Origin of the sequence: Aurantimonas sp. E1-2-R+4 (genome assembly GCF_036549515.1) — a bacterium.
GTDB classification, from domain to species: Bacteria; Pseudomonadota; Alphaproteobacteria; order Rhizobiales; family Rhizobiaceae; genus Aurantimonas; species Aurantimonas coralicida_A.
This window is the reverse complement of record NZ_JAZHLK010000001.1, coordinates 113,871-171,541: the sequence shown is the minus strand read 5'-3', so window position 1 is coordinate 171,541 and position 57,671 is coordinate 113,871. Positions and strand designations below refer to the sequence as shown.

Below are 57,671 nucleotides of genomic sequence, written 5' to 3'. Positions count from 1 at the left end.
CGCTTCTGGAAAAACTGGAAGGTGTCGGCGACGCCGGCACCGCGGCCATCCTGGAAATCATCTATCGCGACGAGAAAAAGCATGTGGCGATCGGCGCCAAGTGGTTCCGGTTCCTCTGCGCCCGGGAACGGCGCGATCCCGCCGAGCGCTTTCAAGAACTCGTTCGCGCGAGTTTCCGCGGCCAGGTAAAAGCGCCCTTCAACGATCGCGCCCGATCCGAAGCGGGGTTGACCCCAACCTTCTATCGCTCGCTATCGCCGCTTTCCAGCTGAGAAGCGGAATTGTGAGCAACAGGCAAAGGATCGTTAACCTTAATCGTGTGCAATCGGTTCATCGATGACTGGGCCTCCGTCCCATCAACGAGGAACGGGAAATGGCGGCGAGCAAACACAGACGAACCTTTGGGGAGTACCGCGAGCCTCACACCATCATCATCGCCCGCGGCGAACAGGTTCGCCATTTCACGGTGGGGCGACGGTCGCTTCTGCTCGGAACGGCCTTTGCGGCTCTGATCTCTCTGACCATTGTCGCGGCGCCGACCTGGTTCCTCATGCAAGACGATATCGCGGCGCGGCTGACCGCGCGACAAGCCCAGATCCGTCAGGATTACGAACAGCGGATCGCATCGCTGCGTTCGCAACTCGACACAGTCACCAGCCGACAGATGATTTCGCAAAAGATCGTCGAGACAAAGGTCGACGTGCTTCTCGATCAGCAGGAAGAGCTCACCGCCCGCTACGACAAGTTGCGCCCCTTGTATGAACGCGCCCAAGAGGTTGGGGTCGCCCTGGCGTCGATTCCCCTGCCCACACCCAATCCTCGACTCGAGGTGGCGGATTTGCCGATGGGAGTGCTCGACACGCTCGTCGAGGACGAGGTCGGCGCTGCGGTTTCGCAGCCCGCTGCGGCCCTCGTCGATCCGATCCGTACCGGCTCGCTCGGCGAGCGGGCCGCTCTCACGACCGGATTGCGCCCCTCCGCGGCGGCGCCCGCCGAATTGGCCGGGAAGACCCAGGTCGCCGACGCGATGATCCGCGAGGTCGGACGCTCCATCGACATCGCCGAATTTCGTCAGATCGAACATCTACAGAGCATGGCGGAGACGGCCCGGACACGAACGCTCAAGATCGCCGCGGCACTGAAAGCGGCCGGGATCGACGTTCCTGAGCTCGATGAGCAGACTGCCACGGGTGGTCCGTTCGAGCCGGTACCTGTGGACTATGATTTCGACGAATCGTATGCCGAACTCGATACGGCCCTGGCATCTTTGCAGAAGGTCCATTTGGTGGCGACGACCCTTCCGATCTCGGCGCCGCTGCCCGGCAGTCGCCTCTCCAGCTCGTTCGGAATTCGCTCCGATCCCTTTCTCGGACGGCGCGGATTGCACTCGGGCGATGACTATGCCGCGGCGGCAGGCACGCCGGTCCCGGCCACTGCGCCCGGCACCGTCACCAAAGCCGGCCGCGCCGGTGGCTACGGCAACCTCGTCGAAATCGACCACGGCAACGGCATTACCACGCGATACGCACATATGTTGCGGGTCGACGTTAGCGTGGGCCAGACCGTCGCGAAAGGTACCAAGATCGGCGAGGTCGGCAGCACCGGGCGCAGTACCGGCCCCCACCTTCACTACGAAGTGCGGCGCGATGACCGAGCCGTCGACCCGGCACGATTTCGTCGCATCGGCCTGAGGATTGGCGCGCTCAGCTGACGGCCGGCCTTTACCCGCCCGTCCATCCTGTTCTCAGGCGATATCTTCGACTTCCACGTCGCTGCCATGCACGCGATGGGCCAGTGCCGCTTCCATGAACTCGTCGATGTAACCATCCAGCACGTCTTGGGGTGACGTGCTCTCCACCCCGGTGCGCAAGTCCTTCACCAGCTGATAAGGCTGCAGGACGTAAGACCGGATCTGGTGACCCCAGCCGATATCGGTCTTCGATGCGGCCTCGGCACTCGCCTCTTCCTCGCGCCGCTCGAGTTCGGCCTCGTAGAGCCGCGCGCGCAACATGTTCCACGCCGTTGCGCGGTTCTTGTGCTGTGAGCGCTCGGCCTGACACTGAACGACGATGCCGGTTGCCAAATGGGTGATGCGCACGGCCGAATCCGTCGTATTGACGTGCTGACCGCCGGCGCCGGACGCGCGATAGGTATCGATACGCACGTCGGACTCGGACACGTCGATCTGGATCGTGTCGTCGATCACCGGATACACCCAAACCGACGCAAAGGACGTGTGGCGTCGCGCCTGGCTATCATACGGCGAAATCCGCACGAGGCGATGCACGCCCGATTCGGTTTTCATCCAGCCATAGGCGTTGTGGCCCTTAATGAGCAGCGTCGCCGATTTGATGCCTGCCTCTTCGCCGGCATGTTCCTCGAGAACCTCCACCTTCATCTTGGAGCGGTCGGCCCAGCGCATATACATGCGCAAAAGCATGGCCGCCCAGTCCTGGCTCTCGGTGCCACCGGCACCGGAATGGACCTCGACATAGGTGTCGTTGGAATCGGCCTCGCCGGCCAGCAACGCCTCGATCTGCCGTTTGTCGACGTCGGCCCGAATTCCGCGGATCGCCTTTTCGGCTTCCGTCACGATCTCAGAATCGCCCTCCTCCTCGCCCATGGCGATGAGTTCGACGTTATCGCTGAGCGACTGGTCGAGGCGCTTGATGGAGCTGACCGCTTCGTCGAGATGCTGGCGCTCGCGCATCAGCTTCTGCGCCTCCGCCGCATCGTCCCAGATCGACGGATCTTCCGCCTTCTGGTTCAGATGATCGAGGCGCTTGAGGGATTGATCCCAGTCAAAGATGCCTCCTCAGCAGGCTTATGGCCTGCTTGATTTCGTCGACCATGGTCTCGATCTCGGCACGCATGCCGCAATCTCCTGATTTACTGGTGATTTGAATGCCGCCCCGACGGTCGCCGGGGCGCTTTGCGCAAGGAAAAGGGCGGTCGGCCCGCCCTTGAAGCGTCTATAACGCCGATGGCAGCGCTTGGCTAGAACAGCCCGCCAGCGCCCTGGACGATGGCCTGCTCGGCTTCCTGCGAGACTTCGCCGGAGCCGAAACCCGACGCGACCTCGTCCATGCCGATGACCTGGTAGGCATCCGACGGGCCGGTTCCGGGCTTGAACGCCTCCATGATCACGTCGGGTCCCGAGCCGCTGGCGCGCATGCCGGACTTCCGGTTGACGGCGATGATCTCCATGCCCTCCGGAGGTTGGAACTCGATCGGCTTGCGGTCTTTCAAAGCCTCACGCATGAAATCGATGAAGACCGGGGCAGCCATTCCGCCACCCGTCGCCCCGCGGCCCATCGGCGTCGGATTGTCGTAGCCGAGAAAGACACCGGTGACGATATCCGGCGTGAAGCCCACGAACCAGACGTCCTTCTCCTCATTGGTCGTCCCGGTCTTGCCGGCGATCGGAACGCCGAGTTCCTTCACCTTGGTCGCCGTACCGCGCTGCACGACGCCTTCCATCATCGAGGTGATCTGGTAGGCCGTCATCGGATCGAGGATCTGATCGCGCTCGTCGATCAGCTCCGGCTCGGGCTGGCCGTCATATCGGGTCGCATCGCATGACTGGCATTGGCGCTGATCGTGTTTGTAGATCGTGCGTCCATACCGGTCCTGGATGCGATCGATCAGCGAGGGCTGGAGCGAACGCCCGCCATTGGCGATCATCGAAAAAGCCGACACCATCCGCAGGACCGTCGTTTCGCCCGCGCCGAGCGCCATGGGAAGATAGGGCAAGAGCTTGTCGTAAATGCCGAACCGTTCCGCGTATTCGGCGACGAGTTGCATGCCCATGTCCTTGGCCAGGCGGACCGTCATGAGGTTGCGGCTCTTTTCGATTCCGAGGCGCAGTGTCGATGGGCCGGCGGAGCCGCCGCCGTAATTGGAAGGCTCCCAGAAACCGCCATTGCCGTCGGGCAGTGAAATCGGCGCGTCGAGGATGACGGACGCGGGGGTGTAGCCATTGTCGAGTGCCGCGGCGTAGACGAATGGTTTGAACGACGATCCGGGCTGCCGATAGGCCTGCGAGGCCCGGTTGAACTCCGACTCGGCGAAGGAGAAGCCGCCGACCATGGCCAATACGCGGCCGGTCTGCGGCTCCATCGCAACTAGCGCGCCCTGAATCTTCGGCGGTTGGCGGAGCCGATAGCCGCCGCCTTCCTCGATGCTCTCGACATAGACGACGTCACCACGCGAGACGACATCCGAGGCCGACTTCACCGTGCCCTGTCGCCCTTTGGTGTTCAGCCGCATCGCCCACTTCATGTCGGCGAGCGCGATCGTGCCGACTTCGCGTTTTGGGCCGAGCGCGCCGGAGACCTGGCGTGCCGGCTGAAGGCCGATGCTGATCCGGTCGCTGTCGGTGGCGAGAACCACCGCCAAGCGCCACTCGGGCACGTCCGCGAGCGGTTCGACCTTGCCGAGCGCCGGCCCCCAGTCGCTTCCAATGTCGATCCGCGTCACCGCGCCCCGAAACCCACGCGCCTCGTCATATTTGACCAGCCCACGCTGCAGCGCGGCGCGCGCTTCGGCCTGCAGCTGTGGATCAAGCGTCGTTCGGACTGACAATCCGCCTTCGTAGAGCGCATCGACCCCATAGCGCTGGATGATTTCGCGCCGGACATCCTCAGTGAAATACTCCGCTGCCGCCAGATAGGTGTCGGACGTGCGCGGATTGACGCCCAGCGGCTTTTGTTGAGCCTCGGCGGCCTCGGCATCGGTAATGATCTGATTCGTGGCCATCTGATCGATGACCCAATTGCGACGCTCGAGCGCTTTGTCTTCATCGCGGAACGGATTGTAGTTCTCCGGCGCCTTGGGCAGCGCCGCGAGATAAGCCGATTCCTCGATCGTCAGCTCGCTGACCGGCTTGTCGAAATAGGCCAGCGACGCCGCGGCGATGCCATAGGAGCCGAGCCCGAGGTAGATCTCGTTGAGATAAAGCTCGAAGATCTTGTCCTTCGAATAGGCTTGCTCGATGCGCAGCGAAAGGATCGCTTCCTTCACCTTGCGATCCAGCGTGCGCTCGTTCGTCAACAGAAAGTTCTTGGCGACCTGCTGGGTGATCGTCGATGCACCCTGCATGCGCCCACCCTTGGCCAGGACCAGGACGGCACGGGCGACACCTTCGAGGTCGATGCCGGGATGCTGATAGAAATTCTTGTCTTCGGCCGAGAGAAACGCGTTCTTGACCAGATCGGGAATCGCCTGGATCGGCAGAAACAAACGGCGTTGGCGCGCGTATTCGGCCATGAGCGATCCGTCGGAAGCGTGAACCCGCGTCGTCACCGGCGGCTCGTAGTTGGCCAGCACCTGATAGTCCGGCAAATCCTGCGCCATCTTCTCGACGTACCAGGCAAAACCGCCCGCCACGATCAGGAAGAAGATGGCTCCGATTCCGAAGAAATAGCCGAGCAATCTAATCATAAAAACTCCGTCCGCCCCAGGTGCGACACTCCGGTTCGGTCTCCTACCCGATCATGGCGCCGATTGGCCATCCGGCAGGTCTACAAATACGGTCGGGACGAACGATTGCCCTTTCCGCATACAATCCATCAACCTTGTTGTCGGCAATTGCGGCAAGGCCGTGAACTCAATCGGCTTTCGGTCGATCAATTGCCGTCTTCGTTGTTGATTTATCACACTCGTCGGCTGCAGTGCAGCCTCGTCGTCCTCCCTGCTCCGTTCCCCCGAAAAAATTCATCACAGCATCCGCCGTGGCGGCGGCCACCTCCTCGCGCCAGGCATCGTCCTGCAAGAGCCTTTCGTCCTGACGGTTGGAAAGAAAACCGAATTCGACCAGGACAGAGGGAACATCCGGCGCCTTTAGAACCTTGAACCCCGCTGACCGCTTGGGTCGATTGATCAGGCGGATGTCACGGGTCGCCAGATCGTGGACGAGCGACGTCGCGAAGTGCTCCGAGAAGCTGACGGTCTCCCGGCGCGTGAGGTCCAGCAGGATGTCGAAGACATCCGGTTTCTCCTTCTGCCATTCCTCGCCGGCAAAGCGGTCGGAGGCATTTTCCGCGGCGGCGACCTGCCGAGACAGCTCGTCCGATGCCGTTTCCGAAAGCGTATAGACTGTCGCGCCGCGCAAAGCGGATTGGCGAATCGAATCGGCGTGGATCGAGATGAAAAGATCGGCCCGCTCCCGGCGGCCGGCGGCGGCCCGCGCGTCCAATGGAATGAAGGTGTCATCTTCGCGGGTCAAAACCACTCTGACGCCACCCTTGGCGAGCAGCGAATCCCTCAGGGCGAACGCCAGTTCCAGATTGATATCCTTCTCATGCGTGCCGGAGCGCGACACCGCGCCGTTGTCGATTCCGCCGTGACCGGGATCGAGCACGATCGTCAGCTTCCGCTCGGGCTTCGCCGCGTTCTGTTTCAAATCAGTGGCCTCGGGCTGTGCGCCCGGTGCTTCGACCGAGGCCACGGGCCCGGGCGCTACGTCCGAGGGCTGAATTGACAGGACGATGACCTGCCCGCCCGGCCTTTCCTCGGTCCGGATCGCGGCGAATGCCTGTCGCTTGAGGCGAAAGATGAAACGATAGCGGTTGCTGGAGACGAGCCCGTGGCGGATGCTCTCGACGAAACCGTTCTCCGGCGGTGCCGCGATCGAGGCGGCCGAAAGCGTATCGATGAAGTCGATCGCGATCCGATCGGGATTGGCAAGCCGCAGTATGCGGGTCTGGGGTTTGCCTCGCAGAACGAAGGACGCGGAATATTCGCCCTTTCCCGCGCTCTGGCTCATGTCGGTAATCACCAAGTCCCGAGCGTGCGCCTCCCCCCGCCAGGCGAAGATCGCAAGCAGCGCCAAGACCGCGACCGGGAGCCATCCCCGACAGCCGGAAACCAGTGTTTGGACGAAGCGTGTCATGCCCCTGGATCCAGCCCGTGCTCCCATCTGGTAATCCTCGCCGCACCTAGCCGAGGCGGAGCCGACCTTCGACCCCGCGTTCGCCCGGGCGAACGCTATAAAGATGATCAGACTGGGGCGGAAGCCGCATCGGGTTCAACCCTGCCCCCCGCGCGCCATCGCCAGTCCCGCGAGACCGGCGCAGGCTTTTTGGTCCATGCCATTGGCTAGCGGCCAAAGCTTGCGTTGGCCTTGTCAGATCGGTGCAGCGCTACGCCCATTGCGATGTTCCCCTTGTTTCTTGCCCTCGGCCAGAATAAAAGCACAGACGAGGCTGACTATGACGGGAGGACCGTGTCGTCGTCGGGTCGAAAGCGGAACCGCCAGTGGACGCCAGCGTCTGATTGCAGCGGTTGCAGCACTTGGATCCTTGACGGCATCGACACCGGTCATCAGCTTCTCGGAAGATTTTCAATCGATACTGGAGCGCAGCTCCAGGCGATTTTCCAACGATGCGGATGCGCCCTGTTCGAAACAGCAGCCGGTCCGCGCGTTTCGTCGGCCGCTACAGCGGCCATCCAATTGTTGCAGGTCGTGATTTTGTCGTCAGCCTCCGCTTATAGCCCGACGTTCATCGCCAGTCCTTCCCGGGCCGGACGGTCGTCGCCGCGCGGAGAGGAACGGCAGCGAATCACGCCCCTTACGGGCTCGCGCCCCACGGTCGTCCCGCAGGCTTCACACGCCTCGTTACGGCCCGGCGCGAGCGCCCGGGAGTCCATTCATGGCAAACAAAATGCTGATCGACGCGTCCCACCCGGAGGAGACGCGGGTCGTCGTCGTCCGCGGTAGTCGGATCGAGGAATTCGATTTCGAATCGGAGCACAAGAAGCAGCTCAAGGGAAACATCTATCTGGCCAAGGTGACACGGGTCGAGCCGTCACTGCAGGCCGCCTTCGTCGAATATGGCGGCAACCGCCACGGCTTTCTTGCCTTCAGCGAAATCCATCCGGACTACTACCAGATCCCCAAGGCCGACCGGCAGGCGTTGATCGACGAAGAACTCGCCCGCGTCCAGGAGGAAGAGGACGAGGCCGACGAGCCGCGCCCCAGCCGTGGGCGTAGCCGCAGGGGGTCGCGGAACAAGGCGGCAGAGCGCAACGACGAGGAAAGCATCTCGGAGACCGTCGATTCGCAGGACGGCGAACCCGCGTCGGGCGAAGGCGGCGAATTATCCGAAGACCGGGATCAGCCTGACGTAGCAGCCGCCGGGATGCCGCAAGGCGAGTCGGCAGACGACGCCGCGGAGACCGACGCCGACGATTCCGATGGCGACGACGAGCCGACCTCTAGTCAATCACAACGCGGTCGACGCAGCAGCAGAGCTCGGCGCGGCCGTGGCCGCTCGACAAGCGACGACGACGCCAATGACGAGGCGAATGGCGACGAATCGGAGCAGATCGACGAAATCGGCTCCGAGGATGCGATGGAGGAGGTCCCGGTTCGCCAGAGCCGCCCGCGCCGCCAATACAAGATCCAGGAAGTGATCAAGCGGCGCCAGATTCTGCTGGTCCAGGTGGTCAAGGAGGAACGCGGCAACAAGGGCGCGGCGCTCACCACCTACCTGTCCCTCGCCGGTCGTTATTCGGTTCTGATGCCGAATACGGCGCGCGGCGGCGGCATTTCCCGCAAGATCACCAACGCGTCCGATCGCAAGCGTCTGAAAGATGTCGTGCGCGATCTCGACGTGCCGAAGGGCATGGGCATCATCCTGCGCACGGCTGGCGCGAACCGGACGAAGCCCGAGGTCAAGCGCGACTACGAGTATTTGATGCGGTTGTGGGAGACCGTCCGCAATCTGACGCTGTCGTCGATCGCCCCGGCCCTGGTCTATGAAGAAGGCAGCCTGATCAAGCGATCGATCCGCGACCTCTACAACAAGGATATCGACGAGATCCTCGTCGCCGGCGAGGCCGGTTACCGTGAAGCCAAGGACTTCATGCGGATGCTGATGCCGAGCCAGGCGAAGGTGGTGCAGCCCTATCGGGATCAGACGCCGATCTTCGCGCGCCAGGGCATCGAATCGCAGCTTGAAAAGATGGTGCATCCGCATGTCACGCTGAAGTCCGGCGGGTACATCATCATCAATCAGACCGAGGCATTGGTTGCCATCGACGTCAATTCGGGACGCTCGACGCGCGAGCACTCGATCGAGGATACGGCGTTCCAGACCAATATGGAGGCCGCCGAGGAAGTCGCGCGGCAGCTCCGTCTGCGCGATCTCGCGGGTCTGATCGTCATCGACTTCATCGACATGGAGGAAAAGCGCAACAACCGGACGGTCGAGAAGAAGATCAAGGATTGCCTGAAGAGCGATCGGGCGCGCATTCAGGTCGGCAGCATTTCGCATTTCGGCCTTCTGGAAATGAGTCGCCAGCGCATTCGCGCCAGCGTTCTCGAATCCACAATGCAGCCCTGCCCGGTCTGCGAAGGCGCCGGCCACATCCGATCGGCTTCCTCCTCCGCGCTGCATGTCCTGCGCACCATCGAGGAACACCTCCAGAAGCATTCGAGCCACGACCTGATCGTCAAGATCCAGACGGCGACCGCGCTCTACGTGCTCAATGAAAAGCGCCAGCGGATCGAAGAGCTGGAACGCCATTACGGTCTGCGCATCGTCCTCGCCGCCGATGAGAGCGCCGGTCATCAAAGCCTCGCTATCGAGCATGGCAGCGAGGCGGTGAAACCGGAAATCTCCTCCGACGTCGTCAATCCCGAATCGGTGGCGGCGGCCGAGATCGACGCTTTGGACGAAGCGGCTGACGAGGAAGCTGCCCGCAAGTCGCCTGAAACGATCGAGGAGGCAGATGAACAGACCGATTCGGATGGTTCTGACGGTGGCAAGCGCAGACGCCGCAGGCGGCGCAAGCGGCGGGGCGAGAACGACGACGAGACGGTTTCTGCCGAAAGCGACCAGTCCGAGCCGGAGACCGACAGCGACGCCGATGATGAATCGGCGGGCGATGACCGTGCTTCAGATCGAAGCGAGGATGATTCGGATCGGGGACGCAAACGTCGGCGCCGCGGACGGCGTGGCGGTCGTCGCAATCGTGACGAGACCGGCGGTGCGGACGACGGGACCGAGGCGGGCGGCGACGCTGCGCAGGAGGCGCAGCCCGCGAACGCCGAGGAAGCTGGCGATGCCGTTGCCGTGCCGCACGTCGAGGTAGTGCCTTCGGCCCCGCTCCAGCCAGTCGCTATGGATGCGGCTGGGGAGACGAATGCCGCGTCCGCCGAAACGTCCGTCGCGACATCCGGCGAACGCAATGGGGAAGAGCTGGCAGCAGCGGCGCCGGAGTCTGCTCCGGCCGCGGAATCCGCTTCGCGCGAAACGCCGGAAGCCGCGCCGAGCGAGATGGCGGACCAGGAGATGGTGTCGCCCGCCTCCGCGGCCAATGACGACGTGCGCGAAACCCAAGTCGAAGAGTCCGGTGAGCCGGTGGTGACATCCAGCGACGCGACGAAGGAAACTACCGAAACCGCGGAAAAACCGCGACGTACCGGCTGGTGGGCGCGGCGCTCGTTCTTCTGAGTCCCTCGCGACCTCCGTGCCGTCGGTTCTCGATAACGCGGGTTCCGGCTGCGCGGCACGGCGCGCCGGTCGGGTTTGGCCTTCCAACGCAACCCACAAAGACAACGGGCGACCTCGCAAGGGGCCGCCCGTTTCTGTTGGCAAGCGAGGCTGGCTTGCACCTACCGGGCGGAGTTCGCCGCGATTCGCTCCAGAGCTTCGCTGAGCGTCGCGTGGTCGCAGGCATAGGATAGCCGAACGAACCCCTCCCCGCGGCGTGGATCGAAGTCCGTGCCGGGGGTGATCGCGACATGGCAGTTTTCGAGGATGGCCTTGGCGAAGGCGGTCGAACTCGCCTCACCCTCTGGGATGGCCGCATAGGCATAGAAGGCGCCGTCGATCGGTGCGATGTCACGGAACCCGAGCGATGGCAGGCGATCGATCAGAAGATCACGGTTGCGCACATAGCCATCGCGAACCCGATCCAGCTCGTCTCTCGCATCGAAGACGGCCGTTGCGGCGACCTGCGAAAGCTCGGGCGCCGAGATATAAAGGCTCTGGCCAATTCGCTCGGCCGCGCGCATCAGGTCCGGCGGCAGCACCAGCCAGCCGATCCGCCAACCGGTCATGCAGTAGTATTTCGAGAATGAGTTGACGACGATCGGTCGCTGCGAGAATTCGAGCGCCGTCGCCTCCGCCTTGCCATAGGCTAGGCCATGATAGATTTCGTCCGAAATGAACCGGATGCCCTCAGCGTCCGCATATTCGACCAGCCGACGCAGTTCCTCGCGCGGCGTCATGGTGCCTGTCGGATTCGCCGGGCTTGCCACGAGGACGCCGGCAACCGGGCCGGCCTCATGCGCGCTGCGTAGATGCTCGGCCGTAAACACGTATTCGGTCGACCGATCGACTTCGATTTCCACCGGAACCAGACCGAGCGCGCGCAGGATGTTGCGATAGGCGGGATAGCCGGGGGCGGCGATGGCGATTCGATCACCGGGGTCGAAGGCGGCGAGAAAAGCGAGGTTGAAACCAGCCGACGAGCCGGTCGTGACCATGATTCGGTCCGCGTCGAGCGACTGCCCGTAAGCCTCGGCATAATGCCGCGCGATCCGCTCGCGCAAATCGCGCCGGCCGAGAGCGTCCGTATAGGCGATGCGGCCATGATCGAGCATACGCCGCGCCGCAGCGCGCGCGATCTCCGGTGCCGGCGCCGCCGGTTGCCCGACAGCCAGCGAGAGGACCGAATCTCCTTGTGCGATCATCCGGTTGGCCTCGGCCAGCACGTCCATCGCGCGAAACGGATCGATGTCCGACCGCCGGGATGCCGTCATTGTGAGCAGATCGGACACTGTTTCATTCCTGTTTCGCCTCGAATTCGCCGGATTAGAATGCCGGAACAGCGGAGTTTGGCCCCTTGATCCGGGGAGGATATCCGCTTGAATGGCCGGGTTTGGAAGAGGACCTAGCATGAATTTGTCGCCCCGCCGTCTGTCGGCCCGTTTGACCGCGATCGCCGTCGCCCTTGCCGTCGCGCTGGCCCCGGTCGCGGCCGAGGCCGCGCGAAGTGAAAAAGCCAGTCTTCCCGTGGTCCGGGACGCCGAGATCGAAGCGCTGATCGGCGAGTACGCGCGGCCGATCCTCAAGGCGGCGGGATTATCCCGCTCGGGCATCGAGATCGTCCTGGTCAATTCCGGCAGCTTCAACGCCTTCGTCGCCGGTCGCCGGATTTTCGTCAACACCGGGGCGATCATAGCGACCGAAACTCCCAACCAGCTGATCGGCATTCTCGCGCACGAGATCGGGCATCTGGCGGGCGGCCACCAACAGCGACTGCGCCAGCAATTGGAACGTGCCAAGACGATCGCCATCGTGGCCGGACTGCTCGGCGCTGGCGTCGCTGTGGCCGGTGCGTCATCAGGCGCGCGCGGGGCGGCCCAAGCCGGTGCGGGTCTTATGGCCGGCGGCGGCGATCTCGCGCGACGGGGGCTGCTCAGCTATCAGCGCGGCGAGGAATCGACCGCCGACCGGGCTGCGCTGACCTATCTGCGCAAGACCGGCCAGTCGGGAAAAGGGCTTCTGGAGACCTTCGAGACCCTCGATCGCAACAATCTTTTCGCCAGCGGACGCTCGGGCAACTATCTGTCGTCGCATCCTTTGCCGCGCGAGCGTATTGCGGCCTTGAAGCAGGTCGCGCAGGAAAGTCCCGATTTCAGTCGCCAGGATTCGCCGGGCCTGGCTCAGCGGCATGATCTGGCACGAGCCAAGATCGTCGCCTACAATGGGGGAGCGTCGGAGGTTCGGCGGCTGTTCGCCCGCAATCCGCGCGGTCTGGCCGCACTGTATGGCGACGCCATCGCGACGCATCTGTCCGGTTCCCCTGCGACCGCCCTGCAAAAGATCGAGGCGCTGATTGCGGCCCAGCCGAACAGCCCGTGGTTTCACGAGATGCGCGGCGAGATTTTGATGGATGCCGGTCGCTGGCAGGAAGCGGCAGCCGCGTTCTCCAAGGCCGTCAAGCTCGACAAGAGCGGCTCGGGCATCCTCAAGGCTGAGGTCGGACAGGCGCTCGTCACTGGCGGGGATCGCTCGCAAATGGACAAGGCTGTGGATTTGATCCAATCCGGCCTGCAAAGCGACCCGGTCAACTCCGTCGCTTATCGATTTCTCGCCATGGCCTATGGCCGCCTCGGCGATGTCGGTCGCGCGGAGCTTGCCACCGCAGAGGGCTACTGGCACGGTGGGTCTTTCCGTCAGGCGAAGATTTTCGCGACGCGGGCCCAGCAGAAATTGAAGCCAGGCTCCCCAGCATGGCTGAAGGCCCAAGACATCATCCAGACCAAGATCCGCTGACGATCCAGAAGGAACCGCCTCCTCGTGACCAAAATCAAGCTCCTCGCCGCCGCCGCACTGGCGATCGCATTCGCCGTGCCCGCCAGCGCCCAGCAAACGATGACCGCAAAGCCGGCACAGACATCCTTCGACGAGGCCGAGAGCCGGGCTATCGAAGAGATCGTTCATGACTATCTGGTGACGAACCCCGAGGTTCTTCTGGAGGTGATGGACGCGCTGGAGATCAAGCGATCAGCGCAGCAGCTGGCCTCCCAGAAGAAGGCGATTACCGACACTGGGCCGGCACTGTTCGAAACGCCCGAAGGCACGACTCTGGGCAATCCCGACGGCGATGTCACCGTGGTCGAATTTTTCGACTACAATTGCAGTTTCTGCAAAAGGGCGATGGCGGATATGGACGCGCTGGTCGAGAATGACCCCAATGTGCGTTTCATCCTCAAGGAAATTCCGGTGCTCGGCCCGCAGTCGCTCGAAGCGGCGACCGTCAGTCTGGCATTCCGTGAACTTGCTCCCGAAAAATATGCCGCGTTCCATCGTGACCTACTTGCCGGACGGGGAGTCGCCGACGAGGCCAAAGCGCTGACGGTGGCGGAGGGTTTTGGTATCAGCGAGGAACAACTGCGGCCGGTGATGGGGTCCTCGGCCGTCAAGGCGGCCCTGCAGGAGGCGGATCAACTTGCCCAAGGGCTGGCGATCAATGGCACGCCCTCCTACGTCATCGCGGACAAGGTGCTGCCTGGTGCCGTTGGCGTGGCGGATCTGACCGCCACCATCGCCAATGTTCGAAAATGCGGCAGTGCGAACTGCTGAATCCTTTGGATGACGAGGAAACGCGATAGGTGGCGCTTTCCCCGCGCCAGCTATCGCACTATAGGGATTTGCAAGCCGTGCGGGCGCCGTACGTGATTGTTGAACCCACCGAGGATCGATGACCCCGACGATCTACATCCTCAACGGACCCAATTTGAATACCCTTGGCCTCAGAGAGCCTGAGATCTATGGGTCCGCGACACTTGCGGACGTTCAGACCCGGTGCGAGGCAGCGGGTACGGAAGCCGGATTCGAAATCGTGTTTCGGCAATCGAACCATGAAGGCGAATTGGTCGAGTGGATACAGGAGGCGCGAGACGCCGCCGCGGCGATCATCATCAATGCCGGCGCCTACACGCATACCTCCCTGGCCATTCACGACGCGCTCCGTTTTTTTGGCAAACCAGTGGTCGAGGTCCATATCTCGAACATCCATGCGCGCGAGGAAATCCGGCATAAGAGCCTGATTGCCCCGATCGCGGTTGGGATGATCGTGGGGTTTGGGCCGGTTGGTTACGAACTCGCCATCACCGCACTCAAAGCACGTCTTCGATAAAAGCGAGCCCGAAGGGGCCGAAGGACCGGAATGTCGAACGCAGAAAACAATGTGGACTCCGCCCTCGTTCGCGAGCTGGCGACAATCCTGAACGACACTGACCTCACCGAGATCGAGGTCGAGCACGGTACGCTCCGTGTCCGGGTGTCGCGCCAAAAGGACTACGTGGTCGGTCATCCCCAGGCTTTGACCTACGCTCCATCTCCCGAGCACGGTCAGCCGGCGCCTGTGGCGTCGCAATCCGGAGTATCCCCTGTCAACGCACCTGCCTCTACCGGTCCGGAGCCCGGCACTGTCCCCTCGCCCATGGTCGGAACAGTTTATCTCTCATCCGCCCCTGGGGGCCGGCATTTCATTGAAATCGGCCAGCAGGTCGCGGAAGGCGAAACGCTGCTGATCATCGAAGCAATGAAGACGATGAACCAGATCCCGGCACCGCGGGCCGGCAAGGTCGTCAAGATCCTGGTCGAGAATGCCCAGCCAGTGGAATACGGCGAGCCGCTCGTCGTGGTCGCTTGAGGGGCACGGGATGGTCAAGAAGGTTCTGATTGCCAATCGCGGCGAGATCGCACTGCGAGTTCTGCGCGCCTGCAAGGAACTCGGCATCTCGACGGTCGCGGTGCATTCGACCGCCGACAACACGGCGATGCATGTGCGGCTTGCCGATGAAAGCGTGTGCATCGGGCCACCGCCGGCGCGCGACAGTTATCTCAATATTCCCCAGATCGTCGCCGCCTGTGAAATATCGGGCGCCGACGCGGTTCATCCCGGCTATGGTTTTCTGTCCGAAAATGCCCGCTTCGCCGACATTCTCGAGGCGCATAACGTCACCTTTATCGGCCCAACCGCCGACCATATCCGGATCATGGGCGACAAGATCGAGGCCAAGCGCACGGCCAAGCGCCTCGGCATCCCAGTCGTTCCCGGCTCGCCGGGTGCGGTGACCGACGACGACGAAGCTTTGAAAATCGCCAACGACATCGGCTTCCCCGTACTGGTCAAGGCATCCGCCGGCGGCGGCGGACGTGGCATGAAGGTCGCGCACTCGGCTGGCGACCTTTCCAACGCGCTGGCGACCGCCCGCGCCGAAGCGGGATCGGCCTTCGGCGACGACGCGGTCTATCTCGAGAAATATCTGCAAAAGCCGCGCCATATCGAGGTGCAGGTTTTCGGCGACGGAGCCGGCAATGCCATCCATCTTGGCGAGCGCGACTGCTCGCTACAGCGGCGCCATCAAAAGGTCTGGGAAGAGGCGAACTCGCCCGCACTCGACGATGCGCAGCGCGCAAGGATCGGCAGTGTCTGCGCGAACGCCATGTCCGAGCTTCGTTATCGGGGCGCGGGGACGATCGAATTTCTCTATGAAAACGGCGAGTTCTATTTCATCGAAATGAACACCCGTCTGCAGGTCGAGCACCCCGTGACCGAGGCCATCACCGGTCTCGACCTCGTACATGAACAGATTCGTGTGGCGAGCGGTCAAGGACTGTCCATTAAACAATCCGAGATTCAGTTCTCCGGCCATGCCATCGAATGCCGGATCAATGCCGAGGATCCGAAGACCTTCGCTCCCTCACCCGGTGAGATCACGCATTATCATATGCCTGGCGGCCTGGGCGTGCGGGTCGATTCCGGCGTCTATCAGGGCTACAAGATTCCGCCTTTCTACGACAGCCTGATCGGCAAGCTGATCGTGCATGGCCGCAACCGCGCCGAATGCATGATGCGGCTACGCCGAGCGTTGGACGAGATCGTCGTCGATGGGGTCAAGACGACGCTGCCGCTGTTCCGTGACCTGGTCGACAACCCCGACATCGGCACCGGCGACTACGACATCCATTGGCTGGAAAACTATCTCGCCGCGAAGGCGATGGATTGACACCATGGTCCGGCGCGGCGGACAGCGGTTCGAGATCACGCCGAGCATTCTTTTGAAAGCCTATGCCTGCGGGATCTTTCCGATGGCGGAAACCGCCGACGATCCCGGCATTTTCTGGATCGACCCGACCGAGCGCGGGATATTGCCGCTCGACGAGTTTCATCTGTCGCGGAGCCTGCGCAAGACGATCCGGCGCGCTCCGTTCGAGATCCGGGTGGACACCGCCTTCCCGGCCGTGGTCGATGGCTGCGCCGAGGCCGCCCCCGGCCGGTCGCAGACCTGGATCAACTCTCAGATTCGATCGCTGACCCTGTCGCTGTTTCGCGAAGGCTTCGCGCATTCCGTCGAGGTCTGGGAGGGGGAGGAGTTGGTCGGGGGACTCTATGGCGTTTCGCTCGGCGCGGCGTTCTTTGGTGAGAGCATGTTCTCACGCCGGACCGACGCCTCGAAGATCGCGCTCGCCTATCTGTGGGAGCGCCTCAGCCGCGGCGGCTACCGCCTGCTCGACACGCAGTTCCTGACCGATCATCTCGCCTCGTTCGGCGCAATCGAGGTGCATCGCGATGCCTATCAGGTGCTTCTGGCGGAAGCGGTCTCCGAGGATGCGACCTTTTACCCCTCGGGAGCGGGAACGGCCGAATCGCTCTTACAGCTCTTCAACCAGACATCGTAGACTGGGTGTTCAACGGCGTTGAGACCGGGGGAATCGGCGAACATCCAGCCGGAAAAAATTTGCCGGATATCGCGCTGCAACGTTATCTCGTCGACCTGCACAAACGCGTCGGTCTTGGCGATCTGTCCCTCGGCGCTGCTGTAGCAGACTTTCGGCGTGACCTGCAGCGCACCGAACTGGACCGTCTCGTCGATATAGACGTCGAAACTGGTGATCCGACCGGTGATTTTGTCGAGACCGGAAAACACCGCGACCGGGTTCGAGACGCGTTCCTGCGCCGCCGCCGGCGAGATCCCCAAACCAAGGGTCGCGGCGACCAAGATCGAACTCAGAATACGGTTATTCATCAAATCTTCCTCGACGTGTCGAAAGCCGCTATCCCGACATGACCACACCACTCTGTGCCAGACGATTACGGCAGAGAATTGAGCGTTTGAAACCGGCGCCATTTTGCCGACGCAGGGCAGACCGGGAAATAGGAACGGTGCCGGTCCATCGGCAGTCTGGATGGACAACGCGCCTCTCTGTCGATTACGGCGTCCAGGCGTCGTAGTCTCCGGTGACACGCGGACGCTCCGCCGGATTGAGCAGCGAGCCTTTGGGCCGGTACGCCAAGGGGGTGCCGGTATGGTTCGGCTGGTGCGGCTTCTGCCAGCTACGAGGGACGTAGTCCTCTGACGACGGTGGCGTATCGACACGGTGGTGCATCCAGCCATGCCAGCCGGGAGGAATGGCCGACGCGTCCGCTGGACCGTTGTAGATCACCCAGCGCTTGGAGCCGTCCGCGTTCTGGTAATAGACATTGCCCAGATGATCCTCGCCGAGGCTCCGGCCGAACCGCCAGGTGAAAAACCGGGTGCCGATCGTCTGACCGTTCCACCAGGTGAAGATCTGAAGCAGCCATTCCTTCATGGGGATCTCAATCCGTCTCGATGCTGGCCGCCGCGATGCGCGCCGCCGCGATGCGGGCTCGTTATGCTGCCGCCGGGGAAAAATGTCCACCCGGCCGCGAGCGGTCAGGTCAGGCGCTTTTCATAGACCGCGGCGGGGATTCCCGATGTGTCGTCGCAGCAATTGGCGGTCGATCCCGTACATGCGAATCCCGCGCTCCGGTAGAATCGGATCGCCGGTTCGTTGGCCTCCTCGACCTCAAGCCGCAGCCGCTCGGCCTGCGGGAAGCATTCCTCGATCTCGGCCAGCAGGCTCCGACCGATGCCGGCCCGCTGGCAGCCAGGCCGAACGTAGAGTTGGTGCAGGACGATTGTCCTGCCGTTTCCTTCGGTCGCGGCGGCAAAGGCCATGCCGCCAAGCCGCCCGCCGTCGTCAGCGACCAGGAACTCGGAATTCAGCCGGCCGAGCCGTGGCTTCAGCGCATCCACCGAATGCCACGACGCGGTGAGTTCCGACACCCGCGCCGCGCCGTAGATGCCGTCATAGGTCGCGTGCCAGGTCTCGCGAAGCAGATCGCTGATCGCCTGAAGATCGCGCGGTCCGGCCGTGCGGATGAAGAACGGCGTCATTCGAGCCCGAGCTTGGCCTTGACCAGCGCGTTCACCGCTTGGGGGTTGGCCTTGCCGCCAGTTGCCTTCATCACCTGGCCGACGAACCAGCCGGCCATCGTCGGCTTGGCCATGGCCTGGCTGACCTTGTCGGGATTGGCGGCAATCACCTCGTCCACCGCCTTTTCGATCGCGCCGGTGTCGGTCACCTGCTTCATGCCGCGCTCGTCGACGAGTTGCTTGGGATCACCACCCTCGTTCCAGACGATCTCGAAGAGGTCCTTGGCGATCTTGCCTGAGATCGTGCCTTCGCGGATCAGGTCGAGGATCGCGCCGAGCTGCTCGGCCGAGATGGGCGATTCGTCGATCCCCTTGCCGGCCTTGTTCAGCGCCCCGAGCAGGTCGTTGATCGTCCAGTTGGCGGCCTGCTTGGCGTCGCGGCCGTCGGCCACCTTCTCGAAGTAGTCGGCGATCGCCTTTTCGGAAACGAGGATGGAGGCGTCGTAGGGCGACAGCCCGGCATCCTTGATCAGCCGGTTCTTCTTGTCGTCGGGGAGCTCCGGCAGTTCCTTCAGCAGCGCGTCGATATAGGCCTGGTCGAATTCCAGCGGCAACAGGTCCGGATCGGGGAAATAGCGGTAGTCATGCGCGTCTTCCTTGGTGCGCATCGCCCGCGTCTCGCCCTTGACCGGATCGAACAGCCGCGTCTCCTGGTCGATCGTGCCGCCGTCCTCGATGATCGCGATCTGACGCCGGGCCTCCGCTTCGATCGACTGGCCGACGAAGCGGATCGAGTTGACGTTCTTGATCTCGCAGCGGGTACCGAAGGCGCCGCCGGGACGGCGCACCGAGACATTGACGTCGGCGCGCATCGAGCCTTCGTCCATATTGCCGTCGCAGGTGCCGAGATAGCGCAGGATAGTGCGCAGCTTGGTCAGATAGGCCTTCGCCTCGTCGGCCGAGCGCATGTCGGGCTTGGAAACGATCTCCATCAGCGCGACGCCCGATCGGTTGAGGTCGACGAATGACATGGTCGGATGCTGGTCGTGCATCGACTTGCCGGCGTCCTGTTCCAGGTGCAGCCGTTCGACACCCACCTCGATCTCCTCGAACTCGCCCTTGGAGTTCGGTCCGACCGAGACGCTGACGACCCCCTCCCCGACGATCGGATCCTTGAACTGCGAAATCTGGTAGCCCTGCGGCAGATCCGGATAGAAATAATTCTTCCGGTCGAACACCGAGCGATGCTTGATCTCGGCCTTGAGGCCAAGCCCGGTGCGGACTGCCTGGCGCACGCACTCCTCATTAATCACCGGCAGCATACCGGGCATCGCCGCGTCGACGAGGCTGACGTGGTTATTCGCCTCGCCGCCATATTCGGCGGAAGCGCCGGAAAACAGCTTGGCTTCCGACGAGACCTGGGCGTGAACCTCCATGCCGATGACGATCTCCCAGTCGCCGGTAGCACCGGAGATGAAGTTCTTCGGATCGGGTGTGCGGGTGTCGATGAGGGTCATGGTCGGCTTTCAGAGGAAGAAGCGGTCTGGGCACTGACGGGTGAATTGCGAGCTCTCGTTGATGTTACCACCACTTGGCCGGCTCGAACCGTCCGGCCGCCTGCTCGATGACATGACCGAGCGCGAACAACGTTTCCTCGTCGAACGGCCGACCGATCAATTGGAGTCCCAGCGGCAGTCCGTCGCCAGTCAGTCCGGCCGGCACCGCAATTCCCGGCAGACCCGCCATGTTCACGGTGACCGTGAAGATGTCGTTGAGATACATTTTCACCGGATCTGAGGCCATTTCCTGGTCGGCGATGCCGAAGGCCGCCGAGGGCGTCGCCGGCGTCAGCAGCGCGTCGATGCCGTCGGCATAGACGGTCTCGAAATCGCGTTTGATCAACGTCCGGACTTTTTGCGCCCGCAGGTAATAGGCATCGTAATAGCCGGATGAGAGCACATAGGTGCCGATCATGACTCGGCGTTTGACCTCGCGGCCGAATCCCTCGGCGCGGGTCTTCTCGTACATATCCGCGATGTCCTTGCCCGGCACGCGCAGGCCGTAGCGCACGCCGTCATAGCGCGCCAGATTGGACGACGCCTCGGCCGGCGCGACGATGTAATAGGCTGGAAGCGCGTATTTCGTATGCGGCAGCGAGACGTCGACGATCTCGGCGCCAGCGTCCTTCAGCCAGGCGACACCCTGCTGCCAAAGGGTTTCGATCTCGCCCGGCATGCCGTCCACCCGGTATTCCTTCGGGATGCCGATCCTGAGCCCCTTCACGGAGCGGCCGATCGCTGCCTCATAGTCCGGCACGTCACGGTCGACCGATGTCGTGTCCTTCGCATCGACGGAGGCCATCGATTTCAACAGGATCGCCGCGTCGCGGACATCACGGGCAATCGGCCCGGCCTGGTCGAGCGAGGAGGCAAAGGCGACGGTGCCCCAGCGCGAGCAGCGCCCGTAGGTGGGCTTGATGCCGACCGTGCCGGTGAAGGCGGCCGGCTGGCGGATGGAGCCGCCGGTGTCGGTCGCCGTCGCACCGGCGCAAAGATGCGCCGCCACCGCCGCGGCCGATCCGCCGGACGAGCCGCCGGGCACGAGGTCGAGGTTGGAACCCTTCTTCCGCCAAGGGTTCTTGACCGGGCCGTAATAGGACGTCTCGTTCGACGAGCCCATGGCGAACTCGTCCATGTTGAGCTTGCCGAGCATTACCGCGCCGTCAGCCCACAAATTGGCCGTGACGGTGGATTCGTAGCGCGGCTTGAAGCCGTCGAGAATGTGGCTGCAGGCCTGGGTGTGGATACCTTCGGTCGCGAACAGATCCTTGATGCCGAGCGGAATGCCTTCGAGCGCCCCGCCCTCGCCCTTGGCCAAGCGCGCGTCGGACGCCTTCGCCATGTCGCGCGCCTTATCGGCCGTCACCGCGACATAGGCATTGAGCGCGCCATTGGCCTGGTCGATGGCGGCCAGATAGGCGTCCGTCAGTTCGACGGCGCCGATGTCCTTCGACGCCAGCTTGCCGCGTGCTTCCGCTATGGTCAGTGAAGTCAGATCATTCATCAGGTCAGGGTCTTCTCATAAAAGCAATTGTAGGCGGAATCCGGATAATCGAGGACTGGACCGCAAGGCGTGAAACCCGAGCGCTCGTACAGCGCCCAGGCCGGTTCGAAGCCCGTGGTCGACCCGGTTTCGAGAACCAGCCGGCCAAGACCGAGGTCGCGAGCCTTGGCTTCGATCGCCCGCAGAATTTTCCAGCCCGCACCAGTGCCACGCACGGCTGGTGTCGTGAACATTCGCTTGATCTCGCCAAGCGTCGCATCATGCACTTTCAACGCCCCGATCCCGACCGCTTCGCCGGTGTCGTCGCGCATTACAAACACGGTGGTATCCGCATCCGCCATCTGTTCGGCGGTCAGCTGGAATTGAAACTCCGGGGGCGAGAGTGGTTGCAGATAGCCATTGAGGCTGGCAACCAGCGTCCGCACTTCATCCTGGAGCGGCGTTTCCACCGCGATCGTAACGGCCATCGCCGGCTATTCCACCACCTTCGGCACGACGAAGAAATGGTCGTCGCTCACCGGGGCATTGGCCATGATGTCGTCGACCTTCGCCCCGTCGGTGACGACATCGGCGCGCTTCTTCATTGCCATCGGGATCACCGAAGTCATCGGCTCGACGCCTTCGACGTCGACCTCACCGAGGTGCTCCACGAAGCCGAGGATGGCGTTGAGTTCGCCCTCCATGGCTGCGACGTCGTCGTCGGTAACGGCGATTCGGGCCAGCCGGGCGACCCGGCGGACGGTATTGGTATCGACGGACATTGCGGCCCTATGGTTGTGACAAGATTTTCGCGAGCTATAGCGGCGTGGCCGGCACGAGGCAACGGCGCGTCCCGTCCATCATCCTCACGCTGGTCGAAGGAGGGTCTGACGGCAGAACCCCTCAGACCCCGAAGGCTTCTCCGATCGCCGGATTGCGGACCTTGCTGGCCTCCCCTTCCATCGCTTCGATGAACTTGTCCGGCGTCGCGTCGAGCATGGGGAAGGTGCCCCAGTGGATTGGCATGATCGTATCGAAGTTGAAGTAGCGTCGGCAGGCCAAGGCCGCCACAGCCGCCCCCATGGTGAAGCGGTCGCCGATAGGCACCATCGCGATCTTCGGCGCGTGCAGCTCCTCGATCAGCGCCATGTCGGCGAAAATGTCGGTGTCGCCCATATGATAGACCGTCGGCCCGTCGTCGAAATGGAAGACGAGGCCGTTTGGCATGCCGAGATAGGTCACCGTCCCGTCCTCCTCGACATGGCCGGACGAATGGAACGCTTGTGTGAAAGTCACGGTAAAATCGCCGAAGGCGATCGTGCCGCCGGTGTTTCCCCCTTCGCCGTTCTCGGCGCCCTGCTTGCCCAGCCAGTTCACCAGCTCGTAATTGCCCACGATCTTGCAGCCGTGTCGCTTCGCCAGTTCCACCGTATCGCCGACATGATCGGCGTGGCCGTGGCTGAGCACGATATGCGTCACGCCTTCGGCCGCCGCTGCCAGATCGCCCTTGAAATGCGGATTTCCCGTGAGAAACGGGTCGATCAGGATAACCGAAGCGGCCGTCTCGATTCGAAATGCGGAATGGCCGAAATAGGTGATCTTCATGAAGCTGCTCCTTGCCGTGGAAGGAAAACCCGGCGGTTTGCCATAGTCTGCGCTCGCCGTGCTAACTGCGCGTAAAGGCGGAACGGTCAAGGATTTGGAATGCCCATCCTCGCAATCGATGAGTTCGCCGCAAATGTGCCGGAAGGTGCAACGATCGCTGGTATCGACCTCGGAACCAAGACCATCGGGCTCGCCGTCTCGGATCTCGGACAAGGCTTCGCGACGCCGCGCAAGGTAATCCGGCGGGTCAAGTTCACGATCGACGCCAAGGCCCTGTTGGCCGCTCTGGACAGCGAACGCGTCGCTGGCATCGTGGTCGGCCTGCCCCTCAATATGAACGGCTCCGAGGGGCCTCGCGTCCAGTCGACCCGGGCTTTCGTGCGCAATTACGCGCAGTTCGACCCGCGTCCGGTGCTTCTTTGGGACGAGCGGCTGTCGACGGTGGCAGCGGAACGCGGCTTGCTGGAAGCGGACGTCTCGCGCCGCAAACGCGCCGAGCGGATCGATTCGGCTGCTGCTGCCTTCATCCTTCAGGGCGCGCTGGACAGGCTTTCGTCGCTGCGGCCATAGGCGACGTAGGCAGGCGCCGCAAATGCATTCGGCTCGGATGCTCGGCGGTTCTCCCACCACGCGGCGATCTTGCGACGCTTGCGAAATGCGACGATGGCCCCGAGAATCAGACTGTCGACGACAAGGGCCTCGGCGATCATGCCGGGAATGGCAGTCGGCTCGATCCCCAGCATGGTCCCATACATGTTGAAGACTTGATCATGCAGCGCGCGGGAGAAGAACACCCCGCCCAGATCGTTGAGCGACAGGAAATACCAGCCCCAGAAGAACGCCAGCGGGCCGAGCCAAAGGGCGAGAAGCTTACGCATCAGTGGCCATCGCTTTCTTCGAATTTCGACGACCGCTGATTTTCGATCAACGCCCTGCGCTCGGCTGCCCGAATGGACTGGAGTATCGTCTCGAACGTCGCGTCGTCGGCGCCGTCCTCGTCGACTTCCATCAGATGGTCGAACAGCAGCGCTCCAAATGTGAACGCTACTGAGACGAGGAAGCCCGGCCCCTCCCCGAAGACCTCGGCGACCGGCGAACCCATCAGTGCCGTCGATGCGTAAAGGGCGACAAGCGCTACAAGCACGGCACCGGCGATGGGCTCGGCCCTGCGCGCGGCGGCCACCGACGATACGTTCAGGCCGGCAATCCCCACGCCGAAACCGATCGCCAATGCGGCGAACATCGCAGCGAAGGCGAGCGCCTGATGCGGAAGCAGGCCGAGATCAAGGGGATTGGGCATCAGGGCCAGCAGGCCGCCCCACCCGTCACCCGGCAGACCTCCGAGCATCCCTGCCTCTTGAGCGAGGCGCAGGCCTGTGAGAGCGGTGAACCCCGTCCAGGCACTCAGTGCCAGGGTCGTCGCCAAACGGCGCATGGGTGCCTCCCTACGTCATGGTTACCAGTTCATTAACGCCCAGTCTCGCGATCCGCTCCCTTCGCCGCAACCGATACCGAACGTTAACCTTAATGGCTCCGGGCCACTCCCCCGATTTCTCTCCGGTTCTGGAATAACTTCCAACTCCCCATAGGGTTGCCGCAAAAACCCGAGGTATACCGTCGTCAGCGGATCGGTGGATAAAGATTATCGACGATGGCGCGGGAGTCGTGACGCAGATCGAGCATCCCGTAGGTGTGGCGGAACACGCCGCCGAGCCGCGTATCGACGAAGGCATCAGCGGCGCGCGCGGCGTTCAGACGACGCAACGCGGCAGCCGCGCCGGCGAGCGCCAGTTGCTCGGCAAACAGCCGGCATGCGCCTTCGTCGGACAGGGCCATCGACAGCGCGGCCCGCAGGACGCCTGGCGTGCCGCCCGCCGTGACGCCCAGATCCGTTTCGATCAGCCCGATTACCGTCTCGAAGGCATCCGGGTCCTGCCGCAGCACCCGGGCGAGATCGAGCGCCATGACGTTGCCCGAGCCTTCCCAGATGGCGTTCACCGGCGCCTCCCGATAAGCTCTGGCGAGCCGCCCATCCTCCACATAACCGTTGCCGCCGAGGCACTCCATCGCTTCGTAGGTGAGCGCGGGCGCCAGCTTGCAGACCCAATATTTCGTCACCGGCGTCATGACCCGCGCCCAGGCCGCCTCGGCGGCGCCGTCGCCATCCTGCGAGCGACGGTCGAAGGACTCGGCCAGGCGCAACGACAGCGCCGTCGCACCGGCGACGTCCAGGGCCATGTCAGCGAGCACCCTGATCATCTGAGGCTGATCGACCAGGACATTGCCGAACACCTGACGCTCGCGGCAATGATGTACCGCCTCGGCGAGCGCGCCTCGCATCAGGCCGGCGGAGGCAAGCGCACAATCGAGCCGGGTCAGCGTGACCATGTCGATGATCGTGCGGACGCCCCTCCCCGAATCGCCGATCCGGACCGCCTCGGCATCGATGAATTCGACCTCCGCCGAAGCGTTGGAGCGGTTGCCGAGCTTGTCCTTGAGCCGCTGGATGAAAAGGCCGTTGAGCATATCGTCGTCGCGCCGCCGCGGCATCAGGAAGCAGGTCGGGCCGTCGGCGGTCTGTGCGAGAACAAGGAAAGCATCCGACATCGGCGCGGACATGAACCATTTGTGGCCGGTGATGCGGTAGCGGCCGTTTCCGATGTCGACCGCCCGCGACGTATTGGCGCGAACGTCCGTCCCGCCCTGCTTCTCCGTCATTCCCATGCCGAGCGTGACGCCTGCCTTGGTCAGCGGCGGCTTGACGCCGGGGTCGTACTGCCGGGTCGCGATTGCCGGCAGCCACGCCTCCCGCACCTCCGGCGCTGCGGCGAGAGGCGCGACCGCCGCGCTGGTCATCGTTATCGGGCATAGATGACCGCATTCAACGCCAGCCGTCATATAGAAGCGCACCGCTCGGGCACGGTGGCGAAAGCCCTCCTCCTCGACCGGACCGCTCCACAGCGACGCATGCAAGCCGTCCGCGATCGAGCGGCGCATCAGCGCATGATAGGCAGGATGATAGTCGACGAGTTCCAGCCGACGTCCCTTCTCGTCGAAACGGCGCAACTTCGGCGGTTCGGTATTGGCGAGGCGGGCAAGGTCGTGGGCCTCGGCGGAACCGCAAAACCGCCCATGCTGCTCCAGCGCCAGGAGCGTCGCGTCGCCGAACTCCGCCGCAAGATGCCTCAGCAGCGGGTCGCTTCGAAAAGCATTGAAGCCGGCGTAATCGGAAGACTGGTTGACCACATCATGGGTCTGTAATGTCGTTTCGGCCATATCAGCCTCCTCGTTCGGTTGGCTCGCCATGACGATCCTTGCCGCAAAACCCGCGATTGCCTATAGGCGTGGTTTTTATGAACGCGACCCCTTCCTCTCCCGCATTTTCCCAGCGACACCTTCTCGGCATTGCCAGCCTGCAACCGCACGAGATCGAGCAGTTGATCGATTTGGCCGAAGCGGAGGTCGCAGTCGGCCGCCGCCGAGACAAGAAAAAGTCGACCCTCAAGGGGCGGACCCAGATCAATCTCTTCTTCGAGGCCTCTACCCGAACCCAGGCCTCGTTCGAACTCGCCGGCAAGCGTCTCGGCGCCGACGTTATGAACATGTCGGTCGCGAACTCCTCCGTCAAAAAGGGCGAGACGCTGATCGACACGGCGATGACGCTGAACGCCATGCGACCTGATATTCTCGTCGTGCGGCACCACTCGGCGGGCGCCGTCGCGCTGCTCGCCCAGAAGGTGGCCTGTTCCGTGGTCAATGCCGGCGACGGAGCCCATGAGCACCCGACCCAGGCGTTGCTCGACGCCCTGACCATCCGGCGGCGAAAGGGGCGGATAGCGGGGCTCATCGTGACGATCTGCGGCGACGTCTTGCACAGCCGCGTCGCCCGCTCGAACATTCTCCTGCTGAACGCGCTGGGCGCTCAGGTCCGGGTCGTCGCGCCCTCGACTCTTTTGCCGCGCGGCATCGAGCAGATGGGCGTCGAGGTTCACCGGCGGATGGCGGACGGCCTGAAAGATGCCGACGTGGTGATGATGCTGCGGCTCCAGCGCGAGCGCATGGCCGGCTCCTTCGTGCCGTCGGTGCGCGAGTATTTCCGCTATTTCGGCCTCGACTCAGACAAGCTGAAGATTGCCAAGCCGGATGCGCTGGTCATGCATCCGGGGCCGATGAATCGGGGGGTCGAGATCGCCTCCGAGATCGCCGACGGACCGCAAAGCGTCATCGAGGAACAGGTCGAGATGGGTGTCGCCGTTCGGATGGCCGTGATGGAGGCCCTGATCGGCGGTCCGGAGGATACGATATGAGCGACCCGCTTCGCCCCCTCGTCATCGAACAGGTGCGAATCATCGACCCGGCCCGATCGCTCGACACGGTCGGGTCGGTCGTGATCGCCGACGGCCAGATAGCAGCGTCAGGCGCCGATGCACTGAACCAGGGACGGCCGGATGGCGCGGAGGTAATCGACGGGCGTGGGCTCGTGCTTTTGCCGGGCCTCGTCGATGCGAGGGTGTTCATCGGCGAACCCGGCGGCGAACACCGCGAGACGATCGCGTCGGCCTCCGCGGCGGCCGCGGCTGGCGGCGTGACGTCGATCCTCACCATGCCCGACACCAATCCGGTGGTCGACGATGTCGCCATCGCCGAATTCGTCATGCGAACCGCACGCGACACCGCATCCGTCAATGTCTTTCCCGCCGCGGCTTTGACCCGCGGCCTGAAGGGCGAGGAGATGACCGAGATCGGCCTCCTGTCGGACGCGGGCGTCCGCGCCTTCACCGACGGCCGTCGGACCATAGCGAACCCGGCGCTGCTGCGCCGGATCATGACGTATGCGCGCGATTTCGACGCGCTCGTCATGCACGAGACCCAGGACGCGGCGCTCAGCGGCGACGGCGTCATGAACGAGGGCCTTCTCGCCTCCTGGCTCGGCCTGCCGGGTGCGCCGGCCGAGGCCGAAATCATCCCGCTGGAGCGGGATCTGCGGCTCGCCGCCCTGACGACCTGCCGCTATCATGCGGCCAAGATTTCGCTTGGCGAATCGGCTGAGGTCATACGGCGTGCCAAGCAGCGCGGCATCAGGGCGAGCGCCGGCGTCTCGATCAACCATCTGTCGCTGAACGAGAACGACATCGGCGAATACCGGACCTATTTTCGCCTGTCTCCGCCGTTGCGCGGCGAGGACGACCGTTCCGCGATGGTCGCCGCGCTGGCCGACGGAACGATCGACATTATTGTCTCCTCCCACGATCCGCAGGACGCCGACGGCAAACGCCGCCCCTTCGCCGAAGCCGAGAGCGGCGCCATCGGTCTGGAAACCCTCCTGCCCGCGGCCTTGCGGTTGCACCACGCTGGCGATGTCCCGCTGTTTCGGATCATCGAGTCGATGACCTCGGCCCCAGCCGGCTTGCTGGGTCTCGACCGGGGCACGCTCGTTCCCGGCCGGCCGGCGGATATGGCGCTCGTCGACCTCGATGCGCCCTTCATCTTCAGCGAGGAAGCAATCCATTCGCGCTCGAAGAACACTGCATTCGAAAACGCCCGCTTCCAGGGCCGGGTCTTGCGAACCTTCGTTGCGGGCCGCACAGTCTTTTCTGCAACCGAAACGGACGGGGGTTGAGTCTTTTGGTGAGCGAAGGGGAGATGGGTCTGATCATCGCGGCGGCGCTTGCCGGTGGTTATCTCTGCGGTACGATTCCGTTCGGCCTGATCTTTGCGAGGCTTTTCGGCCTCGGCGACATCCGCAAGATCGGGTCGGGCAATATCGGCGCGACCAACGCGTTGCGCACCGGCAACAAGCCGATGGCGGCACTGACGCTCGCGGGCGATATCCTGAAGGGGACGGTCCCCGTTGTCGTCGCCGCGGCAATCTGGGGAGACGTGCCGGCCGCGTTTGCTGGCCTTGGTGCCTTCCTCGGCCACCTTTTTCCGGTCTGGCTGAGCTTCAAGGGCGGCAAGGGCGTCGCCACCTATCTCGGCATCTTGCTGGGCATCGCTCCAGTTGGAGTGCTGATCTTTGCGGCCGTCTGGCTGTCGGTCGCTTATTTCTCTCGCTATTCGTCCCTCGCCGCCCTCGCCGCGACGCTGGTGGTGCCGCCCGCCTATTTCGCGCTCGGCTTCGAGACGGCCGCGACGCTTACCGCAGTGCTGACGCTGCTGGTCTATATCAAGCACCACGCCAATATCCGCCGTCTGCTCTCCGGTGAGGAAGGCAAGATCGGAGCGAAGGGGTGACTCTTACGGACGCTCAGAAGCCCGGCGTCCACCTCCCCCTGACCACGCGGCTCGCGTGGCTGCGCCTGATCCGCAGCGAGAATGTCGGCCCCGCCACGTTTCGCGCGCTCATCAATCGCTACGGCGGCGCCGAGGCGGCGCTGGAGGCACTGCCGGACCTGGCGGCTCGCGGCGGTCGCAAGATCCGCGTGGCCAGCTTGGCGGCGATCGAAGACGAGATGGCAAATGCCGAGCGGCTCAGCGCGCGCTTCGTCTGCCTCGGTGAGCCGGATTATCCGGTCCTGCTGCGCCGCATGGAACAGGCACCGCCGGTTCTGGCCGTCATGGGCGGCACGGACGTCCTGATGCGCCCGGCGGTCGCCATCGTCGGTGCCCGCAACGCCTCGCTCTCCGGCATCAAGTTGACCCGACGGTTTGCCGTCGAACTCGGTCGCGCCGGCTACTCCATTGTTTCCGGGCTTGCCCGCGGGATCGACGCCGCTGCGCACGAGGCATCGCTTGCGACCGGCACGGTGGGGGTTTTCGCCGGTGGCCTGGACCGACCCTATCCGAACGAAAACCGGCCACTGATGCGACAAATCGTCGATGCCGACGGTTGCCTCATCTCCGAAATGCCATTCGGCTGGGAGCCGCGTGCCAGGGACTTTCCGCGTCGCAACCGTCTGGTTGCCGGGATGGCGCTCGGGCTTTTGGTGGTGGAAGCAGCCACGCGGTCGGGCTCCCTGATCAGTGCCCGCTTGTCCGCCGAAATGGGCCGGCTCGTCTTCGCCGTTCCCGGATCGCCGCTCGATCCGCGCGCGGTCGGCACCAACGGCCTTCTCAAGGAGGGTGCGATTCTGGCGACGGATGCCGAAGATGTCATCGCAGCACTGCGTCCCCTCGACGCACGGATGACGCCGAACGACGGCGATGTCGCGTTGGAAGAGCCCGCGGGGAATGGCCCCGCCGATGAACCCGCCGAAGGCGAACGCGAGCGCATCGTCGAAACGCTGGGGACGACCCCCATCGATATCGACGACATCATTGCGCACACCGGATCGTCGCCCGGCGCCGTACAGTTGGTCTTGCTTGAACTCGATCTTGCTGGGCGTCTTGAACGGCACGCCAACGGCCGGGTGTCACTGCTTCTTTGATGTCTCGGCTGACGAACCGATCTGTTGCTCTGTCTCGAGTCGCGCCATGTCCATCAAATATCCGAGGATCGACCCCTCCCTGGCCCCGGACACAACCTTTAATTGCTCGAGCATATCACGGACATATTGGAGATTTTCCCGTCGATCGGTTGGATTGGCTGACATGGACGGCAAAACTCCAGAAACTCAAGGATATCGGCAGTTCAGATGTGGCGGAGCCCGGATCACCTGACGATAGGCATTTATAGAAAAATTCCCTCTATAGTTGCAAGCCCATCTTACGTAGTCCTCGTCGGGGTTGACCGCCCGCGCCGGACTGTCCATGTGACGGGACGGTCGACAGTCGGAATCTCGCCATCTTCGGCTGTGCATTCGGCTGCCGGTATGACCTTTCTCCTGCCAGGACATAATATCTATGGATGTCGTCATCGTTGAATCGCCTGCCAAAGCGAAGACGATCAACAAATATCTCGGCGGAAACTACAAGGTTATCGCCTCCTACGGTCATGTCCGCGATCTGCCGCCAAAAGACGGGTCCGTGCGGCCGGACGAGGATTTCGAGATGATCTGGGAGGTCGCCAAACCGTCCCAGAAGCGGCTGACGGAGATCGCCCAAGCGGTTCGGGCCGCCGACGGCCTCGTCCTCGCCACCGATCCCGATCGCGAAGGCGAAGCGATTTCCTGGCATGTTCTGGAAGTGCTGCGCCAGAAAAAGGCGATCGGCAAGAAGCCGGTCAGCCGCGTCGTCTTCAATGCCATCACCAAGAAGGCCGTCCTCGACGCCATGGCCAATCCGCGGGAGATCGACGAACCGCTGGTCAATGCCTATCTCGCCCGCCGGGCACTCGACTATCTGGTCGGGTTTACCCTGTCGCCAGTACTCTGGCGCAAGCTGCCGGGCGCCCGCTCCGCCGGCCGGGTCCAGTCGGTGGCGCTGCGGCTCATCTGCGACCGGGAAGCCGAGATCGAGCGCTTCAAGACGGACGAATACTGGCAGATCGCCGCCCAGCTCGCCACGCCGCGCGGCGATGACTTCAAGGCGCGCCTGACGGTTTTCGACGGGGAGAAGCTGCAGAAGCTGTCGATCGGCAACGAGGAGCGCGCATCGGTGGTTCGTTCGATGCTCGAAGGCGCGACCTACCGCGTTGACAGCGTCGAAGCCAAGCCGACGAAGCGCAATCCCGGCCCGCCCTTCACCACCTCGACATTGCAGCAGGCCGCCTCCGCCAAGCTCGGCTTTTCGGCCTCGCGAACCATGCAGGTCGCGCAGAAGCTCTACGAAGGTGTCGATGTCGGCGGCGAGACCGTCGGCCTGATCACCTATATGCGGACCGACGGCGTGCAGATGGCGCCGGAGGCCGTTGCGGACGCGCGCCAATCCATCGGCGCCAGCTTCGGCGAGCGCTACGTCCCCGAGAAGCCGCGCTATTACGCGACCAAGGCCAAGAACGCTCAGGAGGCGCACGAGGCCATTCGTCCGACCGAGTTCGGCCGTGCGCCGAAGGATGTCGAGCGCTATCTCGATCGCGACCAGGCGCGTCTCTACGACCTCATCTGGAAGCGCTGCATCGCCAGCCAGATGGCCTCGGCCGAAATCGAACGCACGACCGTCGACATCTTCGCGAGCGGTGGCGGCAAGACCGCGACGCTGCGTGCGACCGGTCAGGTGATCAAGTTCGACGGCTTCATCGGCGCCTATGTCGACCATCGCGACGATAGTCGCGCCCCGGATGCTGGCGATGACGACGAGGATTCGGCGCGTCTGCCGGAGATTCTGGCGAACGACGACCTCGCCAAACGCGCCATCGACGCCTCGCAGCACTTCACCGAGCCGCCGCCGCGTTACTCGGAGGCCTCCCTGATCAAGCGGATGGAAGAGCTCGGCATCGGCCGTCCTTCGACCTACGCCTCGACGCTGCAGACGCTGCAGGACCGCGACTACGTCGTGCATGAAAAGCGCAAGCTTCTGCCCGAGGCCAAGGGCCGGTTGGTCACGGCCTTCCTGCACAATTTCTTCGAGCGCTATGTCGAGTACGATTTCACCGCCGAACTCGAAGAGAAGCTCGATCTCATCTCCGCCGGCAAATTGGCCTGGAAGGACGTTCTGCGCGAGTTCTGGCAGAACTTCTCGACCCATGTCGACGGCACCAAGGAGTTGCGGGTCACCGATGTCCTCGACGCGCTGAACGAGGAACTCGGACCGCTCGTGTTCCCGCCCAAGGAGGATGGCACCGAGCCGCGCGCCTGCCCCCGCTGCGGCGAGGGCAAGCTATCGCTCAAGCTCGGCAAGTTCGGCGCCTTCGTCGGCTGCTCGAACTACCCCGAATGCGGCTTCACCCGGCAGCTCGGCACCAGCCTTTCGGGGAACGGCAATGGCGATGAAGCAGAGGGTCCCAAGGATCTGGGCGTCGATCCGGAAACCAGCGACCCGGTGACGCTGCGCAGCGGCCGCTTTGGGCCCTATGTCCAGCGTGGCGAAGGCAAGGAGGCCAAGCGCTCGTCCCTGCCCAAGGGTTGGCAGCCGGCAGAGATCGATCTGGAAAAGGCTTTGCGGCTCTTGTCGCTGCCGCGCGAGGTGGGACTTCATCCCGAGAGCGGCAAGCCGATTCTCGCTGGCCTCGGCCGCTATGGTCCGTTTCTGCAGCATGACGGCATGTACGCGAACCTCGAGACCATCGAGGACGTGTTCGAGGTCGGGCTCAACCGGGCCGTTACCGTCATCGCCGAAAAGAAGGAGAACGGTGGTCGCGGTCGCGGCAAACCGGCGGCTCTGGCGACACTCGGCGAACACCCGCAGCTCGGCGGCCAGATCACCGTGCGCGACGGCCGTTTCGGCCCCTATGTCAACACCGGCAAGATCAACGCCACGCTGCCGAAGGGCAAGGACCCGTCGAGCGTGACGCTGGAAGGGGCGATCCAGCTGCTCAACGAACGGGCGGAAAAGACCGGCAAGAAGGGACCAGCGAAAAAGGCTGCAGCCAAGAGCAAGCCTAAGGCGGCCGCCAAGCCCAAGGCGAAGGCAGCTGCCGCCAAAACTGCCGCAGACGGCAAGACGCCGGCGAAGAAGGCGGCGGCGAAGGCACCCGCCAAGAGCAAAGCGGCGAAGAAGCCACCCGCCGAATCCTCCGCGACCGGCGACGAGTCGCTGCCTTGGGACGCGGACTGATCCGATGGCGCGGGGTCGGCCTCAGGGCGAAACGCGCCCGGAATTGAGCCGGGAGGCGGTGCTCCGCTTCATCACGGACAATCCGGGGCGCTCGTCCAAGCGCGACATCGCCAAGGCGTTTCAGGTCAAGGGCGACGAGCGCGTCGCCCTGAAGGACCTCCTTGCCGACCTGCAGGCCGAAGGCGTCCTCGCCGGCGGCCGCAAACGGTTTTCGACGCCCGGTGCGTTGCCGGACGTGGCGGTTCTCGAAATCCGTAGCCGCGACGATGATGGCGGACTGATCGCCGAACCCGTGAGCTGGGACGCGGAAAGAGACGGCGAGCGCCCTCGCCTGCTCGTTAGCCAGGATCGTGACAAGGGCCCGGTGGCCGGTCTTGGCGAGCGTATCCTGGCGCGGATCGACGAGGACGAGGGCGGCGCTAAAATCGCCCGCGTGATCCGGGTGCTGGAACGGCAGAAAACCTTGGCGCTCGGCGTGTTCCGCGCGCAGCCGGGCGGCGGGGGCCGCGTCGAACCGGTCGAGCGCAAGCAACTTGAATATATCGTGCGGGCGGGCGATACGAACCACGCCAAGGACGGCGATCTGGTGGAGATCGCGCCGGGGCCGCGTCATCGCACGAGCCTGCCGATCGCTACGGTCGTCGACGTCGTCGGCTCGATGAACTCCGAGCGTGCGATTTCGACCATCGCGCTGCATGCTCACTCCATCCCGCATATTTTTCCGAAAGCCGTGATCACCGAAGCCGAGGCCGCCGGCCCGGCAACGATGAAGGACCGCGAGGATTGGCGGAGGCTGCCTCTCGTCACCATCGATCCGGCCGACGCCAAGGACCATGACGACGCGGTCCACGCGGTGGAGGACGACGACCCCGCCAATCCCGGCGGTATGGTGGTCACGGTCGCCATCGCCGATGTCGCGCTGTATGTCCGCCCGGGCTCGAAGCTCGACGCCGAAGCCCGGCTTCGCGGCAATTCGGTCTATTTCCCGGATCGCGTCGTGCCGATGCTGCCGGAGCGCATTTCGAACGAACTCTGCTCGCTGCGTGAGGGGGTGGACCGCCCCGCCCTCGCCGTCCGGATGATTCTCGGGGCGCATGGCGAAAAGCGGCGTCACAGCTTCCATCGCATCATGATGAAAAGCCACGCCAAGCTGTCCTACGAGGCGGCCCAGGCGGCGATCGACGGTGCGCCGGGTGACGTGCATCCGACGGTCGTCGACGACATGCTGAAGCCGCTCTGGAAAGCCTATGGCCTCGCCAAGGCGGAGCGCGCGCGCCGGCAACCGCTGGATCTCGACCTGCCGGAGAAGAAGATCGTCCTGGGGCCGGACGGGCATGTCGACAAGGTCGTCGTGCCGCCGCGCCTCGACGCCCACCGGCTGATCGAGGAGTTCATGATCCTGGCCAATGTGGCCGCGGCCGAAACGCTCGAGGCGAAGCGCCAAGCACTGATCTACCGGGCCCACGACGCGCCCTCGCTCGCCAAGCTCGAATCCTTGCGCGACTTTCTGCGGACGCTGGAGATATCGCTGGCCAAGAGCGGCTCGCTGCGGCCATCGCATTTCAACGGCATCCTCACCCAGGTGAAGGCGAGCGAGCACGAGAGCCTCGTCAACGAGGTAGTGCTGCGGTCGCAGTCGCAGGCGGTCTATTCACCTGAGAATATCGGACATTTCGGTCTCAACCTCGTCCGCTACGCCCACTTCACCTCGCCGATCCGTCGTTATGCCGATTTGATCGTTCACCGGGCGCTGATCACCGCGCTCGGCCTTGGCGAGGGTGGGCTGAGCCGCGAGGACGAGGAGACCCTGGAACAGACCGCCGAGAACATTTCGCGCGCCGAACGTCGCGCCATGGCGGCGGAACGCGACACCGTCGACCGGCTGATCGCCCATCATCTCGCCGATCGCGTCGGCGAGGATTTCGACGGGCGGATTACCGGCGTGACCAAGGCCGGACTGTTTGTCGTTCTCCCAGCCTTTGGGGCGGACGGTTTCGTGCCGATCTCGACGCTCGGCAACGAGTTCTTCCATTATGACGAGGTGGGCCGCTCGCTGGTCGGCGACCGGAGCGGTCATGGCTTTCGCCTGGGCGATTCGGTAGAGGTGCGCCTCAAAGAGGCGCTGCCACTGGCCGGCTCGATGCAGTTCGAGATGTTGAGCGAGCCCCGCAAACTGCCGCGCACGACCGGCTCCTTCCACAAGGCAGGCGGACGCCGGCGCTCCACAGGACGCGACAAGAACGTTGCGGGGAAGGCCAGGAAACGGCGATGAGCCAGCAGATGATCGACAGCGAATACGCGGTTCGGGCAAGCAGCCCCGACAGCGTCCGGCCGGTGGGGCCGGCGCTGCTCAAGGGCCTTCGTTGCCGGTGCCCTAATTGCGGCGTGGGTAAGCTCTTCAGCGGCTATCTCAAGAGCGTGGACGCCTGCTCGGTCTGCCACCAGGAAATTCACCATCACCGCGCCGACGACCTGCCGCCCTATCTGACGGTGTTTATCGTCGGCCATATCGTGGTCGGCCTGTTCATGTTCGTGGAGCGTGCTGTCACGCTGTCCATGTGGACGCATTTGGCGATTTGGGTCCCGATCACGCTCTTCCTTTCGCTCGCGCTGCTTCAACCGTTGAAAGGCGCAACTATCGCATTGCAGTGGGCGTTGCGTCTCGGCGGCTTCGGCGGAGAGGCCGACGAGGAGCCATACGGTTGAGCGAGACCGGAGCCATAGCGGCGCTGGATGCCGGACGAATGCGGCCCGACGGCCCGCGGCCTGCCGGACCCAAGCAGCGGCCCCGCGACGCGGGAACATTGATCATCGTCGACGAGGCTGGCCCGGCGCCGCGTCTCTTGATGGGGCGGCGGGCGGCCGGACACGTGTTCATGCCAGGCCGCTATGTCTTTCCCGGCGGCCGGGTGGATGCCGCTGATCTCGCCCTGGCTTCGGCCTTCACCCTCTCCGAACCGGCCCTTGCGCGGCTTTGCGCGGGGCCCCCAGCCCGGTTCGATTCTCGCAGGGCGACCGCGACCGCCCTCGCCGCGATTCGCGAAACCTTCGAGGAAGCGGGCGCGATGGTGGGGGCGCCTGGTGCGTTCGAAGGCCGGACGACCGGCTTTTGGGTCATGTTCGCCGAACGGGGAATCCGCCCGGATCCTGGGCAGCTCGTGCCGCTGGCGCGCGCGATCACGCCGCCGGGGCCGCCTCGGCGCTACGACACCCGCTTCTTCTGTGTGTCCGCTACCGAGATGTCGCACGGGCCGTCACTCGAGGACCTGCCGACCGACGAACTGGAAGCGGTCGAATGGTTCACCTTCGATCAGGTCAAAGAACTGTCCCTCGCCGCCATCACCTTGCGGGTCCTCGCGGATTTGGAGGCGCTGATCGCGGACGGATCGTGGCGCGACGCGACACGCCCCATGCCCTTCTACCGGGCCGTGCGCGGGCGATTCGTCCGCGATTTTCTCTGACGGCATGGGTGAACCCGCCGGATGGACAAATGGACGCCCGATGACATCGTCGCACAAGCCGAACACGAGATCGAACAGGTCGACTGGGTCTCGGCCGGCGCCGCCATCGCTTCGATCAGCGCGGTCGGTATCGCCCTTGGCCTTGGCCTGCCCCTGCTCAGTGTCATTCTCGAGCAACGGGGGATCTCGGCAAGCCTGATCGGCGCCAACACCGCCGTTGCCGGAATTGCCTCGCTCCTCGCGGCGCCCTTGATCACGCCGATCGCACGCCGTCTCGGCGTTCGCTTGTCGATGCTGATTGCCATTGCTCTCTCAGGCATCTCGGCTCTCGGCTTCTATTTCCTGACACCGTTCTGGACCTGGTTTCCGCTGCGGCTGGTCTTCCACTTCGCGATCACGGCGCTGTTCGTCCTCTCCGAATTCTGGATCACCGCGGCGGCACCGCCCGGCAAGCGCGGCTTCGTTCTGGGCATCTACGCGACCGTCCTGTCGCTCGGCTTCGCCGCCGGACCGTTCATCTTCTCGCAAGTCGGCTCGACGGGAATCCTGCCCTTCGCGATCGGCGCTGGCGTCATCTTTGCCTCGGCGATTCCCTTGTTCTTCGCCTGGAACCGACAGCCCGCTCTCGGAGAGCGTCAACGCGGCTCCTTCTGGCGATACATATTCGCCGTCCCGACCGCGACCGGCGCCGTGCTGATCTTCGGAGCCGTGGAGTCAGGCGGCTTCGCGCTGTTTCCGATCTATGGCGAACGGCTTGGCTTTTCGGAATCATCCGCCGCCCTGTTGCTGACCGCGATAGGCCTCGGCAATGTCCTGATGCAGATTCCGATCGGCCTTGTGTCCGATCGTGTCCGGGATCGCCGCAGCCTGTTGTCGCTCTTCGCGCTGATCGGCCTCATCGGAACCCTGTCGCTGCCTTTGGTGGCCCAAGACTGGATGTTGATGGCCACACTCCTGTTCCTGTGGGGCGGCGTCGTGGCCGGCCTTTACACTGTGGGGCTGGCGCATCTGGGATCGAAGCTCGCCGGCTCCGAACTCGCCTCGGCGAATGCCGCCTTCATCTTCTGTTATTCCGCAGGCATGCTCGTCGGTCCGCAGGCCATCGGCTCGTCGATGGATCTGTTCGGAGCCAACGGATTCGCTTGGGCGCTCGCCCTCTTCTTCGGCCTCTACCTCGTCCTTACGCTGGGGCGAATGGCGTGGGCGAGACGGGCTTGACTTGCCGACGAGCTTGGCTATGGTCCGCGTCGAATTCGCCGCCGCATCGCGACGGCGCGTTGGTGCGTGGTGTGTCGGCTGTTATGCAGTTAATCCCACAAGCCGAAACAGTTTCAGCCGCAGTCGTAGCGAACGGAATCGGCCCGCGCCCGGTTCGATCGAAAATGACGACGCGCATCAGCGAACGGATAAGGCCATGGCGAAGGCAACCACCATCAAGATCAAGCTCCTCTCGACAGCCGACACCGGCTTCTTCTATGTCACGAGCAAGAACAGCCGCACGATGACCGAGAAGATGGTGAAGACCAAGTACGACCCGGTCGCGCGCAAGCACGTCGAGTTTCGTGAGGCGAAAATCAAATAATTTTCGGCACGATCGGCCGATGATGGCGCCGCTCCGGCAACGGGGCGGCGCTTTTGGTTTTGGAGTGCCGCCTTGTTTTGCCAAGCGCCGCCGGGCCACAGGCCACGGCGAGAAAACCGTTGGCGCGCATGTTCGCCAAACGGCATCGGTTGAACGAAGCGCGATATCAGCGGCAATAGGGATCGGGTGATCGTCGGCGGGGGGCGCCGCAAAAAAGTGGCCGGCCGGCAACGCACAACGGTACGAGGAAACCGCATGCGCACGCTACCGACCGACCTCCCCACGGGACCCAGGAGATGCGGCGGACCTGAGCATTCCATGGGGGTAACTTCGAAGGTCTTCCGTCTAGCTCTTGACCTTCGATTTCTGTCTGGAGACTCGCCCAGAACCGATTCAATTGCAACGACATTGCGCCCCATTGGGTCTAGACTTTTAAGAAATGGTTAAGGCCGTTTTGTTTCGGCTTCGTTCGAAGCGGTATCAAGATGATACGCTAGGCGCTTCCTCGACCGGCGGTGGCCCCTCCCTACGGGGCCGATGCTTCCGAGGTCGAGAGGCCAAACCGCCGTTGCAACCTCCGGTCTGTTTTCAAGCCGCCTCCGCGGTACCGACCCGGTTGCGGCCGCCGCGCTTGGCTGCATAAAGCGCCTGGTCGGCCCGCCTCACCAAATTCGCCGCGTCGTCGCGCGCGGCGTCGAAGACGGCAAACCCTTCGCTGACGGTCACATCGATCAACTCGCCGCCAATGTCGAAGGGTGTATCGCATACGCTGCGACGGATGCGGTCGGCGATCGACATGGCGGTATCGAAATCGGCGTCCATCATCAGGATCGCGAACTCCTCCCCGCCGAACCGGCACGCCAGATCGCTGGACCGTAGGCAATCGTTGAGCCTTGCGGAAAACTGCTTGAGCACGCGGTCGCCCGCCTCGTGCCCCCAGCCGTCGTTGACGCGCTTGAAGTGATCGATGTCGGCGATCAGCACCGAGAAGCTTGCTCCGGTGGTGCGGGCGCGCTGCACGGCCGTGGCGAGATGGGTCTCGAAGAAGCGGCGATTATGCAGTCCCGTCAGGGAATCGGACAGGGCAAGCTCAATTGTCTGTTCGACCGATTGCCGAAGGCGCTCGTCGTTGCGTTTACGCCGCATTTGGGTTCGGATGCGGGCGATCAGTTCGTGGCGGTCGAGCGGACGCTGGATGTAGTCGTTGGCACCCAGTTCCAGGGCACGGGCAGCTGTTTCATCATCTTCCGCTTCCGCGATCGCGAGGACGGGCAGGAGCCGCGACGCCTCGTTCGACCGCAACTGCGATACGAGCCGCAACGGATCGACCGCTTTCGCTGCCATGTCGATCAACACGGCGTCGGCGGCCCCATTGACGGCGGCGGCGATCAAGCTCGCCGCGTCCGCGACGGCCTCGACCTGCACCACGCCCTTCAGATATTTCTGGATCCGCCGCGTCTCGTCGGTATCCTCTCCGTAGAAGGCGAGCCTGGCGAGCGCCTCGCGCCCCTCGCCGGCGTGCTCCTCCGCGACGAGGTTGATCGCCGTTTCGGCCCGGCGCCGCAATTCGTCGGTCACGAGCTTGAGGCGCGTCAGACTGCGGACTCGCGAGAACAGCGGCAGATCGCGAACGGGTTTGGTCAGAAAATCGTCGGCGCCCGCCTCGAGCCCGGCAAGCCGGTCAGAGGGCTGATCGAGGGCAGTAATCAGAACGATGGGAAGATACATCGTGCGGGGGTCTGCCTTCAGCTGTCGGCAGACCTCGAAGCCGTCCATCTCCGGCATCATTACGTCGAGGAGCACGAGATCGATGGGCTGGCTACGGCAGATATCCAGCGCGTCCGCGCCGCTCATCGCGGTCACCACATCGTAATATTCGGCCGACAGCCGCGCCTCGAGAACGCGAAGGTTCATCTCGATATCGTCGACCAGCAGGATTCGAGCGGTCATGGCGCGGCCCTCAGGCTTCGCCCAGGAAGGAGCGGATGGTGTCGATGAACTTGGTGACCGAGATCGGCTTCGAAATATAGGCTTCGCAGCCGCCTTGACGGATTCGCTCCTCGTCGCCCTTCATGGCGAACGCCGTAACCGCAATCACGGGGATCCTGCTCAGCTCGGGATCCGCCTTGAGATCACGCGTCACGTCGAGGCCGGAAATTTCCGGAAGCTGGATATCCATCAGGATCAGGTCGGGCCGATGTTCGCGGGCGAGATCCATCGCAGTCAGTCCGCTGCGAGTCTGTACGGTTGCGTAACCATGTGCCTCAATCAGGTCGCGAAAGAGCTTCATGTTGAGTTCGTTGTCTTCGACGATCATCACGGTCTTCGCCATGGGCGACACTCCTTGCCTCGACCGACTTGCGATCTTGCGCTATCGAGGTCCCTTCTACGCTGATTTGATTTAAGAAGTGGGAATGGACGGGTTGCCATCTCTTAACGATAACAAAAGGTTGCACGGCGGCGTTGGCGGCGCCGGGATGAATCGCCAGGAAGCGGAAGCCCTGGCGGTCGCGGCGCTCGCCTTTATCGCTGCCGATCGGACCCTGTTCGACCGCTTCCTTGCGCTGACTGGACTCGACGTGCCGGCGCTGCGTCAAGCCGCCGCGACACCGGGCTTTTTGCCCGGGGTTCTCGATTTCATTCTCGCACACGAGCCGACGGTCCTCGCCTTCGCGGCCGACGCCGAAACCGATCCCTCCCGGGTCGCCGCGGCCCGGCAGGCGTTGGGCGACAGCCCTTTTGTGGAGCAGCCGTGAGCCGCGGCAGCGTCACCGCCGGTCCACCGATCGCATCGCTGACCAAATCCCATGATGCGCTGTTGGTGCTGGACGTCGACGAGGTCGTCCTCGAATTCATCGATCCGTTCGGCCGGCTGCTCGAGGAACATGGCGCGCGCCTCCACCCCGAGAGCTTCAAACTGACCGGCAACGTCCGGTCGATTTCGACTGGAGCGGCCCTGTCGGGGTCGGAGCTAGATCGCGTGACCGAGCTTCTCTACGAGACCCAGGAAACGCGACAGCCGCTGGTCGCGGGTGTCGCCGCCGCTCTCGACCGGCTGTCGTGCAAGGCCGACATCGTATTTCTGACGGCGATGACGCCGTCCTACTATCCATACCGGCGGGCCCTGCTCGATAACAAGGGTCTGCATTATCCGATGATCGCAACCGAGCGCTCGAAAGGCGCGATCGTCGCGGAACTCTCGAAACGCTGGCCCGGTCCGCTCGTCTTCGCCGACGATCTGCCGCCCAATCTTGCGGGTGTCCGCAAGAGCGTGCCTGAGGTACATCTGCTGCATTTGATGGCGAACACCGTCTTCCGGCCGCATCTGCCGCCGCTTCCTGCCGGCGCGCATGCGGCGGCCCATTGGAACGAGGCCGAGACGATCATCGAGAGCATTCTGGCGTCCCACCGGGTTGAATAGATCGCGACGGTCGATTGGCCGGAAATTCCCTTTTCTCACGGACTTGGCTATTCTGGCCGCTGGGAATCGTCCGAGGTCGTGATGTCCATCCCACCCCATTTGCGGTTTTGCCGGGACTGCCTGGCCCGGGACGACACGGCGGGAGCGCGTTGTCGCGCCTGCGGCAGCCCGCGGGTCGTCGGTCATGGCGAGCTCGCCGAGCTCGCCATTGCCCATATCGATTGCGATGCCTTCTACGCGGCCGTCGAAAAGCGCGACCGGCCGGAGCTTCGCCAGCAGCCCGTGATCATCGGTGGTGGCCACCGCGGGGTCGTCGCCACCGCCTGCTATATCGCACGCATCCACGGCGTCCGTTCGGCCATGCCGATGTTCAGGGCGTTGAAGCTCTGCCCGGATGCGATTGTGCTGCCGCCGAACATGGCGAAATACGCCGAGGTCGGACGCGCGGTCCGCGACATGATGCTGGCCATCACGCCGCTGGTCGAGCCGCTGTCGATCGACGAGGCGTTTCTGGACCTGAGCGGCACGGAACGGCTTCACGGCCAACCGCCGGCGATGACCCTCGCGCACCTTGCGCGGGATGTGGAACGCGAACTCGGCATCAGCGTCTCGGTCGGCTTGTCGCACAACAAGTTCCTCGCCAAGATCGCCAGCGATCTGGAGAAGCCGCGGGGGTTCTCGGTGATCGGCCGCGCCGAAACCCTCGCATTTCTCCGCGACAAGCCGATCTCGATGATCTGGGGGGTCGGTGAAGCGATGGACCGAACATTGCAGCACGATGGGCTCGCAACCATCGGCCAGCTGCAGACGATGGACGAAGTTGGCCTGATCAAGCGATATGGCCGCATGGGGCAGCGGCTATACGGTCTCTCGCGCGGCATCGACATCCGCACGGTCGATCCGCGCGGCGATATGAAGAGCATATCGGCGGAAACGACATTCCATCACGACTTGTCGACGCGCGACCAGCTTGTTCCGGTTCTGCGCGCCTTGAGCGAAAAGGTCGCGCGACGTCTGAAAGCGACCGACCTGTCCGCTTCGACGATCGTTCTCAAGATGAAATCCGCGGATTTTCGGACACGCACCCGTAACCGCAAACTCCACGATCCGACGCGTCTGGCCGATCGGATATTCGAGACCGGTCTCGCCCTGATCGAAAAGGAGATCGATGGAACGCGGTTCCGGCTCATTGGTATCGGCTGCGCGGATTTTGGGCCCGCCGCCCTTGCCGACCCCGACGATCTCGTCGATCCGGGCGCTGCCAAGCGGGCCAAGGCGGAGGCAGCGCTCGATCGCCTGCGCGACCGCTTCGGCCAAGACTCGATCGAGACAGGCTATACGTTCCGGCAGGCCGCCGCTTCCGAGGGGCCCCGCCCAGCGCGGCGACACGAAAACACCCCGGCTACCCAGGAGTCCAAGAACGGCTCACTACAGGACACGCGCCCTCACCCTGCGGGCTACCTTCCCGTCAAACGCTTATAAAAGCTCGACGTCGAGGACCCCTGGCGCCGCCTTGACGGCGCTCGCCATCTGCGGCGAGACGCGGTAGCGGCCCGGAAGCATGATCTCGATCTCCCGTTCGCCGCCGTCGCGGACCAGAACGAGCGAGACCTCGCTGTCGCCATCGCCCTGGAGCTGACCGCGAAAACTTTGCAGCGGCGCGGCGTCGCGCATGAAGACACGCAGTGATTTCTGCATGCGCACCGCCTCGTCTTCCAGCGACTGAACCGACTGGACGCGGAACGAGATTCCCTCCGGCCGTTCCTCCGCCGACACCGTCACGATCACCGAGGTGCCGGGCTCGAGCATGTCGCGAAAGGCGTAGAGCGCTTCCGAAAACAGCACTACCTCGTACTGGCCGCTGGGGTCCGACAATTGGACGATTCCGAGCTTGCCGCCGCTCCGGGTCTTGCGCTCCTGCCGCGAGGTGACCGTACCAGCGAGTTTGCCGGCGCTGGCGCCCCGTTTCACACCAGCGACGACTTCCGCGTGGGTCTGCACCCGCAGCCGCTTCAACGTCGCCTTGTATTCGTCCAGCGGGTGGGCCGAGAGGTAGAAGCCGATCGCCTGGAATTCCCGCAACAATTTCTTCGACGCCATCCACAACGGCGCCGGGTTGAGCCGCAGCGGCTCCGGCGCGTCGCCGGCCGAGCCGAACATATCGTGTTGGCCCGATGTCCGGCCCTCATGGACCCGCAGCGCATAAGAGGACATCAGTTCGATATTGCCGCTCAACAGCGACCGGTCGTGGCCGAAACAGTCGAGCGCGCCCGCCGCGATGAGGAATTCGAGCGTGCGCTTGTTGACGATCTTCGGATCGATCCGGGCGCAGAAATCCTCCAGCGAGGCGAAACCCACGTCGCCGCGTCGCTCCACGATGTGCTCGACCGCATGTTCCCCGACGCCCTTGATCGCGGCGAGAGCATAGAAGATTCGGTTTTCACCCACCTCGAAGGATTTGTAGGATGTCCGGACGGATGGCGGCACGACCGCGATGCCGAGCCGCATCGCATCCATACGGAAATCATTGAGTTTTTCGGTGTTGCGCGCGTCGAGGGTCATCGAGGCGGCCAGGAACTCGACCGGATGGTTCGCCTTCAGATAGGCCGTCTGATACGCCACCAGGGCGTAAGCCGCCGCATGGCTCTTGTTGAAGCCGTAATCGGCAAACTTGGCCAGCAGGTCGAAGATCATGTTCGCCTGGGCCTTTTGCAGACCGTTCTTGACCGCGCCCTCGACGAAACGGACCCGCTGCTTGTCCATCTCCGCGCGAATTTTCTTGCCCATCGCGCGGCGCAAGAGGTCGGCTTCGCCAAGCGAGTATCCCGCAAGCACCTGCGCGATCTGCATCACCTGTTCCTGATAGATGATGACGCCCTGCGTCTCCTTCAGAATCGGCGCTATCATCGGGTGAATGAAGTCCGGCTCCTCCTCCCCGTGCTTGCGGGCGTTATAGGTCGGGATGTTCTCCATCGGACCCGGCCGATACAGCGCGACCAGGGCGATGATGTCCTCGAACCGGTCCGGGCGCATACCGATCAGCGCCTTGCGCATACCGACCGATTCCACCTGGAACACGCCCACGGTCTCGCCGCGGGTCATCATCTCGTAGCTCTTGGCATCATCGAGCGGGATAGCCGTGAGATCGATCTCGATGCCTTTTCGGGCAATGAGCTGCACCGCCGTCTGCAGCACCGTCAGGGTCTTCAGCCCAAGAAAGTCGAATTTGACCAGGCCCGCCGGCTCGACCCATTTCATATTGTATTGGGTCACCGGCATGTCAGAGCGCGGATCGCGGTACATCGGCACGAGCTGCGATAGCGGCCGATCGCCGATGACGATCCCCGCCGCGTGGGTCGAGGCGTGGCGGTAGAGCCCCTCCAGCTTCAGCGCGATCGAGATCAGCCGGTCGACGATCTCTTCCTTCTCGCGCGCTTCCTGCAGCCGCGGCTCCTCAACCAGCGCCTGGGCGAGTGTCACCGGGTTGGCGGGGTTCTGCGGCACCAGCTTGCAGAGCTTGTCCACCTGGCCGTACGACATCTCCAGCACACGGCCGACGTCGCGTAGCACTGCACGCGCCTGGAGCGTTCCGAAGGTAATGATCTGGCCGACCTGCTCGCGCCCGTATTTCTCCTGGACGTAGCGGATCACCTCCTCGCGCCGTTCCTGGCAGAAATCGATGTCGAAGTCCGGCATCGAGACGCGTTCGGGGTTGAGGAAGCGTTCGAAGAGCAGTGAAAAGCGAAGCGGGTCGAGATCGGTGATCGTCAGGGAATAGGCGACGAGCGAACCGGCACCCGAACCTCGGCCGGGCCCAACCGGAATCCCCTGCCCCTTGGCCCACTTGATGAAGTCCGAAACGATCAGGAAGTAGCCTGGGAACTTCATACGCTCGATGATCGACAGCTCGAAATCCAGGCGCTCGCGGTAGCTCGCCTCGGTCTCGCCGGGGGCCAGGCCGTGCGCCGCGAGCCGCTTCTCCAAGCCTTCGACGGCCTGCCGGCGAAGTTCGGTGGTTTCCGCGCCCTCCGCCTCGACCGGGTCGGCGTCGGCGCCGGCGAAACGCGGCAGGATCGGCGCCCGCGTCGTTGGTCGGTAGGAACAACGCCGGGCGATCTCGACCGTATTGTGAAGGGCTTCCGGCAAATCGGCGAACAGCACCGCCATTTCGCCCTGTGATTTGAGGCTGTGATCCCGCGAAAGCCGACGCCGATCCTCGTGACTGACCAGCCGGTTGCTCGCCACCGCCATCAGCGCGTCATGGGCCTCGAAGTCGTCGCGGCCAAAAAAGAACGGCTCGTTGGTCGCCACGAGGGGAAGCGAGAAATCATAGGCTAGCCGAACCGTTCCGGCCTCCACCTTGCGGCTCCGCCCTTCCTGGCGCTGCAGTTCGACATAGAGCCGGTCGCCGAAAATCGCGGCCAGACGCTCCAACCGGGTCCGGGCGATCGCCTCCCGGTCGGCGGCAAGCGCCGCGCCGATCGGCCCCAGCGGCCCGCCAGTCAGGGCGATCACCCCCTCGGCCCGCTCCGCCACCCAATCGAACAAGACGTGCGGTTTGGGGCTATCCGGATGTCCGAGATAGGCTAGCGAAACGATTTCGACGAGATTGGCGAACCCCACCTCGCTCGCGGCGATCAACACCAGCGGCGCGATCGACGCCAAATTCCGGTCCTTGCGGCCGCCGCGCTCCTCAGACTCGGTATCGCCAAAGTCGACGTCGAGCTGACATCCGATAATCGGCTGTATGCCGGCCTTCGCGGCCTTTTCGGAAAACTCCAGTGCGCCGAACAAGTTGTTCGTGTCACTGATGCCGATCGCCGGCAATCCGTCCGTCTTGGCGAACTGGATGATCTGGTCCAGCCGCAACGCGCCTTCCAGCAGCGAAAACGCGCTATGGACCCGAAGGTGAATGAATTTCGGATCGCATTCCACCGGTTCCGTCATGGCCGATCACCCCGTCTTTACTGGCTTCGGCACCGCGGCACGACACCGATTGGAGGACCCGTCCCGTTTCCGCGCAAACCGCGTCAGAGCAAAGCCCTACGCGCATCGCCCAAGAGGTAACCCAAGCCGTTCGACGGGGTAAGGCCCGAACCGTCCGATCCCCAGAAAACGCTGCATTAAACCGCGTGGATCAGAAGACTCAGGCTGAGGACGAAACCCGACACAGCGGCGAGAGACAGCAAATCCTTGGCGAAGGTGAGCATAGTGCGTTCCTTTTTCGTTCTATGTTCTCTATATGTTCCTTTTACCAGGACGTTGTCAAGGCGGATGTCGGACGGGCCGGTCGTGGAAGGAGCTGGCCGTTCGCGCCGGCCTTCCGCAGCCCTGTGTTTTATGGCGGCCGATGGGCGGCGCTTGTGTTGCGCGCGCGATCCGGTAGCGTGTCCCTTACGAACTTCTTGTCGCAAGGAATCTGTGCAATGCGCGCGGGTATGGGATCGATCGTGGTGGGCCTTGCCTGGCTATGGGCGGGCGTCGCCAATGCCGGGTCGGTCGATCAGGAAACCAGCTATTTCGCCGTTCGCGGCTCGACGCTTGCCGAGCTGGACGAGGATCTCAACCGACAGGGTCCCTATGTCGCCGAGACCGGTCTGCGCCACCCCGGTGCGACCGAGGTAAAATTCGACGGCAAAGTGACTTACAAGAAGGTTGCCAAAGGTTGTGCGGTCGACCGCGCGGATTTGGGGCTCGCGCTGCACATCACCCTGCCGAAATGGACGCCACCCAAGCGTGTCTCCGCGCGCACGGTGCTGGTTTGGCGGACGCTCGAAGCAGACATCAAGCGCCATGAGAACCAGCACGCGACCATTGCCAAGACGTGGCTGAAGCGGATGGAGATGGCGGTCAGGAACCTGCGAACTGAGCGAACCTGCGCCGACATGGAAATGCATGTGAACACGGTCACGCAGCGCTATCTTGCGGGCCACGAGCAGGCGCAGATCGAATTCGACACGATCGAAGGTCGTGAAGTCAATTTCCGGCTCCGGCGCGCCCTTAATCGCAACCTGTGGGGCGAAGCCGGCGGGTAGGATCAAAAAAGCGGCGGCACCATGGCGAGCAACGGCGAAAACCGCAGTCTCGCAATGGCCATAGCCTTCGGTGTGGCCTGGGGCCGTGAGAGCAGCCACCCACCTTACCTATTTGATGCCGCCCACTCCCAGCTTCTTCTGCAGGTTGGTCGACGACGTCGTGTACTGAAACACGACCCGGTCGTCGGGGTGAACGATGCGTTTGGCCGCCTGCGTCATCAATGCCGCCTCGTGAAATCCGGAGAGGATCAGCTTCAACTTGCCCTCGTACCAGTTGATGTCGCCGATGGCGAAAATGCCCGGCTCGGACGTCTCGAATCTGGCGGTATCGACGGGAATGAGATTTTCGTGAAGGTTCAGCCCCCAGTTGGCGACTGGTCCCAGCTTCATCGTCAGACCGAAGAACGGCAGCATGCGGTCGGCGGTCACCTCGACGTCGCCGTCGGGGCCTTTGACGATGGCGCCTTGCATGACGCCGTCACGGCCGACGATGCTCGTCACCTGCCCCATCTGAAACGTGACCTTACCCGCTTCGCGCAACGCCATCATTTTGGCGACGCTGTCGGGCGCCGCGCGGAACTGGTCGCGTCGGTGGACCAGGGTCAGGCTTTTCACGATCGGCTGCAGGTTCAGCGTCCAATCCAGCGCGGAGTCGCCGCCACCGACGATGAGGACATCGCGGCCGCGGAACTCGTCCATGCGGCGCACCGAGTAGAAGACGCTGGTTCCTTCATAGACCTCGATGCCCGGCACCGGCGGCCGCTTGGGCTGGAACGAGCCGCCGCCGGCCGCGATGACGACGACCTTGCACTCGAATTCCTCGCCTTCGTCGGTCGTCACCAGGTAACCCCCGCCGCCGAGCCGCTCCAGACTGGTCACCATGCGGTTGAAGTGGAAGGTCGGGTGAAACGGCTCGATCTGCTGCAGCAGTTTCTCGGTGAGGTCGTGGCCCGAAATCACCGGCCATGCGGGAATGTCGTAGATCGGCTTTTCAGGGTAGAGCTCGGCACATTGACCGCCGGGTCGGTCTAGAATGTCGATCAAATGGCATTTGAGATCGTAGAGCCCCAGCTCGAATACGGCGAACAGCCCGACCGGACCGGCCCCGACGATCACCACATCGGTCTTCACGCGCTGCATCGAAACAAGTCTCCGTTGGGCTTTTCCCCGCGAATGGGGAAGCGGCGCGCCTTTCAGGCCTGGCGTTCCGGCACGGTCAGAACGAGCCCGTCCAGTTCGTCGCAGATCTTGATCTGACAGGACAGCCGCGAGTTCGGACGCACATCGTAAGCGAAGTCGAGCATGTCCTCTTCCATCGCCTCGGGCTCGCCAGTCTTTTGTGTCCAGGCGTCGTCGACATAGACGTGGCAGGTCGCACATGCGCAGGCGCCACCGCATTCCGCTTCAATCCCGGGGACATCGTTCTTGATCGCGTTCTCCATTGCCGTCGAGCCGTTCGGCGCATCGACGTCGTAACGGGTTCCGTCCGGGGACAGGAAGGTGATCTTTGTCATGCCTGCAACGCTCTGCTCTCGGTTTCGGGGACAGGATCGACCCCCAACAGACGGGGCCAAGAAACGCATGACCAAGGACCAATGATGTCCTGGCCATCGCGCGCGCCTTGCCCGGACCGAACGGGCTACGGCTCGCTCATTCGCTTCGTTAGAGTTTGGCGCCGACGAAAGTCAACAGGAACACGATGGCAGCGACGATGACGCGAGGGCGGCCGCGTCAGCCGAGTAGCGAGCGGACAAACCGAGCGGTCTGATTGAGTTCAGAACGCAAGGCCGCCACAGCCTCGTCGTCGAGAACCGATACCTCGAAGCGTTGGGCCGCATCGGCAAGCGGAAATGCGCCGATATTACGGGCCGTCCCTTTGAGCGCGTGAGCGATAAATCGACATTCGTCTGCGCTAGCAATTTCAAGGCGGCCTTCGAACAATTCGAGGTGCCGCAGCAGGAGCCCGAGCACTTCGGTCTCAAGCCCCCTATCGCCCGAGGTCTGACGGGCGAGGTGCACCAGATCGATCGGCCGCCGCCCCGACGGACATCGGACCGCACCGTCCGCCAATTCGATGGTAGAAGCCTCTTCCATCTGCCGTGTTGCCGCTGCCATACTCATTCTCCGAACCCGAGACATCCGCGAGTCGACCGGCTATCCTGTTCAATCCCAGTTGCATCGCAGCCCCAACCATCAGCAATCAGGATGGAGATAAGCTTAAATTTATTGGACGAATTAAGGGTGTGCGGCGGCCAGATGGAGCAGCGTGGCCGCGGCGCAACCCTTGCTCCCACGGCCACGATCGAAAATTCTGTGCATTTCTCGCCAGATCGTTAACCTTATGTTTAAACTTGTACCTATCGGACCGTTTTACGGTTTCTTTCAACGACGTCGCTAACTAGCATGAAGCATGCGAAACTGCCTGTCAGCCGCCTCCGGTCGACCAGGCATCTGCGCATGCCGCATCGGTTGGGGGCGCTACTCTCTTGCTCCGCCGCGGCGACCGTCGGCGTGACGGGTTCATAGTAACGAGTATTGAGGCGCGACAGCGATGTCCAAGACCAAATCCTTCGACCAGCTCACCGACGACGCGGTCAACGAAATCGAAGAGGCGCTTCGGGTCGATTTCGAGGAACCGGGCAATTCGGACGATCTGAAGGAGGCGTCAGGTCATCTTGAGGAAAGCGCATCCGCCGATGCGACGAAGGTCGAATTTTCGCTCGACGATTTCGAGCGCCAGATCAATGAAACGGCAGGCCGCCTGCGTACGGAAGAAAACGCCGTACCCTCGGGCGGAGCAAGACGCGCTTCGGTTTCCGACCTGGTCGGCGGTGGCCGGGCGAAAGCTCCGATGAGTGCGGCTCCCACCGAGAAAGCAGCCCAGCCGTCAAAAATCGCGCCGGATTCGACTGCGAGACCATCCCGCGATAGCGGTACTTCAACGCGTCCTCAACAGGCTGGCGAGCCCGCAACGGTGGGACCGTCGGCGCCTCGGAGCGCGGAACCGCCGCGCGCCTACGCCCAGTCCGCCGCCAACGACGAGCAAAGACGCACGACCGTCATGGCGCAAGCGCTGCTCGACCGGCGGGCCTCCAGCGCTCCCATATGGATCGCGCTTGCCGTATCGATCGCCTGGATCGGATTCGTCGGCTTCATGGCATCGGGTCTTTATGGCATCGATGTCGCCACGCTTTCCAGCGGCCTGGTCAGTCCGGCGCGGCAGCGTGACCTGCTCCTGCTGACGGCCGTCGCCCTCGTTCCGGTTCTGTTGATCTTCGCCTTCGCCGTCATGATCCGCCGTGCCGCCGATTTGCGCCTGACGAGCCGTTCGCTCGCCGAAGTGGCGCTGCGTCTCGCCGAGCCCGAAACGATCGCGACGGAACGGGTGATGAGCGTCGGCCAGGCGGTTCGTCGCGAGGTGGCCGCTCTCGGAGAGGGCGTCGAGCGCGCACTGTCGCGCACCTCCGATCTGGAAAACATCATCAGCACCGAGGTCGGTGCCCTCGAGCGGGCGTATGCCGACAACGAAGGCAAGATTCGCACGCTCGTCCAGGATCTGGGAACAGAGCGTGAGGCGATGCTGTCGCACGCCGAGCACCTCCGCTCCTCCGTCGTCGGTTCGCATCAGCGGCTCGTGGAGGATGTCGATCAGACGTCCGAACACATCCTGCAGCGGATCGAGGAGGCATCCCAGCGTTTCACCAGTCTGCTCGACGAGCGCGGCGAGGCATTTGCCCGCGACCATGTGAAGCGTAGCGAGAATTTCATAGCCATGTTCGAGGAGCGCAGCCGCCTCGCCAGTGAAACCATTGCCGCCAACAGCGAGAGCCTGATGGCCCGGCTGACTGGGGCCGGCGACGCGGCGAGTGAACGGCTGAACGCGACCGGCGACGAGGTCGGGCACCTGCTGGAAAATAGGACGGCCGAGATCAAGAACCGGTCGGTGGAACTCCTCGATCAGCTCGAATCCGTAAGCCAAGACATCGAGAGCCGCCTTGTTGCATCTGGCGACGCGGCCTCCGGCCTGCTGAAATCACGTGGCGAAACGCTCGCGGCGAACAGCGAGAAATTTCTCACCGATCTCACCAGCCTTCTGGACGACCGTGCCATTGGCATCGCGATGGACGGCGAAACCTTCCTGGCCAGCCTGGATGGCGCGTTCGAGGAGCGGATGCGCGAAATCGGCGAAAAGAACGGTTTGTTCCTCACCAGTCTCAACGAGAGCGTCGACTCGCGCAGCCGGAAACTGGAGGAAGAATCCGGACGCTTCCTGGAGGTCCTCGACACCAGCCTCGTCGAGCGCACCGAGCGCGCCACCCAGATTCTCGCCGACGCCAACAGCCGGACCATCGGCGATCTCGACGAACGGATTGCGTCGATCGATCGCACATTGGCCGACCGCGGCGGCTTGCTGGTCACCAACATCGAACAGCGGGCCGATGCGATCGAGCGTTCGACCGATCGCATCACGGCGGCTCTGGAGACGCGCACCAAGGACTTCGCGGGGGTGCTTTCCGAGCGGACACAGGAGATCGTCGAGGCCTTCCAGTCCGGCCATTCGGATCTTTCGATGAAAGCCAGCGATGCGGTAGCGCTGACGCAGATGGCGCTCGAGGCCCGCACGAGCGAATTGCGCGCCCTCTTTGACGAGCGTGTTGCGGGCTTCGACGGTCTGATGGAAGAACGGACGGGCAAGCTCGCCGGCACCATCGACGATCGCTTGTTGGCCTTCGATCTGGCCAGTGACAGCCGCGTCGACAATATTGCGCAGCGGGCCGACGAGATGGACGCTGCCCTGGAGCGGACGGCGGAGCGCCTCGAGACCTTGCTCGAACAACGCCGCGCCGAGATCGAGGCCTCGATCGAACGCGGGGCGGAAGGAGTGCGTACGGCGTTCGATGGCCGGGCAAGCGCGCTCGAAGAGACCATTGCCTCTCACGGCGAGAATCTCGACGCGTCCTTCGCTTTCGCGCAGCAGAGTCTGCTCGGCAACCTCGAAGAGCGTGGTTCCAGCCTGACTACCGCCATCGAGGAAACCGTTGCTCGCATGGAAGACCTCATCGGCGCGAGTGAGGGTGCCCTGGCCAAGGGTATCGACGAACGGACGAGCGCGTTGGCCAACCTTCTCGACGAGCGCCAACAAGCCATGCGCACGACGCTCGACGAACGAACGAGCCTGTTGCGGTCGGCTTCGCAAGAAAGCCACAGCGCCCTTCTGGCCGCGCTCGACGAACGAATTGCCGGAATTTCCGGCGGCTTCGACGACGCCGTGCGCCATGTCGCCGACGAGCTCTCCGAGCGCGTCCAGTCGCTGCGAACCGTCATCGAGGATTCGCGCCTTGCGATCGTTGGAGACGTCGACAGAAACACCGAGCGCCTGCGCGGCGAGATGGACGAGCGGACCGAGGACTTTGGAAATCGGATCGCTGTCAGCGCCGGGTCCCAGCTCGCGGCGATCGAGAGCGCCTTGTCCCTCGTGGTCGAGGGTCTCGACGAACGGACCGCACAGCTACAAAACGCGGCGGATGGGGTCGCGACCTCTCTGCGTGACGAACTCGATGGCCGCTTCGAGACCATTCGCTCCGTCATGGCCGAAGGTCGCGAGACGTTGATCGGTGATCTGGACGGGCGTACCCGCATCATCGCCGACGAGATCGGCGATCGGGTGATGCGCGTCGGCGAAGGGCTGGATGCCCGCACGGCCGCGCTACGCGGCATTGTCGAGGAGGCGCGCACCATTCTGGTCGATGGTCTCGACGAGCGCATGGCGGCGATTCACGCCGTTGTCGACGGCTCGCAGGGATCACTCCTTGCCGGTCTCGACGAGCGCACGGCTCGGATCGGCGAGGAATTCGATTCCGGCCGCGCGTCGATCGCCGCGGCAATCGAGGATCGCGTCAAAGGTATCAGCGACGCGCTGTTCGATGCCGATCTACGCCTCGCTTCGGTGCTTGAAGAGCGTCGCGATAGCCTCGCCGCGATCGTCGAGGAAGCCGCGCGCTCCGCAGCCGCAACACTCGGCGACCGTGCCGATGACGTCCGCCGCGCCATCGAGCAAAGTGTCGGTGACGTCTCGTCGTCCTTGGAGCTTCGGCGCAACGATCTCGTATCGGCGTTGGAAACCGGCTCGACCACCCTCACCGGCGCGCTGGACGAGCGGACCGACGCGATCTCCGCCGCGCTCGAGCGGGGCCTCGGCAATGTCGAGCGTACGTTGAACAATCGCGCTGCGATGATCGCGGAATCGCTCCGTCAAACGGTGACGGCGGCCACCACCGCGTTGAGCGAGGAAACGGGCCGCGCCCGCGAGAGCCTCGAAGCCGAAGGCAACAAGATTTCCGCAAGTGTCTCCGGCATCGATCGCTTGTTCCTGGCGTCCGGAGAAGAGGCCCGCGTCAAGATCGCCGGTGAAGCCGATCGTCTTGCCGAGCGTCTCGGCGCCCTGGCCGATGATCTGGCGAGCCGCTCGGCCGAGGCCAGCGCCACCCTCGTCGGTGAAGGCGGCCGGATTGCCGAAAACATCGGCGGCGCGGCGGAAGTGATCCGTTCGCTGTCCGAGCAATCGCGCACGCGGTTCGCCACCGAAGCGGATGAACTTGCCAGGACCATGGCCGATCTGTCGGGTCGCCTGCGCGAAGAGGGACAGGGCGTGCGCGAGGAACTCGCCGGACAGCGTCTGGCCCTCGTCGACAGTCTCGCCGGGATCACCACGTCCGTCGAGAGCCAGCTGGCCCGCAACACCGAGAGCTTCGCGGCCCAGATCGGCGCGGCCAGCGAGCGGATTCGCTCGGCGGGTGACGAAAGCCGCGAGCGATTTGTTGCCGATGCCGGTGAGATCGCGAGCCAGGTCGAAAATGCCTCGGCGAAGATGCGTGAAATGACCGAAGTGGCGGAAGTCGCGCTGCGCGAAAACACGGAAGGCTTTGCACGCCGACTGTCCGGCACCTCGTACCAGTTGCGCACGGAAACCGACCGCGTGGCGGGAACCCTTGAGGAGCGTTCGCAGCGCTTTACGGAGGAACTTGCCGGCGTTTCGGAGCGCTTGTCCGAAATGTTGAGCTCGAACACGCTCAGCAGCGAACTCTCCGGGGCAACGGAGCTTATCCGCAGCGAGCTCGCCAACGCATCGCAGTCGATGCGTGACGGCGTCATGGAGGTTGCCTCGCAACTGCGCGGCGACGTTACGGACGCCTCGCAGAGCCTGCTTCGCGACGCCGACGGCGCGCGCGAGGAAATGATGGTTCGGAGCCGCGAGCTCGCCGACCACCTCGCCTCGATTTCGAGCGCGATCCGGGTCGAGACCGAGCGCGCCCGCGAGCAACTCCTGGAAAGCGCTGGAACGGTCGGCGAAGACCTGTCGAACAGGATGAGTCAGTCCGAGCAGGCCATCGCGGCCCGCGCCCGGATGATGGGCGAGGAACTCGATGCCAAGACCCGCGATCTGACCACACTGTTGAGCGCGCGCACGGCGGATATCTCGCGCATTCTCGACGAAGAGGCCCGGCCGATGTTCGATCGCCTCGGCGAGAACGGGTCCGAGTTCGCCCAATTGCTCGAACATAGTACCAGGGATGCCTCCGAGCGCCTCCGGGCGGAGAACGCAGCTCTCGTCGCCGCGCTCGGCCGGCGGGCCAGCGAAACGATCGATAGTCTCAATCAGTCCTCCAACGAGATTCTCGGCGCATTGGACGAGAAGACGTCAACCGCAGTCGGCCTCGTTGCGGATATGCGCGATCAGCTGCAGCACGAGGTTGGATCCCTGATCGGCCGCCTGTCGCAGACGAGTGGTTCGCTGCGCGGGCTCGTCGAGGAAACCGCGAGCAATCTCGGTGCAATCGACGCGACTTTGCAGGAGAGCGGGACGCGCTTCACGCAGGGCGCCGAGCAGGCCTCCAATTCGATCTCGCTGTCCTCGCGCCTTCTGGAAAGCAATGTCGAGCGTCTCGACAAGCTGTCGATGACCGCCTTCTCCAAGGTCGCCAGCATCGCCGACCGGTTTCAGGAGCACGGAGCCGTCCTCGCAGAGGCCGTGCAACTCATCGATACCAGCGAGGCCACGCTGCGCTCCACCCTGGAGGGTGGACATGGCGGCATCGAAGAGCTCTCAGCCGGGCTGGTAAAGCGCTCCGAGGAAATCGGCGAGCTGATGCGTTCCTTCGAGGGGGTCATGGACGGCCTGTTCGATCGGACCGAACAGCGCTCCCGTCTGATCTCGACGCGGCTCTCTTCCGAGGTCGGGGAAACCCTCGGCGAGGCTGATCGCAAGATGCAGGGAGCGGAACAACGATCGCGTGCCACGGCCGAGGCCATGCGCGATGCGGTCCAGTCGGTGATCGAGGACGCGAGCCAGCGTTTCGAAGGCGCAACCGAGGAAATGCGCCGCACTGCCGCTGAGATTCGCCAGGAGCTCGAAGCGGCCCGAAGCGAGATCAAACGCGGTGTCGTCGAATTGCCGGAGGAAACGCGCACGAGCACCGAGGCGATGCGGCGGGCGGTCTCGGACCAGATCCGGGCACTGCGCGATCTTTCCGAAGTCGTCTCTCAATCCGGCCGCGCCTTCGACGTGTCGACTCGTGGCGCGGCGCCGACGCGGTCCGCTGCGGCGGCTCCGCAACCGGCCAGCGCAAAGCGCCGGGTGGCACCGCAGACAACGCAGCCCTCCCCGGATGCCGAGCTGACGGAGGAGCAGGAACGCGATGTCGAGGAGCAGATCGCGGCGTCCTTCATGACTGACGGAAATCTGGCGCGGGACCTGCGCGGCTCGAACTTTGATCCGCCAAGCCGCACGGGAACCACACCGGCAAAGTCTGCCGAGATGCGCTCGACCGAGCCTCGGCCCAGCGGCGACCACTCGTTGCCGATGCGCCCGGCGGCACAATCAGGCGAGACGGCAGGCCCTCCTGAAGCTGGCGGCCGTTCGGGCGGCTGGGTGTCGGACCTTCTGCGTCGGGCCTCGCGCGACGAGGAGCAGGGTGGAAGTTCCGCGTTGAATCCAGACGAGCCGCAGCCGGCAGTGCGTTCGCCGCAAGCGGCCCGTTCGCCAGACTCGGTGATGGACTCGCTGAATTCACTGTCCGTCGATATCGCGCGGGCCATCGACCACAAGGCATCGGTCGAGCTGTGGGACCGCTATCGCAGCGGCGAACGCAACGTCTTTACCCGCCGTCTCTACACGATGAAGGGGCAGCAGACCTTCGACGAAATCCGTCGCAAATATCAGCGCGACGGCGAGTTCAAGAAGGCCGTGGACCGCTATCTCTCAGACTTCGAGAGCTTGCTCGGC

The 57,671-nt window shown here is 63.7% G+C and carries 45 protein-coding genes and 1 pseudogene (2 of these 46 cut by a window edge); 25 read left to right on the top strand and 21 right to left on the bottom strand.

Annotated features, from left to right (window positions below; translation table 11 throughout):
• On the top strand, window positions 1-272 hold the end of the coding sequence (locus VQ045_RS00800; protein WP_331828826.1) for a ferritin-like domain-containing protein. It extends 556 nt beyond the left edge of the window; only the last 272 of its 828 coding nucleotides appear in the window; its start codon lies off the left edge, out of view; it ends in the stop codon at window positions 270-272.
• 101 nt (window positions 273-373) lie between these two features.
• Window positions 374-1,711, top strand: coding sequence for a peptidoglycan DD-metalloendopeptidase family protein (locus VQ045_RS00795; RefSeq protein WP_331828825.1), 1,338 nt, complete (start codon window positions 374-376; stop codon window positions 1,709-1,711).
• Between the two features lie 33 nt (window positions 1,712-1,744).
• Here the strand turns inward: VQ045_RS00795 and prfB are convergent.
• The 3 genes from prfB to VQ045_RS00780 all read right to left on the bottom strand — a co-directional run bounded on the left by prfB (window position 1,745) and on the right by VQ045_RS00780 (window position 6,892).
• A protein-coding gene (gene prfB / locus VQ045_RS00790) for a peptide chain release factor 2 (protein WP_327646653.1) occupies window positions 1,745-2,873 on the bottom strand; the annotation gives its coding sequence in 2 pieces (ribosomal slippage) (window positions 1,745-2,803 and window positions 2,805-2,873; 1,128 coding nt in all).
• A 124-nt stretch (window positions 2,874-2,997) separates the two neighbouring features.
• Window positions 2,998-5,442 carry a penicillin-binding protein 1A gene (locus tag VQ045_RS00785; RefSeq protein WP_331828824.1) on the bottom strand — a complete coding sequence of 815 codons (2,445 nt, stop codon included), beginning with the start codon at window positions 5,440-5,442 and terminating at the stop codon, window positions 2,998-3,000.
• Between the two features lie 166 nt (window positions 5,443-5,608).
• The gene (locus tag VQ045_RS00780) at window positions 5,609-6,892 is read right to left on the bottom strand and encodes an N-acetylmuramoyl-L-alanine amidase (protein WP_331828823.1); all 1,284 of its coding nucleotides are present in this window, start codon (window positions 6,890-6,892) and stop codon (window positions 5,609-5,611) included.
• Between the two features lie 760 nt (window positions 6,893-7,652).
• Between VQ045_RS00780 and VQ045_RS00775 the strand changes: the two genes are divergently transcribed.
• Complete coding sequence (locus VQ045_RS00775; protein ID WP_327646656.1) at window positions 7,653-10,460, top strand: Rne/Rng family ribonuclease; 2,808 nt, start codon at window positions 7,653-7,655, stop codon at window positions 10,458-10,460.
• A 161-nt stretch (window positions 10,461-10,621) separates the two neighbouring features.
• Here VQ045_RS00775 and VQ045_RS00770 read toward each other — a convergent pair whose 3' ends face one another.
• Window positions 10,622-11,773: a pyridoxal phosphate-dependent aminotransferase gene (locus tag VQ045_RS00770; protein ID WP_331828906.1), complete on the bottom strand. Its 1,152-nt coding sequence runs from the start codon at window positions 11,771-11,773 to the stop codon at window positions 10,622-10,624.
• 136 nt (window positions 11,774-11,909) lie between these two features.
• Here VQ045_RS00770 and VQ045_RS00765 point away from each other — a divergent pair, with 136 nt between their 5' ends.
• The 6 genes from VQ045_RS00765 (at window position 11,910) to aat (ending at window position 17,210) form a co-directional block, all read left to right on the top strand.
• Entirely contained in the window at window positions 11,910-13,292 is a 1,383-nt protein-coding gene (locus VQ045_RS00765) for a M48 family metalloprotease (protein WP_327646657.1), read from the top strand.
• Between the two features lie 24 nt (window positions 13,293-13,316).
• Complete coding sequence (locus VQ045_RS00760; protein ID WP_331828822.1) at window positions 13,317-14,102, top strand: DsbA family protein; 786 nt, start codon at window positions 13,317-13,319, stop codon at window positions 14,100-14,102.
• A gap of 118 nt (window positions 14,103-14,220) precedes the next feature.
• Window positions 14,221-14,658: a type II 3-dehydroquinate dehydratase gene (gene aroQ / locus VQ045_RS00755; protein WP_327646659.1), complete on the top strand. Its 438-nt coding sequence runs from the start codon at window positions 14,221-14,223 to the stop codon at window positions 14,656-14,658.
• Between the two features lie 30 nt (window positions 14,659-14,688).
• Window positions 14,689-15,177 (top strand): acetyl-CoA carboxylase biotin carboxyl carrier protein, encoded by a 489-nt coding sequence (accB, locus tag VQ045_RS00750; RefSeq protein ID WP_327622225.1) that lies wholly within the window; start codon window positions 14,689-14,691, stop codon window positions 15,175-15,177.
• Window positions 15,178-15,187: 10 nt separating this feature from the next.
• Window positions 15,188-16,537 (top strand): acetyl-CoA carboxylase biotin carboxylase subunit, encoded by a 1,350-nt coding sequence (gene accC / locus VQ045_RS00745; RefSeq protein WP_327622226.1) that lies wholly within the window; start codon window positions 15,188-15,190, stop codon window positions 16,535-16,537.
• Between the two features lie 4 nt (window positions 16,538-16,541).
• Window positions 16,542-17,210, top strand: coding sequence for a leucyl/phenylalanyl-tRNA--protein transferase (aat, locus tag VQ045_RS00740; RefSeq protein ID WP_327622227.1), 669 nt, complete (start codon window positions 16,542-16,544; stop codon window positions 17,208-17,210).
• Here the strand turns inward: aat and VQ045_RS00735 are convergent.
• The 8 genes and pseudogenes from VQ045_RS00735 to VQ045_RS00700 all read right to left on the bottom strand — a co-directional run.
• Window positions 17,150-17,494 (bottom strand): annotated as a pseudogene (locus VQ045_RS00735) (DUF2155 domain-containing protein); the annotation flags it as partial. The gene aat and the pseudogene VQ045_RS00735 sit on opposite strands and share 61 nt — an antisense overlap.
• Before the next feature lie 247 nt (window positions 17,495-17,741).
• Window positions 17,742-18,122 (bottom strand): NADH:ubiquinone oxidoreductase subunit NDUFA12, encoded by a 381-nt coding sequence (locus VQ045_RS00730; RefSeq protein WP_327622230.1) that lies wholly within the window; start codon window positions 18,120-18,122, stop codon window positions 17,742-17,744.
• Window positions 18,123-18,226: 104 nt separating this feature from the next.
• Window positions 18,227-18,730, bottom strand: a complete 504-nt coding sequence (locus tag VQ045_RS00725) for a GNAT family N-acetyltransferase (RefSeq protein ID WP_327622231.1) — start codon at window positions 18,728-18,730, stop codon at window positions 18,227-18,229.
• The gene (gene gatB / locus VQ045_RS00720) at window positions 18,727-20,226 is read right to left on the bottom strand and encodes an Asp-tRNA(Asn)/Glu-tRNA(Gln) amidotransferase subunit GatB (RefSeq protein WP_327622232.1); all 1,500 of its coding nucleotides are present in this window, start codon (window positions 20,224-20,226) and stop codon (window positions 18,727-18,729) included. The genes VQ045_RS00725 and gatB overlap by 4 nt, the downstream gene beginning before the upstream one ends.
• Before the next feature lie 64 nt (window positions 20,227-20,290).
• Window positions 20,291-21,772 (bottom strand): Asp-tRNA(Asn)/Glu-tRNA(Gln) amidotransferase subunit GatA, encoded by a 1,482-nt coding sequence (gatA, locus tag VQ045_RS00715; protein WP_327622233.1) that lies wholly within the window; start codon window positions 21,770-21,772, stop codon window positions 20,291-20,293.
• Window positions 21,772-22,239: a GNAT family N-acetyltransferase gene (locus tag VQ045_RS00710; RefSeq protein ID WP_327622234.1), complete on the bottom strand. Its 468-nt coding sequence runs from the start codon at window positions 22,237-22,239 to the stop codon at window positions 21,772-21,774. The genes gatA and VQ045_RS00710 overlap by 1 nt, the downstream gene beginning before the upstream one ends.
• A 6-nt stretch (window positions 22,240-22,245) precedes the next feature.
• Entirely contained in the window at window positions 22,246-22,533 is a 288-nt protein-coding gene (gene gatC, locus VQ045_RS00705) for an Asp-tRNA(Asn)/Glu-tRNA(Gln) amidotransferase subunit GatC (protein ID WP_327622235.1), read from the bottom strand.
• A gap of 121 nt (window positions 22,534-22,654) precedes the next feature.
• The gene (locus VQ045_RS00700; RefSeq protein ID WP_327622236.1) at window positions 22,655-23,356 is read right to left on the bottom strand and encodes a metal-dependent hydrolase; all 702 of its coding nucleotides are present in this window, start codon (window positions 23,354-23,356) and stop codon (window positions 22,655-22,657) included.
• Between the two features lie 99 nt (window positions 23,357-23,455).
• On the opposite strand from VQ045_RS00700, the gene ruvX reads away from it, so the two are divergent.
• Window positions 23,456-23,926, top strand: a complete 471-nt coding sequence (gene ruvX, locus VQ045_RS00695) for a Holliday junction resolvase RuvX (RefSeq protein ID WP_327622237.1) — start codon at window positions 23,456-23,458, stop codon at window positions 23,924-23,926.
• Here ruvX and VQ045_RS00690 read toward each other — a convergent pair.
• The 3 genes from VQ045_RS00690 to VQ045_RS00680 all read right to left on the bottom strand — a co-directional run bounded on the left by VQ045_RS00690 (window position 23,887) and on the right by VQ045_RS00680 (window position 26,632).
• A complete protein-coding gene (locus VQ045_RS00690) occupies window positions 23,887-24,234 on the bottom strand; it encodes a DUF6105 family protein (RefSeq protein WP_327622238.1) in 348 nt (115 codons plus the stop codon). The genes ruvX and VQ045_RS00690 overlap by 40 nt on opposite strands.
• Entirely contained in the window at window positions 24,234-24,791 is a 558-nt protein-coding gene (locus tag VQ045_RS00685) for a hypothetical protein (protein WP_331828821.1), read from the bottom strand. Before VQ045_RS00685 ends, VQ045_RS00690 begins: the two co-directional genes overlap by 1 nt.
• A gap of 185 nt (window positions 24,792-24,976) precedes the next feature.
• Window positions 24,977-26,632, bottom strand: a complete 1,656-nt coding sequence (locus VQ045_RS00680; RefSeq protein WP_331828820.1) for an acyl-CoA dehydrogenase family protein — start codon at window positions 26,630-26,632, stop codon at window positions 24,977-24,979.
• A gap of 77 nt (window positions 26,633-26,709) precedes the next feature.
• Here VQ045_RS00680 and VQ045_RS00675 point away from each other — a divergent pair, with 77 nt between their 5' ends.
• From VQ045_RS00675 to rpmG, 10 genes are all read left to right on the top strand, one after another.
• Window positions 26,710-27,663 carry an aspartate carbamoyltransferase catalytic subunit gene (locus VQ045_RS00675; protein ID WP_327646673.1) on the top strand — a complete coding sequence of 318 codons (954 nt, stop codon included), beginning with the start codon at window positions 26,710-26,712 and terminating at the stop codon, window positions 27,661-27,663.
• Window positions 27,660-28,976, top strand: coding sequence for a dihydroorotase (locus tag VQ045_RS00670; RefSeq protein ID WP_327646674.1), 1,317 nt, complete (start codon window positions 27,660-27,662; stop codon window positions 28,974-28,976). Before VQ045_RS00675 ends, VQ045_RS00670 begins: the two co-directional genes overlap by 4 nt.
• Before the next feature lie 23 nt (window positions 28,977-28,999).
• On the top strand, window positions 29,000-29,590 hold the full coding sequence (gene plsY, locus VQ045_RS00665) for a glycerol-3-phosphate 1-O-acyltransferase PlsY (RefSeq protein WP_327646675.1): 591 nt from the start codon (window positions 29,000-29,002) through the stop codon (window positions 29,588-29,590).
• Window positions 29,587-30,723, top strand: coding sequence for a DNA-processing protein DprA (dprA, locus tag VQ045_RS00660; RefSeq protein WP_327622243.1), 1,137 nt, complete (start codon window positions 29,587-29,589; stop codon window positions 30,721-30,723). Before plsY ends, dprA begins: the two co-directional genes overlap by 4 nt.
• A gap of 415 nt (window positions 30,724-31,138) precedes the next feature.
• Window positions 31,139-33,889 carry a type I DNA topoisomerase gene (gene topA, locus VQ045_RS00655; protein ID WP_331828819.1) on the top strand — a complete coding sequence of 917 codons (2,751 nt, stop codon included), beginning with the start codon at window positions 31,139-31,141 and terminating at the stop codon, window positions 33,887-33,889.
• A 4-nt stretch (window positions 33,890-33,893) separates the two neighbouring features.
• Window positions 33,894-36,161: a ribonuclease R gene (rnr, locus tag VQ045_RS00650; protein ID WP_331828818.1), complete on the top strand. Its 2,268-nt coding sequence runs from the start codon at window positions 33,894-33,896 to the stop codon at window positions 36,159-36,161.
• Window positions 36,158-36,595 carry a DUF983 domain-containing protein gene (locus VQ045_RS00645; protein WP_327622246.1) on the top strand — a complete coding sequence of 146 codons (438 nt, stop codon included), beginning with the start codon at window positions 36,158-36,160 and terminating at the stop codon, window positions 36,593-36,595. The genes rnr and VQ045_RS00645 overlap by 4 nt, the downstream gene beginning before the upstream one ends.
• Entirely contained in the window at window positions 36,592-37,350 is a 759-nt protein-coding gene (locus VQ045_RS00640) for an NUDIX domain-containing protein (RefSeq protein ID WP_331828817.1), read from the top strand. Before VQ045_RS00645 ends, VQ045_RS00640 begins: the two co-directional genes overlap by 4 nt.
• A gap of 21 nt (window positions 37,351-37,371) precedes the next feature.
• Window positions 37,372-38,568, top strand: a complete 1,197-nt coding sequence (locus VQ045_RS00635) for an MFS transporter (protein ID WP_331828816.1) — start codon at window positions 37,372-37,374, stop codon at window positions 38,566-38,568.
• 196 nt (window positions 38,569-38,764) lie between these two features.
• On the top strand, window positions 38,765-38,932 hold the full coding sequence (rpmG, locus tag VQ045_RS00630; RefSeq protein ID WP_206454054.1) for a 50S ribosomal protein L33: 168 nt from the start codon (window positions 38,765-38,767) through the stop codon (window positions 38,930-38,932).
• Between the two features lie 588 nt (window positions 38,933-39,520).
• Here rpmG and VQ045_RS00625 read toward each other — a convergent pair.
• Window positions 39,521-40,882, bottom strand: coding sequence for a PleD family two-component system response regulator (locus tag VQ045_RS00625; protein ID WP_331828815.1), 1,362 nt, complete (start codon window positions 40,880-40,882; stop codon window positions 39,521-39,523).
• 10 nt (window positions 40,883-40,892) lie between these two features.
• On the bottom strand, window positions 40,893-41,264 hold the full coding sequence (locus VQ045_RS00620) for a response regulator (RefSeq protein WP_327622250.1): 372 nt from the start codon (window positions 41,262-41,264) through the stop codon (window positions 40,893-40,895).
• Between the two features lie 145 nt (window positions 41,265-41,409).
• Here VQ045_RS00620 and VQ045_RS00615 point away from each other — a divergent pair, with 145 nt between their 5' ends.
• The 3 genes from VQ045_RS00615 to VQ045_RS00605 all read left to right on the top strand — a co-directional run bounded on the left by VQ045_RS00615 (window position 41,410) and on the right by VQ045_RS00605 (window position 43,835).
• Window positions 41,410-41,688: a DUF3572 family protein gene (locus tag VQ045_RS00615; protein WP_327622251.1), complete on the top strand. Its 279-nt coding sequence runs from the start codon at window positions 41,410-41,412 to the stop codon at window positions 41,686-41,688.
• The gene (locus VQ045_RS00610) at window positions 41,685-42,353 is read left to right on the top strand and encodes a hypothetical protein (RefSeq protein WP_331828814.1); all 669 of its coding nucleotides are present in this window, start codon (window positions 41,685-41,687) and stop codon (window positions 42,351-42,353) included. The genes VQ045_RS00615 and VQ045_RS00610 overlap by 4 nt, the downstream gene beginning before the upstream one ends.
• A gap of 81 nt (window positions 42,354-42,434) precedes the next feature.
• A complete protein-coding gene (locus VQ045_RS00605; protein WP_442879811.1) occupies window positions 42,435-43,835 on the top strand; it encodes a DNA polymerase IV in 1,401 nt (466 codons plus the stop codon).
• Here the strand turns inward: VQ045_RS00605 and dnaE are convergent.
• Window positions 43,830-47,300: a DNA polymerase III subunit alpha gene (gene dnaE, locus VQ045_RS00600; RefSeq protein ID WP_331828813.1), complete on the bottom strand. Its 3,471-nt coding sequence runs from the start codon at window positions 47,298-47,300 to the stop codon at window positions 43,830-43,832. The two genes, VQ045_RS00605 and dnaE, sit on opposite strands and share 6 nt — an antisense overlap.
• 185 nt (window positions 47,301-47,485) lie before the next feature.
• On the opposite strand from dnaE, the gene VQ045_RS00595 reads away from it, so the two are divergent.
• On the top strand, window positions 47,486-48,388 hold the full coding sequence (locus VQ045_RS00595; protein ID WP_331828812.1) for a DUF922 domain-containing Zn-dependent protease: 903 nt from the start codon (window positions 47,486-47,488) through the stop codon (window positions 48,386-48,388).
• 108 nt (window positions 48,389-48,496) lie between these two features.
• On the opposite strand, the gene VQ045_RS00590 is transcribed toward VQ045_RS00595, so the two are convergent.
• The 3 genes from VQ045_RS00590 to VQ045_RS00580 form a co-directional block, all read right to left on the bottom strand.
• The gene (locus VQ045_RS00590; RefSeq protein ID WP_331828811.1) at window positions 48,497-49,528 is read right to left on the bottom strand and encodes an NAD(P)/FAD-dependent oxidoreductase; all 1,032 of its coding nucleotides are present in this window, start codon (window positions 49,526-49,528) and stop codon (window positions 48,497-48,499) included.
• A gap of 53 nt (window positions 49,529-49,581) precedes the next feature.
• The gene (locus VQ045_RS00585; protein WP_331828810.1) at window positions 49,582-49,902 is read right to left on the bottom strand and encodes a 2Fe-2S iron-sulfur cluster-binding protein; all 321 of its coding nucleotides are present in this window, start codon (window positions 49,900-49,902) and stop codon (window positions 49,582-49,584) included.
• Window positions 49,903-50,119: 217 nt separating this feature from the next.
• Window positions 50,120-50,503: an Hpt domain-containing protein gene (locus VQ045_RS00580; RefSeq protein ID WP_331828809.1), complete on the bottom strand. Its 384-nt coding sequence runs from the start codon at window positions 50,501-50,503 to the stop codon at window positions 50,120-50,122.
• Window positions 50,504-50,939: 436 nt separating this feature from the next.
• Between VQ045_RS00580 and VQ045_RS00575 the strand changes: the two genes are divergently transcribed.
• Window positions 50,940-57,671 carry the 5' portion of a hypothetical protein gene (locus tag VQ045_RS00575; RefSeq protein ID WP_331828808.1) on the top strand. 111 nt of this gene lie beyond the right edge of the window, so only the first 6,732 of its 6,843 coding nucleotides appear in the window; the start codon lies at window positions 50,940-50,942; the stop codon falls past the right edge of the window.

What these genes read in the sequence shown, in the direction of transcription:
- ruvX (WP_327622237.1), top strand. Translation starts at nt 23,456, where the DNA reads ATGCCCATCCTCGCAATCGATGAGTTCGCCGCAAATGTGCCGGAAGGT.
- VQ045_RS00680 (WP_331828820.1), bottom strand. Translation starts at nt 26,632, where the DNA reads ATGGCCGAAACGACATTACAGACCCATGATGTGGTCAACCAGTCTTCC.
- VQ045_RS00690 (WP_327622238.1), bottom strand. Translation starts at nt 24,234, where the DNA reads ATGCGTAAGCTTCTCGCCCTTTGGCTCGGCCCGCTGGCGTTCTTCTGG.
- VQ045_RS00770 (WP_331828906.1), bottom strand. Translation starts at nt 11,773, where the DNA reads ATGACGGCATCCCGGCGGTCGGACATCGATCCGTTTCGCGCGATGGAC.
- VQ045_RS00580 (WP_331828809.1), bottom strand. Translation starts at nt 50,503, where the DNA reads ATGGCAGCGGCAACACGGCAGATGGAAGAGGCTTCTACCATCGAATTG.
- rnr (WP_331828818.1), top strand. Translation starts at nt 33,894, where the DNA reads ATGGCGCGGGGTCGGCCTCAGGGCGAAACGCGCCCGGAATTGAGCCGG.
- VQ045_RS00710 (WP_327622234.1), bottom strand. Translation starts at nt 22,239, where the DNA reads ATGGCCGTTACGATCGCGGTGGAAACGCCGCTCCAGGATGAAGTGCGG.
- rpmG (WP_206454054.1), top strand. Translation starts at nt 38,765, where the DNA reads ATGGCGAAGGCAACCACCATCAAGATCAAGCTCCTCTCGACAGCCGAC.
- VQ045_RS00605 (WP_442879811.1), top strand. Translation starts at nt 42,435, where the DNA reads ATGTCCATCCCACCCCATTTGCGGTTTTGCCGGGACTGCCTGGCCCGG.
- VQ045_RS00620 (WP_327622250.1), bottom strand. Translation starts at nt 41,264, where the DNA reads ATGGCGAAGACCGTGATGATCGTCGAAGACAACGAACTCAACATGAAG.
- VQ045_RS00700 (WP_327622236.1), bottom strand. Translation starts at nt 23,356, where the DNA reads ATGAAGATCACCTATTTCGGCCATTCCGCATTTCGAATCGAGACGGCC.
- VQ045_RS00730 (WP_327622230.1), bottom strand. Translation starts at nt 18,122, where the DNA reads ATGAAGGAATGGCTGCTTCAGATCTTCACCTGGTGGAACGGTCAGACG.
- gatC (WP_327622235.1), bottom strand. Translation starts at nt 22,533, where the DNA reads ATGTCCGTCGATACCAATACCGTCCGCCGGGTCGCCCGGCTGGCCCGA.
- VQ045_RS00775 (WP_327646656.1), top strand. Translation starts at nt 7,653, where the DNA reads ATGGCAAACAAAATGCTGATCGACGCGTCCCACCCGGAGGAGACGCGG.
- VQ045_RS00785 (WP_331828824.1), bottom strand. Translation starts at nt 5,442, where the DNA reads ATGATTAGATTGCTCGGCTATTTCTTCGGAATCGGAGCCATCTTCTTC.
- topA (WP_331828819.1), top strand. Translation starts at nt 31,139, where the DNA reads ATGGATGTCGTCATCGTTGAATCGCCTGCCAAAGCGAAGACGATCAAC.
- VQ045_RS00645 (WP_327622246.1), top strand. Translation starts at nt 36,158, where the DNA reads ATGAGCCAGCAGATGATCGACAGCGAATACGCGGTTCGGGCAAGCAGC.
- dnaE (WP_331828813.1), bottom strand. Translation starts at nt 47,300, where the DNA reads ATGACGGAACCGGTGGAATGCGATCCGAAATTCATTCACCTTCGGGTC.
- VQ045_RS00615 (WP_327622251.1), top strand. Translation starts at nt 41,410, where the DNA reads ATGAATCGCCAGGAAGCGGAAGCCCTGGCGGTCGCGGCGCTCGCCTTT.
- VQ045_RS00590 (WP_331828811.1), bottom strand. Translation starts at nt 49,528, where the DNA reads ATGCAGCGCGTGAAGACCGATGTGGTGATCGTCGGGGCCGGTCCGGTC.
- VQ045_RS00675 (WP_327646673.1), top strand. Translation starts at nt 26,710, where the DNA reads ATGAACGCGACCCCTTCCTCTCCCGCATTTTCCCAGCGACACCTTCTC.
- VQ045_RS00795 (WP_331828825.1), top strand. Translation starts at nt 374, where the DNA reads ATGGCGGCGAGCAAACACAGACGAACCTTTGGGGAGTACCGCGAGCCT.
- VQ045_RS00670 (WP_327646674.1), top strand. Translation starts at nt 27,660, where the DNA reads ATGAGCGACCCGCTTCGCCCCCTCGTCATCGAACAGGTGCGAATCATC.
- VQ045_RS00780 (WP_331828823.1), bottom strand. Translation starts at nt 6,892, where the DNA reads ATGACACGCTTCGTCCAAACACTGGTTTCCGGCTGTCGGGGATGGCTC.
- aat (WP_327622227.1), top strand. Translation starts at nt 16,542, where the DNA reads ATGGTCCGGCGCGGCGGACAGCGGTTCGAGATCACGCCGAGCATTCTT.
- plsY (WP_327646675.1), top strand. Translation starts at nt 29,000, where the DNA reads ATGGGTCTGATCATCGCGGCGGCGCTTGCCGGTGGTTATCTCTGCGGT.
- VQ045_RS00585 (WP_331828810.1), bottom strand. Translation starts at nt 49,902, where the DNA reads ATGACAAAGATCACCTTCCTGTCCCCGGACGGAACCCGTTACGACGTC.
- VQ045_RS00635 (WP_331828816.1), top strand. Translation starts at nt 37,372, where the DNA reads ATGGACAAATGGACGCCCGATGACATCGTCGCACAAGCCGAACACGAG.
- gatB (WP_327622232.1), bottom strand. Translation starts at nt 20,226, where the DNA reads ATGACCCTCATCGACACCCGCACACCCGATCCGAAGAACTTCATCTCC.
- VQ045_RS00725 (WP_327622231.1), bottom strand. Translation starts at nt 18,730, where the DNA reads ATGACGCCGTTCTTCATCCGCACGGCCGGACCGCGCGATCTTCAGGCG.
- VQ045_RS00685 (WP_331828821.1), bottom strand. Translation starts at nt 24,791, where the DNA reads ATGCGCCGTTTGGCGACGACCCTGGCACTGAGTGCCTGGACGGGGTTC.
- VQ045_RS00625 (WP_331828815.1), bottom strand. Translation starts at nt 40,882, where the DNA reads ATGACCGCTCGAATCCTGCTGGTCGACGATATCGAGATGAACCTTCGC.
- accB (WP_327622225.1), top strand. Translation starts at nt 14,689, where the DNA reads ATGTCGAACGCAGAAAACAATGTGGACTCCGCCCTCGTTCGCGAGCTG.
- accC (WP_327622226.1), top strand. Translation starts at nt 15,188, where the DNA reads ATGGTCAAGAAGGTTCTGATTGCCAATCGCGGCGAGATCGCACTGCGA.
- gatA (WP_327622233.1), bottom strand. Translation starts at nt 21,772, where the DNA reads ATGAATGATCTGACTTCACTGACCATAGCGGAAGCACGCGGCAAGCTG.
- aroQ (WP_327646659.1), top strand. Translation starts at nt 14,221, where the DNA reads ATGACCCCGACGATCTACATCCTCAACGGACCCAATTTGAATACCCTT.
- VQ045_RS00765 (WP_327646657.1), top strand. Translation starts at nt 11,910, where the DNA reads ATGAATTTGTCGCCCCGCCGTCTGTCGGCCCGTTTGACCGCGATCGCC.